The 57671-nt window shown below is 31.8% G+C and carries 48 protein-coding genes, 1 pseudogene and 1 riboswitch (1 of these 50 running past the window's edge); of the genes and pseudogenes, 9 read left to right on the top strand and 40 right to left on the bottom strand.

All coding sequences use genetic code 11. The annotated features are described in order from the left end of the window. The 6 genes from C1I91_RS07800 to C1I91_RS07780 all read right to left on the bottom strand — a co-directional run. Positions 1–892, bottom strand: partial view of a sensor histidine kinase gene (locus C1I91_RS07800; protein ID WP_128212366.1) — the 5' portion only. Its footprint begins 161 nt before the window's first position; 892 of the gene's 1053 nt are visible here — the first part of the coding sequence; the start codon lies at positions 890–892; its stop codon lies off the left edge, out of view. A gap of 20 nt (positions 893–912) precedes the next feature. After that, entirely contained in the window at positions 913–1602 is a 690-nt protein-coding gene (locus C1I91_RS07795; RefSeq protein WP_128212365.1) for a response regulator transcription factor, read from the bottom strand. A 303-nt stretch (positions 1603–1905) separates the two neighbouring features. Continuing rightward, positions 1906–2058: a hypothetical protein gene (locus tag C1I91_RS28085; RefSeq protein WP_164880481.1), complete on the bottom strand. Its 153-nt coding sequence runs from the start codon at positions 2056–2058 to the stop codon at positions 1906–1908. A 380-nt stretch (positions 2059–2438) separates the two neighbouring features. Further along, positions 2439–5732: an Ig-like domain repeat protein gene (locus tag C1I91_RS07790; RefSeq protein ID WP_164880480.1), complete on the bottom strand. Its 3294-nt coding sequence runs from the start codon at positions 5730–5732 to the stop codon at positions 2439–2441. Positions 5733–5942: 210 nt separating this feature from the next. Then, complete coding sequence (locus C1I91_RS07785) at positions 5943–8282, bottom strand: immune inhibitor A domain-containing protein (protein WP_128212363.1); 2340 nt, start codon at positions 8280–8282, stop codon at positions 5943–5945. 660 nt (positions 8283–8942) lie between these two features. Beyond that, positions 8943–10985 carry a beta-galactosidase gene (locus C1I91_RS07780; protein ID WP_128212362.1) on the bottom strand — a complete coding sequence of 681 codons (2043 nt, stop codon included), beginning with the start codon at positions 10983–10985 and terminating at the stop codon, positions 8943–8945. Between the two features lie 224 nt (positions 10986–11209). On the opposite strand from C1I91_RS07780, the gene C1I91_RS07775 reads away from it, so the two are divergent. Further along, positions 11210–12076 (top strand): hypothetical protein, encoded by an 867-nt coding sequence (locus C1I91_RS07775; protein ID WP_128212361.1) that lies wholly within the window; start codon positions 11210–11212, stop codon positions 12074–12076. Positions 12077–12403: 327 nt separating this feature from the next. Further along, a complete protein-coding gene (locus tag C1I91_RS07770; protein ID WP_128212360.1) occupies positions 12404–13693 on the top strand; it encodes an MFS transporter in 1290 nt (429 codons plus the stop codon). A 212-nt stretch (positions 13694–13905) separates the two neighbouring features. On the opposite strand, the gene C1I91_RS07765 is transcribed toward C1I91_RS07770, so the two are convergent. The 11 genes and pseudogenes from C1I91_RS07765 to C1I91_RS07710 all read right to left on the bottom strand — a co-directional run bounded on the left by C1I91_RS07765 (position 13906) and on the right by C1I91_RS07710 (position 27441). Further along, on the bottom strand, positions 13906–16389 hold the full coding sequence (locus C1I91_RS07765; protein WP_128212359.1) for an ABC transporter permease: 2484 nt from the start codon (positions 16387–16389) through the stop codon (positions 13906–13908). Positions 16390–16398: 9 nt separating this feature from the next. Next, a complete protein-coding gene (locus C1I91_RS07760; protein WP_164880479.1) occupies positions 16399–17073 on the bottom strand; it encodes an efflux RND transporter periplasmic adaptor subunit in 675 nt (224 codons plus the stop codon). A 33-nt stretch (positions 17074–17106) separates the two neighbouring features. Further along, positions 17107–17817 carry an ABC transporter ATP-binding protein gene (locus tag C1I91_RS07755; protein ID WP_128212357.1) on the bottom strand — a complete coding sequence of 237 codons (711 nt, stop codon included), beginning with the start codon at positions 17815–17817 and terminating at the stop codon, positions 17107–17109. A 495-nt stretch (positions 17818–18312) separates the two neighbouring features. Continuing rightward, positions 18313–19838 (bottom strand): annotated as a pseudogene (locus C1I91_RS28520) (IS1182 family transposase). Positions 19839–19985: 147 nt separating this feature from the next. Beyond that, positions 19986–21338 (bottom strand): 23S rRNA (uracil(1939)-C(5))-methyltransferase RlmD, encoded by a 1353-nt coding sequence (rlmD, locus tag C1I91_RS07740; RefSeq protein WP_128212354.1) that lies wholly within the window; start codon positions 21336–21338, stop codon positions 19986–19988. A 13-nt stretch (positions 21339–21351) separates the two neighbouring features. After that, the gene (locus C1I91_RS07735; RefSeq protein WP_128212353.1) at positions 21352–21750 is read right to left on the bottom strand and encodes an RDD family protein; all 399 of its coding nucleotides are present in this window, start codon (positions 21748–21750) and stop codon (positions 21352–21354) included. Positions 21751–22227: 477 nt separating this feature from the next. After that, complete coding sequence (locus C1I91_RS07730) at positions 22228–23046, bottom strand: MetQ/NlpA family ABC transporter substrate-binding protein (RefSeq protein ID WP_128212352.1); 819 nt, start codon at positions 23044–23046, stop codon at positions 22228–22230. Positions 23047–23199: 153 nt separating this feature from the next. Further along, positions 23200–24009, bottom strand: coding sequence for a MetQ/NlpA family ABC transporter substrate-binding protein (locus C1I91_RS07725; protein ID WP_128212351.1), 810 nt, complete (start codon positions 24007–24009; stop codon positions 23200–23202). A 26-nt stretch (positions 24010–24035) separates the two neighbouring features. Next, positions 24036–24695, bottom strand: a complete 660-nt coding sequence (locus tag C1I91_RS07720; protein ID WP_238475941.1) for a methionine ABC transporter permease — start codon at positions 24693–24695, stop codon at positions 24036–24038. Further along, complete coding sequence (locus C1I91_RS07715) at positions 24688–25653, bottom strand: methionine ABC transporter ATP-binding protein (RefSeq protein WP_128212350.1); 966 nt, start codon at positions 25651–25653, stop codon at positions 24688–24690. Before C1I91_RS07715 ends, C1I91_RS07720 begins: the two co-directional genes overlap by 8 nt. 228 nt (positions 25654–25881) lie before the next feature. Continuing rightward, a riboswitch (SAM riboswitch) is annotated at positions 25882–25995 on the bottom strand. Positions 25996–26208: 213 nt separating this feature from the next. Continuing rightward, positions 26209–27441 (bottom strand): MFS transporter, encoded by a 1233-nt coding sequence (locus C1I91_RS07710; RefSeq protein ID WP_128212349.1) that lies wholly within the window; start codon positions 27439–27441, stop codon positions 26209–26211. Positions 27442–27923: 482 nt separating this feature from the next. Between C1I91_RS07710 and C1I91_RS07705 the strand changes: the two genes are divergently transcribed. The 5 genes from C1I91_RS07705 to glgP all read left to right on the top strand — a co-directional run bounded on the left by C1I91_RS07705 (position 27924) and on the right by glgP (position 34868). Further along, complete coding sequence (locus C1I91_RS07705; protein WP_128212348.1) at positions 27924–28547, top strand: IS607 family transposase; 624 nt, start codon at positions 27924–27926, stop codon at positions 28545–28547. Further along, positions 28525–29670, top strand: coding sequence for an RNA-guided endonuclease InsQ/TnpB family protein (locus C1I91_RS07700; RefSeq protein ID WP_128212347.1), 1146 nt, complete (start codon positions 28525–28527; stop codon positions 29668–29670). The genes C1I91_RS07705 and C1I91_RS07700 overlap by 23 nt, the downstream gene beginning before the upstream one ends. A gap of 167 nt (positions 29671–29837) precedes the next feature. Continuing rightward, positions 29838–30584 carry a TSUP family transporter gene (locus C1I91_RS07695; protein WP_128212346.1) on the top strand — a complete coding sequence of 249 codons (747 nt, stop codon included), beginning with the start codon at positions 29838–29840 and terminating at the stop codon, positions 30582–30584. Between the two features lie 346 nt (positions 30585–30930). Further along, positions 30931–33225, top strand: a complete 2295-nt coding sequence (locus tag C1I91_RS07690) for a family 65 glycosyl hydrolase domain-containing protein (protein WP_128212345.1) — start codon at positions 30931–30933, stop codon at positions 33223–33225. A gap of 23 nt (positions 33226–33248) precedes the next feature. Beyond that, positions 33249–34868, top strand: a complete 1620-nt coding sequence (gene glgP / locus C1I91_RS07685) for an alpha-glucan family phosphorylase (RefSeq protein ID WP_128212344.1) — start codon at positions 33249–33251, stop codon at positions 34866–34868. Positions 34869–35255: 387 nt separating this feature from the next. Here the strand turns inward: glgP and C1I91_RS07680 are convergent, their stop codons facing one another. Continuing rightward, entirely contained in the window at positions 35256–36269 is a 1014-nt protein-coding gene (locus C1I91_RS07680) for a LacI family DNA-binding transcriptional regulator (protein WP_128212343.1), read from the bottom strand. 629 nt (positions 36270–36898) lie between these two features. On the opposite strand from C1I91_RS07680, the gene pgmB reads away from it, so the two are divergent. Further along, positions 36899–37543, top strand: coding sequence for a beta-phosphoglucomutase (gene pgmB, locus C1I91_RS07675; RefSeq protein WP_128212342.1), 645 nt, complete (start codon positions 36899–36901; stop codon positions 37541–37543). Positions 37544–37641: 98 nt separating this feature from the next. Here the strand turns inward: pgmB and C1I91_RS07670 are convergent, their stop codons facing one another. Next, on the bottom strand, positions 37642–37848 hold the full coding sequence (locus tag C1I91_RS07670; protein WP_128212341.1) for a DUF350 domain-containing protein: 207 nt from the start codon (positions 37846–37848) through the stop codon (positions 37642–37644). Positions 37849–38116: 268 nt separating this feature from the next. Then, positions 38117–38812, bottom strand: a complete 696-nt coding sequence (locus C1I91_RS07665) for a ComEA family DNA-binding protein (protein ID WP_128212340.1) — start codon at positions 38810–38812, stop codon at positions 38117–38119. A 223-nt stretch (positions 38813–39035) separates the two neighbouring features. Between C1I91_RS07665 and C1I91_RS07660 the strand changes: the two genes are divergently transcribed. After that, positions 39036–40340 carry a serine hydrolase gene (locus C1I91_RS07660; RefSeq protein WP_164880478.1) on the top strand — a complete coding sequence of 435 codons (1305 nt, stop codon included), beginning with the start codon at positions 39036–39038 and terminating at the stop codon, positions 40338–40340. Positions 40341–40500: 160 nt separating this feature from the next. Here C1I91_RS07660 and C1I91_RS07655 read toward each other — a convergent pair whose 3' ends face one another. The 20 genes from C1I91_RS07655 to minC form a co-directional block, all read right to left on the bottom strand. After that, positions 40501–41445: an RluA family pseudouridine synthase gene (locus C1I91_RS07655; RefSeq protein ID WP_128212338.1), complete on the bottom strand. Its 945-nt coding sequence runs from the start codon at positions 41443–41445 to the stop codon at positions 40501–40503. Between the two features lie 9 nt (positions 41446–41454). Continuing rightward, positions 41455–41835, bottom strand: a complete 381-nt coding sequence (locus C1I91_RS07650) for a RidA family protein (RefSeq protein WP_128212337.1) — start codon at positions 41833–41835, stop codon at positions 41455–41457. A 13-nt stretch (positions 41836–41848) separates the two neighbouring features. Next, positions 41849–43090, bottom strand: a complete 1242-nt coding sequence (locus tag C1I91_RS07645) for an LCP family protein (RefSeq protein ID WP_128212336.1) — start codon at positions 43088–43090, stop codon at positions 41849–41851. Between the two features lie 234 nt (positions 43091–43324). Beyond that, the gene (gene yqeK, locus C1I91_RS07640) at positions 43325–43900 is read right to left on the bottom strand and encodes a bis(5'-nucleosyl)-tetraphosphatase (symmetrical) YqeK (RefSeq protein WP_128212335.1); all 576 of its coding nucleotides are present in this window, start codon (positions 43898–43900) and stop codon (positions 43325–43327) included. Between the two features lie 80 nt (positions 43901–43980). Continuing rightward, a complete protein-coding gene (gene nadD / locus C1I91_RS07635; RefSeq protein ID WP_128212334.1) occupies positions 43981–44592 on the bottom strand; it encodes a nicotinate-nucleotide adenylyltransferase in 612 nt (203 codons plus the stop codon). A 6-nt stretch (positions 44593–44598) separates the two neighbouring features. Next, the gene (gene yhbY, locus C1I91_RS07630) at positions 44599–44901 is read right to left on the bottom strand and encodes a ribosome assembly RNA-binding protein YhbY (RefSeq protein WP_128212333.1); all 303 of its coding nucleotides are present in this window, start codon (positions 44899–44901) and stop codon (positions 44599–44601) included. Between the two features lie 393 nt (positions 44902–45294). Then, positions 45295–46581, bottom strand: coding sequence for a GTPase ObgE (gene obgE / locus C1I91_RS07625; RefSeq protein ID WP_128212332.1), 1287 nt, complete (start codon positions 46579–46581; stop codon positions 45295–45297). Between the two features lie 163 nt (positions 46582–46744). After that, positions 46745–47044, bottom strand: a complete 300-nt coding sequence (rpmA, locus tag C1I91_RS07620; RefSeq protein WP_128212331.1) for a 50S ribosomal protein L27 — start codon at positions 47042–47044, stop codon at positions 46745–46747. Between the two features lie 4 nt (positions 47045–47048). Further along, positions 47049–47420 (bottom strand): ribosomal-processing cysteine protease Prp, encoded by a 372-nt coding sequence (locus C1I91_RS07615; RefSeq protein ID WP_128212330.1) that lies wholly within the window; start codon positions 47418–47420, stop codon positions 47049–47051. Between the two features lies 1 nt (position 47421). Beyond that, positions 47422–47733 carry a 50S ribosomal protein L21 gene (gene rplU / locus C1I91_RS07610; protein WP_128212329.1) on the bottom strand — a complete coding sequence of 104 codons (312 nt, stop codon included), beginning with the start codon at positions 47731–47733 and terminating at the stop codon, positions 47422–47424. Positions 47734–47968: 235 nt separating this feature from the next. Further along, the gene (locus C1I91_RS07605) at positions 47969–49405 is read right to left on the bottom strand and encodes a ribonuclease E/G (RefSeq protein WP_128212328.1); all 1437 of its coding nucleotides are present in this window, start codon (positions 49403–49405) and stop codon (positions 47969–47971) included. A 15-nt stretch (positions 49406–49420) separates the two neighbouring features. Further along, positions 49421–50122, bottom strand: coding sequence for a TIGR03936 family radical SAM-associated protein (locus tag C1I91_RS07600; protein WP_128212327.1), 702 nt, complete (start codon positions 50120–50122; stop codon positions 49421–49423). Further along, complete coding sequence (locus C1I91_RS07595; RefSeq protein WP_128212326.1) at positions 50106–51959, bottom strand: TIGR03960 family B12-binding radical SAM protein; 1854 nt, start codon at positions 51957–51959, stop codon at positions 50106–50108. Before C1I91_RS07595 ends, C1I91_RS07600 begins: the two co-directional genes overlap by 17 nt. Before the next feature lie 265 nt (positions 51960–52224). Further along, positions 52225–53085, bottom strand: coding sequence for a M50 family metallopeptidase (locus C1I91_RS07590; protein WP_128212325.1), 861 nt, complete (start codon positions 53083–53085; stop codon positions 52225–52227). A 20-nt stretch (positions 53086–53105) separates the two neighbouring features. Further along, a complete protein-coding gene (locus tag C1I91_RS07585; protein WP_128212324.1) occupies positions 53106–53909 on the bottom strand; it encodes a M23 family metallopeptidase in 804 nt (267 codons plus the stop codon). A 165-nt stretch (positions 53910–54074) separates the two neighbouring features. Then, complete coding sequence (gene mgsA / locus C1I91_RS07580; protein WP_128212323.1) at positions 54075–54437, bottom strand: methylglyoxal synthase; 363 nt, start codon at positions 54435–54437, stop codon at positions 54075–54077. 15 nt (positions 54438–54452) lie between these two features. Further along, positions 54453–55577: a rod shape-determining protein RodA gene (gene rodA / locus C1I91_RS07575; protein WP_128212322.1), complete on the bottom strand. Its 1125-nt coding sequence runs from the start codon at positions 55575–55577 to the stop codon at positions 54453–54455. 210 nt (positions 55578–55787) lie between these two features. Next, positions 55788–56054 (bottom strand): cell division topological specificity factor MinE, encoded by a 267-nt coding sequence (gene minE / locus C1I91_RS07570; protein WP_128212321.1) that lies wholly within the window; start codon positions 56052–56054, stop codon positions 55788–55790. Between the two features lie 13 nt (positions 56055–56067). Beyond that, the gene (gene minD / locus C1I91_RS07565) at positions 56068–56865 is read right to left on the bottom strand and encodes a septum site-determining protein MinD (protein ID WP_128212320.1); all 798 of its coding nucleotides are present in this window, start codon (positions 56863–56865) and stop codon (positions 56068–56070) included. A gap of 4 nt (positions 56866–56869) precedes the next feature. Next, positions 56870–57514, bottom strand: a complete 645-nt coding sequence (gene minC / locus C1I91_RS07560) for a septum site-determining protein MinC (protein ID WP_128212319.1) — start codon at positions 57512–57514, stop codon at positions 56870–56872. Positions 57515–57671 lie beyond the last annotated feature (157 nt).

The following is a 57671-nucleotide window of genomic DNA, read 5'->3' as shown; positions in this document are numbered from 1 at the left end:
TACCTGTAAAGAAGGCGTTAAAGATTCTGCTTAAGTCCTCTTTAGGAATGCCTATACCTTCATCAGTTATAGAAAGTGTTGTAGTAGCCTCCTCTTCGCTAACTGAAAAGAAAATAGATTTGCTTTTATCATCATCACAGTTAGAATACTTTATAGCATTTATTACTATTTGATTTATAACAAAATATATCCACTTCTTATCAGTTTTCACCGATATATTTTCACTAACATTTATCTTAGGGAAAATGCGGTTTCTTATCATAGATTTTTTATTATCATTAATAACCTTTCTTGCAATTGATATTATATCCAGACTTTCCACTTTAAAATCAAGATTAAATTCACTGAGCCTAGCATTATTAAGCATCATATCAAGACCATGGGATATCTTTTCATTTTCCTCTAAAATGCTATCAAATACCTCTCTGTGCTCACTATCAGTTTGATCTTGAAGCATAAGGTTAATAACTGATACAGGAGTCTTCATTTGATGCACCCATTGATTTACAAAATGCATATATTGTTTATGTGTCTCTTCATATTTTATAGTCTTTTCACCTGCATGCTTATGTATTTTAATCAATATCTTTTTAAAAATCTCTTGTTCTTTACTTGAACCATTTCCCAAACTAAGAGACTTATTCAGACTATCTTCTGACTGAAGTATCAATTCTAACTGCTTTAAAAAGCTTCTATTTCTAAAGTAATCCCAGAATATAAACAACAGAAATAATATTGTAGAAACAAAAAAAGCATAGAACACATTACTTTTAGTTATGTTAATCTTATTTATTATTAGCGTTAAATACATTATAAGAATAACAGCAGCGTTACTTATAAAATATACACCCATATATAAAACTCTATCCTTAAGGAAATCCCTAAATTTCATATTCTTCACCTACTTCAAGCTTACCAGCTTACTATTATTCTATAGCCCTGCCCCCTTTTAGTTTCAATAACATCTGAGATACCAACCTCTTCAAGTCTCTTTCTTACCCTAGTCATATTTACTGATAGGGTATTATCATCAACAAAATCCACATCATTCCATAACACTTCTAATAAGTTCTCCCTAGTTACAATCTTATTTGCATTCTTTATAAGCGAATATAAAAGTTGAAACTCTTTCTTGCTAAGCTCAATTTTCTTACCTTTATACTCTACAACATTTTGATTTATATATAAAAACATTCCATTGGTCTCAAGAACCTCACTACTTGTGTTTTCCGCATAACTTCCATAGACCCGCCTTATAACACCTTTTATCTTAGCCAACAGCACATCATAAGAAAATGGTTTGGTTATGTAATCATCCCCTCCATTTTCAATGGCCATGACTTGATCCATATCAGAATCTCTAGCTGATATGAATATTATTGGTACATTTGATATGGTCCTTATGTCTCTACACCAATAAAATCCATCAAAAACTGGTAAGTTTATATCCATAAGCACAATATGAGGATTGTTTTTTATAAATTCAGTTTTTATATTATTGAAATCTTCTATAATTTGAGACTTATAACCGTACTTTTCAAGATGATTTTTTATAAGAAGGCTTAGCTTTTTATCATCTTCAATTATCATTACACTATACATTTACTTACCTCCAATTAAATTAACTAATTGCTTTACTTGTTATTGAATATTAAGAAAACATAAAAATATATCTGCTTTATTTGTTGTAAATATGCCTTAAGTTATATATTCATATTCTATCATAAGATATTAAATTAGTATTAGAACTAAAGATTCTAACTTCAACTTATTAACTTATTGCTGTATTAGAAACTCTATAGGTGAATAAGTCGCAAAACTGATAATAAAAGAAATCCATGCATCTAGGTCACCTACTCTCCCTATTAATGCATGGTTATATTCTTAATTCATAAAGTATTTTAATTATTGATTCAAGTTATTAGTATTAATATTCTTAACAATATTAGATATACTAACAAAATCCTCTGTAGTTAATTCAACTCTTCCAAGAAAACTTTCTATCATAGCTTCCCTAAAATTATTAAAATTGAATATACTTTTCAATAGCTTTACCACAAAACTTGTCCTCCAATAACTAACTTATATAGATATTATATTCAAGTTAAAAATAAAATTTACTAATTAGGTTTAGCTAGAATCCTTTTTACATTTTACTATACAGTAAAAAAGTCACTGAAGCGGCCTTCTTCAGTGAGCTTTTTTTTGCGCATCTGCCTTTCCGAATGTATATGAGGAAAATCTGGCAGGCGAATAAGATTTTTTTTTTTACTGTTCCCCTTAAATAACTGTTATAAATCATAATATTGCTAGGTTTAACTAGAATCCTTTTTACATTTTCCTATACAGTAAAAAATAATAGAGCATCTTTTATGATTACTAATAATCACTACTAGACACCCTATTATCTAAGACTTTTTAATATTTACACTAATCCATTACTTTTGATTAGCAGTTTTTCTCTTCGTTGCGGCAAATACAACTGCTCCAAACCCTACAGCTAATAAGCCTAATAAAATCAATGCATTTGAATCTATTATGGATCCAGTCTTAACTAAAGTTTCTACTCTCTTTGTAACTGTAGCATTATCTTTATTAGTTAAGAAGTAATCGCTGCAATGTTTTATTACTACATCCACATAATATTGATTGCCTACCTTATACGCAGTTAACTTATCTCCAACTAATTCAGTATTCTTTGTTGAAGGATTGTAGTAATAGAAGTATATTGGTTTAGTTGCATCAAGTTTGTTTGAATCAACAGGTATTCTCACCTTCATAGGAGCTGGAAGTACCCCTTCATATCTAAAGGATATTATCTGAGCATCACTAGCAATCTTACTAATAACTTTGCCATTAGGCGCCGAAGGATTTAAGGTTAAATCCACATCCTTTGAAATATTAGCGATATCTTTACCGTTTATTGTATATTGTAATGTAATTCCTTGACTTTCAACCACAAAGGTTACATCCTTATCTATACCTTTTATGGCAGAAAGCACTTCCTGCTTAATTATTGGGTTACTTACTGCATTTACAACAATAGGAGCACCTGCTTTTGAATTATTTATAGCAGCTTTAATTGCATCTGCCGTAGACTTTCCATCTGCAGTTACGCTTAAGCTTAAAGTAAATTTAATTGTTTTCTCAAAACTATTACCAGCTTTGTCTACTGCTTTTACAACAAGTGTATGACTACCTTCAGCTCCAATAGCTATCTTGCCTTCAGCAGTTAAAGTAACTGGATTACTGTCTAACTGTACAGACACAGAAGCAGCTTTATCATCAGTTTCTATTGTTGCAACAACTATGCTGTTATCATAGCTCTTACCATCTTCAACACCAGAAACTTTAATTGTAGGAGCTGTTTTATCTATAACAAAAGTTATAGCCATATCGCTCTTATTTCCTGCCTTATCTACTGCTGTAGCCTTTAGTACATATATTCCTTCTTCACTTATTGCCTCACCATTATATGGCTTGTCATTTAACATAATAGTAACAACTGCATCCTTATCATCAACTATTACCTTAGGATTAACTGCTTTATTGTACAATCCATTGTTTTCTACTCCTGATATGGATAAAGCTGGAGTACTCTTGTCTATTACAAAGTTTTTCACTACTTCACTTACATTTCCTGCCTTATCAACAGCTGTAATCTTCAGAGTATAGCTGCCTTCAGCAGTTATATCTTCACCATTATATGCTTTATCATTGAGAAGTTCAGTAACTGTAACTTGATTTACATCTTCTGTGGTTACTGTAGCTTTAACTGACTTATTATATATGGCTCTATCTTCTACTCCTGCTACAGTAACTTTAGGTGCTGTCTTATCTATAGCAAAGCTTATAGAGGTATCACTCTGATTGCCAACCTTATCAACAGCCGTAGCTTTTAAGGTGTAGTTTCCTTCTGCACCAATTGGTTCTCCATTGTATGGATTGCCATTAAGCGTTAAAGTTACAACTGCATCCTTATCATCAGCTATTACCTTTGGATTTACAGTTTTATTGTATAGACCATTATTCTCCACACCTTCTATAGAAAGTGAAGGAGCTGTTTTATCTATAACAAAATTCTTCACTACTTCTGTTATATTTCCAGCCTTATCAATAGCTGTAACTTTTAAAGTATAGTTGCCTTCTGCGGTTATTTCTTCACCATTATAAGCTTTATCATTTAAAAGTTCAGTTACTGCCACAGAGTTCAAATCTTCAGTAGTAACAACAGGCTTAACAGCCTTACTGTATACAGCTTTATCCTCTACCCCTGTTACCGTAACAACCGGTGGAACCTTATCTATATTTTTAACTTCTTTTACTACAGTTTCACCAATATTTCCTGCTTTATCCGTAGCTCTTGCATAGATATTAGTATTTTCTGTAACGTTAAAGCTTCCAGCATAGTCTATCCATTCTGCATTTTCTTTTAACTTATATTGTAGCTTAGCTTCAGGATCCTCGGAAGCTATTGATACAGCAACATCTTTATTAGTTGGTTCCTCAGTGCTTAACTTTACACTTGGTGCTCCAGGAGCTATAAGATCCACTACAAAATCTGCTGAGCTTAAGTTTACGCCTACACCTGCATTAACATCAGAATTATAGACAATGCCAACATTATCCAATATATCTTGCATTACTATATAGCTTAGCTTTGCAGTACCTGAAGTAAAGGAATCATCTATAGTTAAATCTCCTTCGTAGGTATCTCCATTAAGCTTCAAAGTAACTTCCTTTTCTATTGGTTCTCCAACAGTATTTATTACATATAAAGCATTAGCTTCATTAGCTAGACCACTTTCATCCTTAGCTTTAACCTTAAGCTTTACTGTATCACCTTTTTTTACAAACTTTTTATCAACTTCTATTGAACTTAATACTGGAGCTTCTTTATCCTCTGTTACCTCGAACTGTCCAGCACTTAGGTCTATACCTAGTCCATCACCATGAAGCTTAGAATTATAAACCACTGATACATTACCAACATTATCATTTAGTGTGATAAAGCTTACTTGCCAAGTTCCAGCAGTGAATTTTTCATCTATATCCAAATTACCTTCATAATGTCCATCCTTTAGTGTCAATGTAGCTTCTTTTTCTTCATCTTCCCCATTGGAATTCTTTAATACATATAGAAGATTTGCTTCTTTTGCTAAACCTGAGTCTATATCACTAGCTTTTATCTGGATATTAACTGAAGATGGCTTAGTGACTTTATTCTTATTAACTGAAATTGCTTCAAAGGTAGGACCAACATTATCATCCCCAGCTTTGAAATCAGCTGAACTCAAATTAATACCGACTCCTGAATTTACTGCAGAATTATAAAAAATCTGAGTATCTCCATCCTTATCCCCAACAATTACATAGCTTAGTTGCCAGTTCCCCAGATAACTACTATCTGGAATATTTACTTTACCTTCGTACTTACCATTTACCAAAGGTAGAGAAACCTCTATCTCTTTCTCTTCCTCACCAGTTTTCATGACATATAGTGCATTAGCCTCATCAGCTAAACCTGCTGCAGTACCTGTTGAAGCATCTATAACTAGCTTATTGCTTCCCCCAGGAGCTACATATTTACTTTCAACGGTCACACTATTTAATGAAATACCTTTATCCTCAGCTAATGCCTGGTTTTTAGTATTTCCTAGATATATCATATTCACAAACAGCAAGGAGCTTAGAAAAATGCCAAGTTTTTTTCTTATTTTAAATACTTTCAACATTTTCACCCTTTCAGTTAGTATAGAGCCTGTCCATTAAAGACCCTTAACTATTATAGAGTTCCTAATCTAAGTATTAATCTACACATGCTCGAAAATCCCTAAAGACTGCGATTTTCGAACAAGTATAAACTAAGTTTTCATATAGGAACAATCCCACAATAAATTAATTTATCGGTGATAGAGAGTAAAATCCTTCACACTTATAAATTATTTTTTTATCATAACTGTTCCTGTACTCATATCCTTGCTTTGTGCAGTTACATATATCTTTAATCCAAGCTTTGGAATATTACGTCCTGCATCTGGTAATTCACTATTCATATAGTGTTTTTGATCATCAAATATTGGATGCATAAATGTCTTATTATCTGTTAATGTCCTTGTACCATAATCTAAGAACATATTAGAGCTCTTCTTAAGACTAAATGCAGCATCATTTAATTGATATCTTGTAGTTGCTACAGTTCCGTCGCTCCACTTGTTTATAGTTTGATCTGCATCAACTACTCCAACAAATCCATCTCCAGGATGTCCACCTGCTGAAACTGGACCTGTACAGTTATCAGAGAAGAAATCATCAGCATACCATATAAGCATACCTGGGTCATAGGACATTAGACTGTTTCCTCTCTTTATATCTCCAAGTGCTGCGTCAACTCCAGCATGACTTCTCCATTCAATTAGATAATATTGTTTTGTATACATTTTTCCGTCATCTTTTTTAAATCCATTAAGAGTTAACTTAGCGTCTCCTTCAGCATTGTCCGCAAAAACTACACCATTATTAGTACTTAACTTAATATCATCTACATAGAAACCTGGATATGTGGCACCACCATCTGTCCAATAATCTATTTTGATATCAACTTTCTTACCCTTATAGTCAGATAAATCAAAGGATGCATCTACCCAACCATTTGATTTTCCTGTAATCCCGTTACCAGGGTTTTGCTCATTTGGATTCTTATCTGTAGTTATATTACCTTTAATAGATGTCCATTTACTTTCCCCTTCAGCTTTAACTTGAATTGAAGCATAATCATAATCTGGTTCTATATCGTACCAAGTCTTAAAGCTCAATTGTGAAGTAGAAGCATTAGTTAAATCAACTCCAGGTATAACCATAGAGTTGTCTATGTTATCACCTTTACCGCTAAAGTACTCATATTTACCCTCAGCAGGAGTATTTATAGTTGTTGCTTTGTCAGGTAAGTTAACTCTTACAAAATCATTGTTCTTACCTTTTACACTAGCTTGATCTAGGACATAAGAAGCACCCTTCTCAGTAATATCTTTGTAATCAACAGTTGTTCCATGGAACCAGTTTCCACCATAGGTATTTTGGAAATACTGTTTACACCATGGACTGAAACCTGATGGTTCAGTACCAGGTATTTTACCTGACCAGCTTCCAGCTGACATTATTGACCAGTATGCTACTGGTTCACCTGCACCAGTATAGTTAATATCATATTCATCAGGAAGTCCTAAGTCATGTCCATATTCATGAGAGAAAACACCTGCTGCTCCGTCTTCAGGTTCGATAGTGTATGGATATGCATACATCTTTGTACCAGTTATATTCCATGGAACTGCTGCTCCATTTGAAACGGAATAAACCTTTGAGCTGTGTGACCAGATTGCATTATCTCCTAATGCTCCTCCACCAGCTTCTTCACCAATACCTGAATGTATTATCATCAAGTGGTCTATTATACCATCCGGCTGATTTTTACCGCCTGCTACAATACCATATGGATTTTCCAAATCAAATTGTTTTAAAAAGTCTTCACCTTTATCTTTTACAAGAGCTACAAGTGCCTCTTTTACCAAAGCTCTTGGGTTAGAGTCATTACCACCTGAAGCAGTGTGTGCTCCATAGTAAGCTGCTGGATGAGAAGCTGTATACCAGCCAACTACTGACCCGCTAAAATCGTAAGTTTTACCAGATTGTTCATCATAGTATTGCTTCATAGATATAAGTTTCTCTCCATTTGGACCTGCATAACCATCTGTTCCAAATAGCATATTTGAGAAGTGGCCTGGAGTATAATCTTGATAATACATATCTGTTTCACCAGGTTTTATACTATTATGCATTAAATCAGGGAATTGAACTAGTATAACTAAAGCCTTTCCCTTTGTTATATTGCCGTTGCTTTCTGCATTGGCAGCTACACTTTGAGCATTCTTAGAAGTTGATTTCTTTGAAGCTTCCTGTGAGAATTTCTTTATACCTGCCTGCTCCATTTGCTTTAACTTTTGAGAGCTTGCATCATTTTTCTTTTCGATATCTTTTAGATAATCTTTCAATATTTTGCTTGCTTGCTCTGGAGTAGCATTTTTAGGGATTGTCCCCTTTTTCTTTAACATTTCAATGATTTTTTCATCATTGGCAATAGCTAAATCCACTGGTGTTAATTCCTCACTAGATGATAGAGCTAAGCTTTTCCCGAAATTTTTAATCCTGTTTGTATTAATTGATGATACTGAGCCAATACTAACAGCTACAGCCATCAATAAAGCAACTGCTTTTGTTTTTAACAAACTGATAACCCCCTTTTATTTATATATATGAATGTTAAATTAATAGATAAATATTAAAGTCACTATATTAATTAAGCTTTATAGTGTTCAATAATTTATTTGATTAATTTAACTTAGACATCCCTTAATATTAATCCCCAAATAGTAGCTTCCTTTTTCGGTAGAACTTGTATTACTTTTATTTAATATATAAAAACCCCATTAAATACATAATCTACCGGCATGGTATATATAGTAACAAATAAGTTACAGTAATACAATATTATCATCATATTTTTAGTTTTTTTACTTATTTGATAAATATATAGCATTATTTTTACAACTTATTATTTTAAACTCCTATAATTAACAATTTATCATTTTAAACCAGCTAAATAAAATATGTTTACTATGATTTAAAAAATTGTAAATATTTATTTAAAAACTAATTTATATACTAAGAAAGTTTAAATCATAAATGCAAAAAAACGTCACTGAAGAACTTCTACTTCAGTGACATTTTTTATACCTCTACTTTTTCTTAGATACATACGGATGTAATTAGCTATATTGGGTAATGTTGTTGAAATTAAGTGGTTATTAAGGAGCTGCTATATAAACAAGCCATTTAAGCATCGAATGACTGACCACTTAATTTCAACATTGTATCTTAACAGGGTATTACTTTAAAGTTTTTAGTATGATGCATCCATAAGCTTCTAACTCTAATTTACCACTTACCTCTACCCCATCTTCTGCAATCTCATATTTTTTATCCAACTCAAATGAAACCGGACTAGAATTAAAGTTCTGAACGAATAAGAAATCTTCACTTTCTCCTACCCTTTTAGCCACAGTTACTCCGTAAGGTAGATTAATATTCATATTCTTTTCTATTCCTATTTCATTTACTAGATTACCATAAAAATCTCTATTAAATTCATCTGAGGTTCTAGCTGCAATATAGTAGGACATTCCTTTTCCATATTCATTTCTAGTGAGTGCTGGTCTTCCTTCATAGAAATCTTTTTCATAATATCCTTCGGCTTTTGCACCTTGTAAATGAATTAAATCACATAAATCTCTCACTTCGTAAGACTTGTTATTATAGTGGATACTATTAGGATAATTTTCATTTATTGCGTCAATTTCTTCACTTCTTATTCCTACAACCTCTCCTATTATTCCTGGAAATCCCCCAAGGAAACACAAATCTGTTTCATCTACAATTCCACTCCAATAAGAGCTAACAAAGCTTCCGCCATCTTTAACAAATTCTTTTACTCTTTCTCCAAATTTCTTCTTTATCATGTATGTCATTGGTGCAATAACTAATTTATAATCATCAAGCTCCTGCTCCATATCAATAAAGTCCACATCAATACCCATTTGCCAGAAAGCCTTATAATGACTAGTTACTGTCTCAACATACTTCATATCTATATTGTTTGGTCCCTGTGCGTCATCTATAGCCCACCAGTTTTCCCAGTCAAATATAATTGCAACCTTTGGCTTATTTATTGTTTTATAAATTCTATCTGTCAACGCTTCTAGCCTAGTTCCAACTTCAGTTACATCTTTAAATACTCTAGTATCTTCTTTTCCAAAATGATCTACCACCGCACCATGTAATTTTTCTGAAGCTCCTCTACTTTTCCTCCATTGGAAGTACTGTACACTATTAGAACCATGTGCTACAGCCTGCATAGAAGAAAGCATATGCATCTTAGGTCTCTTAAGTGTGTTAATAGGCTTCCAGTTAGTAAGAGAAGGTGTACTTTCCATTAACAAAAATGGTGCTTTCTTGATTGATCTCATTATGTTGTGACAAGCTGCAAATCTTATGGCTAAATCAATATCATCCTTGCCATCATGCCAGCTTGGGTACGCATCCCAAGAAATGATATCAACATAATCCTTGAATTTAAAGTAATCTAGACACTGGAAAAACTCCATCATATTAGTGGTTACAGGTATATCTGTGCTATATTTCTTAACTGTTTCACATTCCTTGCTATAAAATTCTAGAGTTTGAGCAGTCACAAATCTTTTCCAATCCAATTTCAAGCCATGTATAAAGTTCACACCATTTGGAGCTGGACTATGAATTTGGTCCCAGCTTGTATAGGTATGGCTCCAGAACTTTGTCCACCATGCATGGTTTAAAGCATCTAAGCTCTTATATTTGTTTTTTAACCATTCTCTAAAGGCTTCTTGACATAAAGGACAATGGCAAGATGCATCTGATCCATTTCCACCTAGTTCATTTGAAATATGCCATAATATAACTGCTGGATGATTACCAAACCTTTTAGCTAATTCTGTATCTATAGCTTTTGCCTTTTCCCTCATCACCGGAGAGGTGTAACAGAAATTATGCCTTCCTCCTGACAAATTTCTAACCCCGTTTTCCCTAACCTGACGAACTTCTTCATACTTCTCTGTAAGCCATTTTGGCATAGCCCCTGTAGGAGTTGCTAGAACCGTATAAATTCCTTCTTTATATAGATTATTAATAACTTCTTCTAGCCAATCAAATTGATATTTTCCTTCTTCTGGCTCTAAGGTAGCCCATGCAAATATCCCAAGTGAAACACAATTAACATGTGCCTTTTTCATCAATTCAATGTCTTGCTTTAATATTTCAGGATAATCTAACCATTGATCAGGATTATAATCTCCACCATGTAGTAGCTTATCAAACTTTTTTATAGGTGTGCTCATTTTTCTTCCTCCTAACTATGAACTTTGCAGTTCATACTCAAATTATTGCTATGCTAACATTATCTAATAAATGTATACGTTTATCAACTGTACAAAGTCTATAATATGCAATTGCAATTTTGTCATAATATTCATAAATTAAACACTTTTATATACTATATTGACAATTTGCGCCACAAAGAGCTATACTTAACATTGTTTTTCAATAAAGGGGGAATATGTAAGTGAATCAATCAAAATATCTCGAACAAATAACTAAAGAATGTGCCGAAATGAGAAAACCAATGGCGAAGAAAACTCTAACTAGTGTGGTGATACTTGTAATAGTATCAATTGCTATCTATATAGGACTACCTATGCTAGATTCTAGAGCTGCTGGTACAGCTTTATTCTTAACAGTACCTTTTCTATTAATAGTCCTTATTTTCTTCATAAAGTTTTTACGATTAAACTCTGAAATAAGTAGCAGCAGTTTAATGAAAAATCAAAAAGAAATAGAAAATAATCTTATCTCTGGAGAAACTATATCTGATTTTGATTCAGATATTACAAATCCTGCTTTTGGCAAGCATATTATAAATGACTCAACTATATTAGTAGGGAATAAATTTATATTATTTCAAAGTTTAACCTCTAATGGTCCTCATTTCAAAATACTTCGAGGAGATATTCTTGGAAACTTTGATGTGCATTACTTTTCTCAAAATGGTGTTCCAGGTGATATAGGAGTAGATATCAATAATAAAAACGGAAAGTTCATACGTTCTATCATGACTTCCGATAAAACTAGCTTTTATAAACTTCTAAACGCTATGGAAAACCTAAAAGCTTATGCAAATGGAGAAGCTATTACAACTGAACAAGCTACGCTTAGGCAAGATAATGAATTTGTTGCTGAATTAAAACATAAGGTTACTAAACAAGATAAAAAAGGAGCTACTAAGCTTGGCTTCTTAGGAATGCTCTTTGGAGTTTTTCTTGTCATTGCTGGAAGTAGCAGCGGAGTTGCTTTTGTATATGCCGGACTAGCACTGCTTATTATATCTATAATTTTTACAATAACTATAAATGTGAAAAAGAGAACAGAATAATACTTTTATGTACATTAAAAATCGCTGAAAACTTTTCAGCGATTTTTTTAAGTATCTGACTTCTATCTTTTATTATGAAGAGTTTCTCTTCTGCTTCTTAAGATTCTATTGTTACTTATTATAGCTCATTAATCTTAGTGTAACTAGATTAATATTATCGTCAATTGTTCTTTAATGGTTTGATTATTTCAAGTTTAACCCATAGTTATTATACTTTTAACATTTAATTAACGTTCTCATAATAAAATATAAAGTAACGAGTTTAAATATATTTCTTTTATTATGTATCAAGAATCAATTTTAAATATATAATTTTAGGAGGCTATCATGAGTAAGTATAGTAAAGAAGAAAAAAGCTGGATCCTTTATGATTGTACAATATCAACCTACAGTATGATACTTATAACAACCATATTCCCATTATATTTAAGAGTTATGTTAACAAACGGAGGGGTTCCAGAAGCGTCCGCTACTGTCTACTGGGGATACTTAAATTCAATCGGAAGATTCCTTATCGCAATTTTAGCACCTATTTTGGGAACTATAGCAGACTATAGAGGTTACAAGATGAAGTTTTTCAAAATATTCAGCATTATAGGTATCGCTGCCACAGGTCTTTTAGGAATCGTTCCGGAATCCTTCTACATACTTGTCGTAATAATTTTTACTATAAGTAACATAGGAAATTCAGGCAGCAATGTGTTTTATGATGCATTCCTAATAGATGTTTCTGAGAAGAAGAAAATGGACATTGTTTCTTCAATTGGTTTTGCTGCAGGTTATATAGGAGATATTCTTTCACTAGCAATTTGCATGGTAGTCATAGTCTTAGCTCAGAATAACATAGTTCCAATAAGCGTTACACAAGCTTATAGAGTATGCTTCCTAATAACTGCAATTTGGTGTTTGTTATTTTCACTTCCGATGATTAAAAACGTAAAGCAAGTCTATGGCATAGAAAAGGAACCTAAAGTTATTGGTAAAAGCTTTAAGAGATTAATAAAAACACTATCTAGCGTAAGACAGCATAGAAACATATTTATATTCCTGTTAGCTTATTTCTTCTATATTGATGGAGTTAATACAATAATAACTATGGCAACCTCCTTTGGTGCAGATCTTGGAATTAGTAGTTCTAGTATGCTGCTAGTACTGCTACTTATCATGTTCGTTGCCTTTCCTTCCTCAATTATTTATGGTAAATTAGCAGAAAAGTATGGGGCAAAAGTAATGTTATATAGCGGAATAGTCATATATTCTATCATTTGTATCTACGGGTACTTCATTCATAACATTGTAGGATTTTTGATCTTAGCCGCACTTGTTGGAACCTCTCAAGGCGGAATGCAAGCAATCAGCAGATCTTACTTTGGAAAACTTGTTCCTAAAGAAAAGAATAATGAATTTTTTGGGATTTTCAATGTATTTGGAAGATTTGCAGCAATTCTAGGACCTAGTTTAGTTAGTTTAGTTGCTTCAATAACCGGAAAAACCTCAAATGGCGTTTTTAGTGTATTGCTACTCTTTGTAATAGGCGGAGTAATTCTTATAAAGGTTGAAGATAGTAAAGAAAATGATTTATTAATATTAGAAGAACAACCTATTGTTAATAATTAAGTAGAAAATTTAAGTAGCTAGGTAACTTTATTTGTTAACCTAGCTACTGATTTTTTTTGAGCATATTTACGATAAGCCATATTTATTTCAAATATAATTGGTATTACATCCTTCAAAGTGGCATGTTTCCAATAAATTCTTAACTTCTTAACTTTTTTACTTTTTAAAAAGCTCCATACTCCTCATTAGACGAGACCTCATTATTCTATTTATTACTCATATTTAATGCCTTCAATTATACCTAATTTAGATGATTTAAGCGCTGGACCAACTGAAGCAATTAATGATATCGATACTGCTGCAATAAGTGCTAATACAAATGTACTTGCTTCAATATGAAGATTGAATGGTATGCCTGATAAACCTTTAATTACATATGGAATTACAGAACATAAAGCTGATCCTCCAACAATACCAATAATTCCACCTATAGTTCCTCCTGTTAAGGCTTCAATAAATAGTACTTTTAGATTTTGACTTTTACTCATACCCACAGATCGTAATATGGCAAATGATCGTCTTCTTTCCATGAAACTAATTATAAAATTATTTAGAACTCCAAACCCACCAATTATCATCGCCATAGTCACAAGTACTTGCAGCATATTCATAAACTGTTGATTCTCTTTCATATTTGCTTCCTTCATAGTGGTTAGACTTCTTATATCCAATTTTTTAGAAGCAAATTTCTTTTTTAATTGTTTTTCTATTTGAACAGGATTTTTATAGGTTTTTAAAAGAATGTCAGAATAATATCTTGTTTTTGCATCTTCCTTTAAGTATTTACTTGATATTAAAGCATAGCTACCATTGTTAATTACTGTATCAATAAAACCAATAATTTTATAACTCTCTGTACTATCATTGAACTTTAAATTAATAACGTCATTTTCTTTGTATTTATATTTATCCCTTAACGTTGCAGAAACTATAATGTTTCTATCTTCGTTGAGTTTATTAACAACCTCTGGTTGATTATCAATAAAATCAGTTTTATAATAATCAAAATACTTATTGCTCTGCACTCCTGAAATCCAGCCAATCTTTTCATTCTTACCTTCAATTTCCACATTCTTAGCTGAATATGCTCCATAGCCTTCATTTATACCATCTTCTGCTTCAAATACTCTTTTTAAATCATCATTTAAATTACTTCCTGTAATCCAAATATCATACTTATACACATCAGTAAATAAGCTTCCAACATTTGCTACCAAGCTAGAACTTATGATATTTATCATCAAAATTACTGAAATCCCCAAGCCTAAAATAGAGATGTTATTTAGCACACTTTTATTTTCTCTAAGATTTTTTACCGCTAAAACTCCTTCATTACCAAAAATCATACAAATTAATTTACCAAAACTAGCTGAAACTAATCTTGTTAATAAAGGTACAATAAGAACTATTCCTATTAATACAAATACTAAGCTTATTGAACCAATAAACCGTAAGTAATTAGTATCAGCTACTCTTGGTGCTATATTAAAAATAATAATAAGAACAACGCCTAGTATTTGTTTCCATAACTTATTTTTTCCCTCTTGTGAAACGTCATTTAAAATAATCTCTTTCAAGGAATATCTCATTGCTTTTATTATAGGTATAGCAGAGCTTACTAAAGACAATACAATAGCCAAAACAAATGATTTTATACAATCAGAATATTTCAATGACACTATAAAACCACCTTGCATTATAATCCAACATAATAGGTATAACACTGCAATACCCAGGACAGAACCAACAGCCCCTCCAATTATCCCATATAATAAGCTTTCTCCTAAAAGAATAACATCTGTAGTCTTCTTAGTTGCTCCTATACTTCTAAAGGTACCTATAATAGGTAATCTTTCTAAAACTATGACTTTAAAAGCTGTATAAATTATAAAACCACTCATTAACAATGCTACTATGCTCATCATTTTCATAGATTGAGAAACCATAGTTGTATTTCTTTGAACATCTGCATCCGTTATTGTTTCCATCACATCATAATCTTTATATTCAGTTTTCAAATCCGCAATTAGCTTCTGCTTACCTTCACCAGCTTTGTTTTTTAAATATATTACATTGCCCCTATTACTGGCTTGCATTATTGTATCCATAAAATCCTTTGGAACCAAAAAGCAGAATGACTCACTTTCCTTTAAAAACAACCCCTCATTATTAGCTATGGCTACTATATTTAGTTTATAGTTTGCCTCATTAATTTTTATTGTTATATTGTCCCCAACCTTAAAGTTGTTTTTCTCAGCAAAATTTCTGCTTATTATTACTTTTTTCCCCTTAAAAGGTTCAACATTGCTACTTTCTTTTAAGGTTACTGGATTTACTTGTGCTAATTCATCATAATTGTAACCATTAATTGAAAGTTTTAATTCTTCGTCATTACTTTTTTTGTATATACCACTGCCCTGAAGCACTGAAACTATATATTCCAATCTGTCACTAAATACCTTGCACTTGTTGGAGTCAACAAATTGGGATGAGGATTTACTATTAGGTGATATATATATTTCTGCCGATCCTATGGAAGCCCTCATTTGCTTCATATAGGTTTTATTAAGTGAGTTAGTCAATGCATTTGAGGCTAATATAAAGGCTGAAGATAGTGCTATGGCAAATAAAATTAAAAAGCTTCTAAATCTATTTTCTTTTATATTCTTAAAAAGAAATCTTAAAATAATTCTCATTTAATCACCTTATTTCTTTATCTTCACCTCTACATTATAATTAGGCAGCAAATTGTCATCTTTATCATCTAAAGAGATGTCAACAGCTACTGTAGTTTCTCCATTTTTAGCTGTAGCAATTTGAGACTTTCCTATAACCTTACCTTTTAAAGTTTTTGATGTATCATAGGTTGGTACAATAGTCACCTCTGCTTTATCCTTAACATCTTTTATAAACTCTTCTGGAACATTTACTTCAACGTATAGATTGTTAGTATCCATTAATTCAAAAGCATATTTTCCTGGAGTGATAGTTTCTCCTTTTTCATAAACAACTTGAGATATTATGGCATTGTCTAAATCACAAACAATGTTATCATTTTTAAAGAAGGTTCTTTCATATTGATTTTTCTCTGTTTTCACTGTGGCATTATTAGTATCAAAAGAAAGATGCGCTAGTATATCATCCTTTTTTACCCTCTGTCCAACTCTAACCATTAAATCATCAATTGTTGCTGGCACATCAAAAGAAATCACTTTTTGATTAGAGCTTTTCACTATACCTGAAGCTTCAACCTCCTGCTTTACTTGAGCTTTTGTTTCCTTATTTTCTGTAGTTTCTTGTTTTTTACAGGCTGTCATAAGTATTAATGTTGCTAAAACTAAAGCAATACAAGATATTCTACCAAATCTTCTAATTAACATTATTAAATTTCTCCATTCAATATACTTAACCATCTATCCAATGGTCATTTTATTATTTAATATCTGATTATCTACAATTACCCCATCCTTTACTGTAACTAACCTAGTACCATACTCTGCTGCTTCTATAGAATGGGTTACTTGAACAATGGTTTTATTATTTTCTCTGTTAATTTTTTGTAATAGCTTCATTACCTCAGTACCAGTTTTTGAATCCAGATTACCAATAGGTTCATCTGCAAAAATTATTTCCGGTTCATTAATTAACGCTCTGGCAATTGCAACTCTCTGCTGTTGTCCACCGGAAAGTTCTCTTGGAGTATGCTTTCTCCGGTTTGACAATTCTACTATTTCAAGGATTTCATCTAACTTATTCTTATACCCTTTTGTTTTCTTTCCATCTAAAAGTATAGGTAGCAATATATTTTCTTCAACATTTAGATTAGGAATCAAATTGTAAAATTGAAAAACAAATCCTATATCTCTTCTTCTCATTATGCTTTGTTCTTTATCCTTCATAACGGAAATCTCTTTTCCATTAACTAATACCTTTCCACTGGTGGTACTGTCTAATCCCCCAAGAAGATATAACAAAGTGCTTTTTCCCGAGCCTGATGGCCCCATTATAGAAACAAATTCCCCCTTTTCGATTGTCAAATTTATATCTTTTAAAATTTCAACACTTTCTTCCCCCAATTTAAAGCTTTTAAATACGCTTTTTGTCTCAATTATTGCTTTTGCCAATAAAGTTCACCTCATCTTCATAGAAAATCTAAGTTGCGTAAAATAGTCTAAAAATTTTCCGTCTTCTTATGGTAAATAATCCTAATTATTCAATTTTATATAAATCATATCATTTATCGTTATCGTAATCAACGTTTATACTTTTAACTTAACCTAAAGTATTTAGCTATTGAATACATGTATAGATAATGGCTAATGTTCTTTATTTCTAACTCCATCAATTTTAAATATCAGGTAAATAAGATTTCTTTTTTTATATTTACACTAACTAACTGTTCTAAAGCCTCTACATAACTAGGTTTAGCTATTAAAAAGATTTATCCTTTTTAGACCGCAAAATAAAAAGTTCCCCCAAACCATAAGTCTGAGGGAACATAACCATCACTTAAATATTCACTTAATTACCGTATCATTTTTCACCTTACATTTGGGACACGAGAACCGTCCGAAACCACTGAAAAAGTAGCATCTTTTTGACAATAAAAACCTGGTTGTTTAATAAAGACAGATAAAACATCCTTTATTTGTAAAAAACTTCAGTATATCTAATAAAAAGGAGGATACCAGCTTGGCTATCCTCTTCAAATTTACCGCTAATGCCGTTAACCGGGCTTGCATGCCCATGCTTCTTAGACCATACCCTTTGGCACGGTCTAACCCATGAAATCTCTTCATTTCACCATTTTTCCACTCATTACAGGAACGATTTTTATATTTTTCTAGAAAATCTTGAGTCTTTGCACGTTGACTATACTCGTAGTACTCATGTGCATTTACTCCGACTTCTAAAGTTCTTGCTGACACTTTACCATTAATACATTCAGAACGGTGTGGACAATCTTTACATATTTCTTTGTCAAAAGTATATCTAAAACTTTTTTTACCACTTTTATTGATTTTTGCTTTCTTTTTACTGTATTGTTTCCATATTTACAATACCATTGGTCGGAGTCTTTATTATAATTAAATTTACTCTCATCGATACGATATACAGATTCACTAACAGGTATATAAGCTTCTGCTTGATCTTCTTTAATTAAGTCTAAAATGGGTTTTCTAAAGTATGCTTTATCACCATAAACTTCTTCCGCTTCAATCCCTGCTTCTTTCGTTAGCTCGTATAATTCTTTAAAACCTGTTCCGTCAACATAAGCTCCATCATGTACTGCTACCGCAGTGATTATACGTTCTGAACCTGTAGTCATTATAAATTCTGTCTTGTATCCAAAAAACTATCAGTTTACTTTTGTTTCCCACTCTTGCATCTTGGTCTACTAATGAACGTACTCCTTTTGTTGAATAAATTTCTCATCGGATATGATTTCACGAGAATTCTTAATAACCAGCGCGGTAGCAGAAGTATCAGGATTTTCTATATGATTTTCTGCTTTCTCCATAAGATCTTCCAAGTATGCTTTCATTGTTTCTTTGGCTACTTTGTGATCGTCGATTGCTTTATAATCAGGAATGTTTGCATCAACATCCTCAGGTATTGACCCTCTTTCTTCTTCTAGGTTCTTTAGGATTTTTTTAGCTAAGTGTTTTAATACTCTCTCAGGAACTAACTTACCTGTATTAGCATGTGTATGAGTAGCATCAATGCTTATACTATGTCCTTTTATAATTCCTTTTTCAACGCATTGTTTTACAACTTCTTTTATGATTTCATCCATTGTAACTTCTTGTAGTCTATGAACTCTAAATTTAGCAAGAAGACTTGGATGCGGAAGTTCCTCTTCTGGGTTTAAGCCAACAAACCACATGGATGCAAGATTTAAAGAAGTTTCTTCTATTATTTTTTCATCCGATAAATTATATAAATATTGTAAAATCAACAATCTTATCATCATTTCCGGTTCCTTTGCGGGACGGCCATAATATTTGCAATAAGAACTTTCAAGAAGTTTATTAACAAAACTAAAATCCACAGCTTGATCAATTAGTTTCAATATATGATTATCAGGAATTTTGTGGTATAATATAGAATATAGACTGTATTGTTTTGATTGATTTCTTAACATATGGTTGAACCCCCCTTTTTGGTTATGGTCGTCGCAATTCCATTATACCATTTTAAGGGGGTTTTTTCTATTTTATTGTGACTTATTTTACATATTTTCAAATATTTATAATATGTTTTTCAGTGGTTTCGAACCGTCCACCTGTCCCTATTTACTTAGCTTCACCACTGTCTCAACGTGTGGTGTGTTAGGGAACATATCCATAAGCAAAGTCTTCTCTATCACATATCCTGCTGCTTCCAATACCTTTAGGTCAGTAACTAAAGTCTTTGGATTACAGCTTACATAGATTATATCCTTAGCATTAAACTTAACTACATAGTTCATTGCTACAGGATGAACTCCACTTCTAGGTGGATCTAATATAATGATGTCTGGCTTATCCTTAATTGTATTTATAACCTTTGCTACATCTCCAGCTATAAAATTACAGTTATCAAGACCATTGAGCTTAGCATTTTCATTGGCAGCAACTACTGCTTCTTCTATAAGCTCTACACCTATGACCTTCTTGGCCTTTCCAGCAGCTATTTGACCTATGGTTCCTGTACCGCAGTATAAATCAAATACTACCTTATCCTCTGCAGTACCCATAAAGTCTCTAACTATACTATAAAGCTTTTCTGCACCTAGTGAATTTGTTTGGAAGAAGGAAAATGGAGAAATTTTAAACTTAAGGCCTAAAAGTTCTTCAATTATAAAATCTCTTCCGTATAATATATTTACCTTATCTGCTATTACTGCTTCTGATAAGGAATCATTTTCTGTATGTATTATACTTTTTATACTTCCTTCAAAGTCTAAGCTTAATATAGCATCTACCCAAGTCTTAAAATCATAGTCTATCTGAGTGGTAGTTACCATATTAATCAATATTTCACCATCATGTTTAGTTTTTCTAACTATAAGATTTCTTAAGAAACCTTCCCTAGCCATTATTCTGTAATGAGGAAGCTTTTCCCTATTAAAAAACTCAACAGTGGTATCTAAGATTTTTCTATAGTCTTCATCAATTAGATAGCATTGATCTACAGTTACAATACCAAAGGATCTTCCTTTCATATGCATTCCAAGAGTTAAGTCTCCACCCTTTTCCATATCTCCAAAGGTAAACTCCATCTTGTTTCTGTATTCCCATTGAATAGGACTATTTTCTATACCTAGAAACTCGCCAGTAGTCACATTATTGTCACTAAAAAGCTTTAACACCTGATTTTTCTTAAATTCTAATTGTTTTTCGTAAGGTATGTTTTGAGATGAACAACCTCCACAGAGCGCAAAATGTGGACACTTATTCTCCACTTCATATCCTGCTGCTTCAACAACTTCTTGCAATTTAAGTTCAGCGTAATCTTGTTTCTTTTTAGATACCTTACCACGAACTTTCTGTCCTGGAAAAGCATTCTTAACATATACCTTTAAATCATTTTTATATCCTATCCCTTGGGAAGGAAACTCCATATCTTCTATAAGTAACTCTATTTCATTGCCCTTTCTCATATGTTACTCCTGTCTATTTTATTCTTAGTATCTTCTTTCCAACTGAAGTACCTAGCTTTGTACTTTCAATTATTGTTAAGCACAAAACATTTGCTACTATATACATAATTAAAAATATTCCTACTTTATCTATTACTTCATATCCTAATAATGGTAGTACCTTTTCAAAAACAAAATACAATATCACGGCAAAAGCTAATGCTATTGTTTGATCCATTATATTTCCTACAAGTCTCACGAAAAAGCCTGCTTTATAAGGTTTATCAGTTTCATGGTCAACTTTTTCTTCTCTATCTACTATTTCTTCTGTTGACTGTTCAACTACAGCTTCTTCTTTAGCAGTGTTGACCTCTTCTCCCACATTTACTTCTTCATTTTGTTCGTTTTCATTTAGGTTTTCTTTATCTAGCATGACAATACCTCCAATAATTTATGTGTATTTTCATAGAAATCTCCTTTTTACCATTATTTAAATATACTACATTAACACAAATCTGTAAATCATAAAATTACATTGCAAAAGATCTCTAAAGCGGTCTTCTTTAGTGATTTTTCTGCGTATCTGCCTTTCCGAATGTATATGTAAAAAATCTGGCAGGCAACATAATCTGCTTTTTTTATTTTTTCTCCTATATATCAATTTAAGCTATACAATCATATTTATTTACTGATTTATTTAAAATATAATTTACTAAAGAATGAAAAAAAGCCACTGAAATCTCAGAGGCTTTTACTTATTTACCTAACTATTAGGCTATGTTTAATAGTATTGTTGAAATTATGTGGTTATGAAGGAGATGCTCTATGAGCGAGTAATTAGCGTAAGCTCATCAAAGCATCGGATGACTGACCACTTAATTTCAACACTGTACTTTAACAGATCCAATTATTAAAATGCAGCAACTATGCTTCCCTTATATTTATCTTCTATAAACTTCTTAACTTCAGGAGAGTTTATTGCTTTGTCTAATGCTTTTATCTTATCGCTATTTTCGTTACCTTTCTTAACAGCAATTACGTTAGCATATGGTGAATCTTTATCTTCTACAGCTAACGCCTTGTTAGGATCAAGCTTTGCGCTTAAAGCTACGTTTGTATTAATAACAGCAGCAGTAACATCCTTTAGAACAGTTGGCAATTGAGTTGCTTCAAGTTCAGTAAACTTAAGCTTCTTTGGATTGTCAGTTATATCTTTAACAGTTACTAATTCTCCATCTTTAACCTTTATAAGATTGTTCTTTGCAAGTAACTTTAGAGCTCTTGCCTCGTTAGTAGCATCATTTGGAACTGCTATTTCAGCTCCGTCTTTTATATCTTCTAACTTAGTTAATTTGTCTGAGTAAACTCTAATTGGTTCTATATGAACTTTAACTGTATAAGTAAGATTATATCCCTTTTCTTGAATTGTCTTATTTAAGTAAGGAATGTGTTGGAAGTAGTTAGCATCTATTGATCCTTCATCTAATGCAGTGTTAGGTAATACATAATCATCAAATACTTTAATATTTAAAGTATAACCTTCTTTTTCAAGTAAAGGCTTAACTGCTTGTTCTAATATTTCTGCATGCGGTGTAGGTGATGCACCTATTGTTATAACCTTATCATTCTTTGAACCTGATGATGCTGTATCTTTCTTAGCTCCACAAGCTGCTAGTGAACCTGCTAGTGCAAGTGTTAAACCTAATGTTAATATCTTCTTAAATTTCATAATATTTTTCCCTCCATAATTTAAATTAAATTTATAAATCTAGCTATACTTAATATTATTGGAATTGATAGAGATATTATGTGAACTTCTTTGTCAAGCTCACTAAAGTATCTGAAAAGTAATTCATCAATTTCAATAAAATATAGCGGTTAGTTAGAATACTGGTAATATACTTCCTTTGTATTGTTCTTCTATATATTTCTTAGCTTTATCTGATGTAAGTACATCGCTTAAATCTTTAACCCATTTTGCATTTTCATTGCCTTTCTTAGTAGCAAGAACATTGGCATATGGCGAATCCTTACTTTCTGAGAACAATGTATCCTTCTTAGGATCCAAGCCTGCTGGCAATGCATAACTTGCATTTATTATTGCAACATCAACATCCTGTAAAACTCTTGGAAGCTGTGCCGCATCCACTTCTTGAATCTCTACATTTTTAGTATTTTCAGCTATATCAACCTTTGTAACTAAATCCTTTTGTTTGAGCTTAAATATTCCTTGAGCCTCTAATAGCTTTAGAGCTCTTGATTCATTTGTAGCATCAGAAGGAACTGCTATAACTGCTTTGTTCTTTAGATCTTTTATGTCTTTTATCTTTTTAGAATATGCACCAAGAGGTGGAAGATAGATTTTCTTCACTGCCACTAAGTTAGTACCATGATCCTGATTAAATTTTAATAAATAAGGTTCATGTTGAAATAGATTAGCATCTACTGAACCTTCTTCTAAGGCTGTATTTGGTGCAACATAGTCATCAAATATCTTAACTTCAAGCTTATATCCTTTTGCTTCAAAGTCACTTTTCAAATAATTAAGCACTTCTCCAGCTGGTTTTAAAGTAGCCCCAACTACTATACTTGTTTTGTTATCATCTTTTTTAACGCTTTGCTCCTTTTTACCACAACCGGCTAAAGAAAGAGCTAAAGCTGCTGTTAATACTAGTGTTAATATTTTTTTCATATATTATGCCCCCTTTTTACTATGCTTTATCTCAATTTTTTATATGCTAGGTTACCTATAGACTGAAGAATTTGAACTAGCACTATTAAGGTAAATACAGTATAAAACATTACTTGGTTATCAAATCTTTGATATCCATAGGTTAAAGCTACAGCTCCAAGACCACCTGCACCTACTGCACCAGCCATTGCTGAGTATCCTAATATTGATATTACCGAAAGAGTTACACCAGATATTATGGATGGCATTGCTTCTTTAACCATAACCTTAAATATTATCTGAGTATCAGAAGCTCCGAAAGATTTTGCAGCTTCTATAAGACCCTTGTCTACTTCCTTTAAAGCACCTTCTATAACTCTAGCTATAAATGGCGCTGCCCCGATTGTTAAAGGAACTAAAGCTGCAGTCTCACCTATACTTTTGCCTACTATAAATCTAGTAAGTGGTATTATAGCAACTATTAATATAATAAATGGAAAGCTTCTAAATATATTTATTACAAAATCTAATATACTAAATATTACTCTATTAGGCTTTAATCCATTCCTATCAGTTATTATAAGTATAATCGCTAATATAAATCCCAATATACTTGCAATAATAGTTGAAATTATAACCATATAAAGAGTTTTGCCTAAGGCTGGAACTAGAACTAGATTAAAAAAATCCATAAAATTATCACTCATTTGTACTAACCTCCCATCCAACATGCTTTGAATCCAAGTAATTAATTATGCTTTCCTTTTTATCCTCGCCTACATTAATTACTAGTGAACCAAGTACATCATCTCTAAATCTTTCAAGTTTACCCCAAACTATTGAAAAATCTATATCAAGATCTCTTGCCATGGATGTTATTATGCTTTGATGTGAGTTATCCTTAGGGAATAATATCTTTATGTTTACTCCTTCATTTGGTAAGACCTCTTCTTCTCCAAGAAGATTCTTTAAAGCCTTAGTATGTCTTAAGAATAGTTCCTCTACATGTCCAACTTCAAGAACCTCTCCACCTTCAAGTATTGCAACTCTCTGACATACCTCTTTAACTACTTCCATTTGATGAGTAACTATAATTATTGTTATTCCAAGTTTCTCATTTATTTCTCTTAAAAGTGATAATATTGATTTAGTTGTTTTTGGATCTAGTGCTGATGTAGCTTCATCACAAAGAAGTATATTAGGTTCAAGGGCCAATGCTCTTGCAATTGCTACTCTTTGTTTTTGTCCACCACTAAGCTGCCTTGGCTTACTTTTCGCCTTATCTTCTAGTCCTACAATCTTTAGAAGTTCATCAACTCTAGCCTTAATTTTAGCCTTTGGTATGCCCCAACATTCCATCGGTAAAGCTATGTTGTCATAAACATTTTTTCTCTCAAGTAGAGAAAAATGCTGGAATATCATTCCTAAATCTTTTCTAAAACTTCTCATTTCCTTACCTTTTAGGTCTTTTACCTCTTGTCCTCTTACAGTTACACTACCTGTATTATAGGACTCAAGTCCATTTAGACATCTAAGCAAGGTTGACTTTCCTGCCCCACTATGGCCAACCAATCCAAATATTTCGCCCTCATTTATATCTAGATTAATGTCTTTAAGAACTTGTATATCGTTGAAACTCTTATTTAGCCCTTCAATCTTTATCATACAAATCCCCCTCAAAATAGTTGTCAACAAATAATTACTATCAGATAAATGCTGCAAAAAATTATAAAGGTCACCAGTCAACTTCTTTGCCCATCTGCCTTTTCTAACTTACATGAGAAAAATATGAAGACCAATCATTCCTTTTTTTCATCCTTAATATAAGTCCAATTTATACTAAGCACAAAAAACGCCGGAGAATAAACTCCGGCGATATAAGCCTTACATTTACCCTCATCTCTCAACGCAATGCGTCGCAGGAATTGGCACCTTTGTATATGTATATGAACATATACCGGTTGCCGGGCTTCATCGGGCCAGTCCCTCCACCTCTCTAGATAAGAACGATAATATTTATTTTGTTTTCCATTGACATTACTATAATATTTTTTTCTGATTAAATCAATAGTTTTTATAATTATTAAGAAAATATTATTAATTTATGAACAATATTAACAATTTCGTAAAGAAATCTATTACATTACATAATTATTTATTATTTTTTAACCACTATTCTTATCGGAAGACTATGTTAAGTGCTATAGTTTTCTACCTAGCTTATGCTACACTTTTTAAATTACTTGACCTTTTATTCATCATTACATACAAAATAATTCCTATTATAATAGTAACAACTCCAGATATTATAAAAGCATCAGTAATTCCTAACCACTTAGATATAACGCCTTCAAATAAGCTTCCTAAAGGAGTCGCTCCTGCAAATACCATTGCATAAACACTCATTACTCTACCCCTAAACTCATCTTTTGACTTTAGTTGAATTGTAGAGTTTGCATTTGTTGAAAATAAAACATTAAATATTCCAGCTATAAATAAGCATATCATTGAAACTCCATAGGACTTAAAAGCTCCAGTGAATACAAGCATTATAGAAATTACTGCGCCAGCTAAAAACATCAAGCTCCTTTTTGGCCCTCTACTTCTAGTTGCCACTACTAAAGCTGAAAGCATAGATCCAAGCCCCATAGCAGACATAAGATATCCATACCCATCAGAATCCATGTTTAATACTTGCTTAGCAAGAAGTGGTATCAGTACACTGTAATTCATGGCAAAGGTAGATACAAAAAACACTAATAAAATAGTAAATAAAATTTCTTTTGATTTAAATACATATTTTACTCCCTCTTTTACATCCAGCAGCATATTTTTATTATCAGTATCCTTTTTAGAAATACCTTGAGCTGAAATCTTATAAATACCATAAACTAAAGGAATAAAACTTACTGCATTTAGTAGAAAGCATATAAAGAATCCAAATACCTTTATCATTATTCCAGCTACAGCTGGTCCTACCATCCTTGCCGCATTAAATACTGTAGAATTAAGTGCAATTGCATTCATTAAATTCTCTTTTCCTACAAGTTCAATCATAAAGGACTGTCTTGCAGGCATATCTACAGCATTGCAACAGCCCAGTATTGTTGCTAAAACTAGTATATGCCAGTACTGAATGCTGTGAGTAAAAACTAAAAATGTTAGTACGAAAGCTAAAACTCCCATAATAGATTGAGTTATAAGCAATATCTTTTTCTTTGGATAGTTATCTATTAAAGCCCCTGCAAATAAGGAAAATAATAATACAGGAGTAAACTGCAGAGCGCTTACGAAACTAAGCTTTAAGGCTGAATCTGTCAAGGTTACAACAAGCCATGACTGACCTGCATTCTGCATCCATGTACCTATTAACGAAACTATAGAACCTATGAAAAAATATCTAAAATCCTTGTGACTGAGCGCCCCAAGTGAAATTCTCCCCCTTTTACTCATTGACACTTCCCCTTTCCTTTATTAGTAAATATCTAGTAAAACTTAAATTTAATCCTCTGCCTATATACAAATCTTAACTTAACTATTAATTAAAATATAGCCATAAGGATCTATATAAAATTATATTTAGAAACAAGTATAAATTTAATTTCTATATAAGAACTCTTTGTAATCATCATATTTTAATAGCTATATTAATTTGAAATAAGAGCTAAACTCTTAATCTTATAACTATAAACGGTTGTACTTATTTCAAAATTAATTACAATTTACAAACATAGATGGACTAAAATATAATTTAACTTCTATTAAAAATTTAACGTCGTATTTTAAATTATCACAAATTATGCTAAGATTTTCAATTGTAGGATAGTTCATAAGGGGGGCATACAACAGTTTTAAGACACCTACTAAAACCCACTAAAATATATTGGAATATTGTTAGTTTTATGTTGTCATAATATGTGTAAAGAGGTGATAGCATGAAGTATTATACAATCGGTCAATTCTCAAAATTAGTGGGAAAAAGTATTCAAACTTTAAGATTGTGGGATAATGAAGGAAAGTTAAAACCACATCATATAACAGAAGGTAGACACCGTTATTATTCTGAACAACAAATTAATCAAGTTTTGCAAGTGCCACTTGTTAAGAGAACTAAAAAAGTAATTGGATATTGTAGAGTATCAAGTAATAAACAAAAAGATGATTTAGCAAGACAAGTTGAAAATGTTAAAACATACATGATTGCTAAAGGGTACTCATTTGATGTTATTACTGATATAGGAAGTGGAATAAATTACGATAAAAAAGGATTAAATCAATTGGTGGATATGATAACCAATTCAGAAGTTGAAAAGATAATAATTCTATATAAAGATAGGTTGCTGAGATTTGGGTTTGAAATAATAGAAAATCTATGTAATAAGTATGGGACTGATATCGAAATAATAGATAACACTGAAAAAACAGAAGAACAGGAATTAGTTGAGGATTTAATTCAAATTGTTACAGTTTTTAGTTGTAGGTTGCAAGGCAAAAGAGCCAATAAAGCAAAGAAAATGATTAAGGAGCTGTTAGAGAATGATACTGGCGAAGAAAGTTAGAATTATTCCGAATATAGAGCAAGAACAAAAATTATGGCAGTCTGTTGGTACTGCAAGATATATTTATAATTGGACACTTGCAAGACAAGAAGAAAATCACAAAAATGGTGGCAAGTTTATAAAAGATGGAGATTTAAGAAAAGAATTAACTATTTTAAAGAAATCAGAACTTAACTGGCTTAATGAAGTATCTAATAATGTAGCAAAACAGGCTGTAAAAGATGGTTGTAATGCTTATAAAAATTTCTTTAAAGGGTTAGCGGATAAACCAAGATTTAAGAGCAGAAGAAAAAGCAAACCTTCATTCTATAATGATACAGATAAACTAAAGGTTAAAGAAAATTTAGTATTAATTGAAAAAGTAGGTTGGCTTAAAACAGTAGAGCAAATACCTACAGATATTAAATATATTAATCCAAGAATAAGTTTTGACGGTAAGTTTTGGTATATATCTATAGGCATAGAAAAAAAAGAAACTATATCAGAAAATACAGATATATCAATAGGTGTGGATTTGGGATTAAAAGATTTAGCAATAGTTTCAAATATAGATAAGCCATTTAAAAATATTAACAAAGCTAAAGAAGTGAAAAGACTAAAAAAGAAGTTAAAAAGAAAGCAGAAACAAGTTTCAAGAAAATATGAAGATGGAAAAATTCGAATAGGAAAGGAAGGTGAAAACCGTTATAAATTTACTAAAACTAATAATATTAAAAAACTCGAAAGAGAATTAAAACTTATTCAAAGAAGGCTTTCAAATATACGTTTAAATCATATTCATCAAACAACAACTGCAATAGTGAAAACCAAGCCAAGCAGAATAGTTGTTGAAGATTTAAATGTAAAGGGGATGCTTAAAAATAGACACTTATCAAAGGCTATACAAGAACAATGTTTCCATAAGTTTATTAGTATCTTAGAATATAAAAGTAAATTTAATGGCATTGAATTTGTAAAAGCAGATAGGTTTTATCCTTCAAGCAAAACTTGTTCTTGTTGTGGCGTAATAAAGAAAGATTTAAAACTTAAAGACAGAGTTTTTGTTTGTCCATCATGTAATGCTCGGATGGATAGGGACAAAAATGCGTCAATAAATCTTTCAAGGTATAAAAAATCAGCATAATATCACTAACAAGATAGTGCTGATATGTACTGTGCGTTACGCAGGATTTTAAGCCTTTGGAGCAACATATCAAACTGGAGTAGTCTTATGACAAAACAGGTTGCGTTGAATAAGGAATAAATCTCTAAATATTAGATTTTAGTAGATTTTATGTAACGGATATTTAATTGATTAATTTAATCTTACTCTGTATTTCAGGTTTTATTGCGGCCTTTGTTGATTCTATTGCTGGTGGTGGTGGACTTATAAGCCTCCCAGCTTATATGCTTTTCGGATTACCTCCACATATTGCTCTTGGTACAAATAAATTTTCATCAACTACAGCAGCACTTACATCATCCATACGCTTTATAAAGGAGGGAAAGGCTGACCTATCCTTGTTAAAGTTTATTGTACCTTTTACCTTTATAGGTTCTGTTTTAGGTGTTAAGTCAGTATTAATAATAAATCAAAGTTTTCTTACTCCTCTAGTGATGATTTTAGTTCTAGTTGTTGGTGTATATTCACTGTTCTCAAAAAATCTTGGCCTTGAGAGTCACTATAAAGGTAAGACTAGAAAACTTATTATAATAGGAACATTTTTCGGCTTTTCACTAGGATTCTACGACGGTTTCTTTGGACCAGGAACCGGATCATTTTTAATCTTTGGTTTTATAAAGATATTTAAACTAGACTTTGTGGAAGCAAATGCTAACTGTAAGATATTAAATTTCACTTCTAACATAGCGGCACTAATAACTTTTGCTATAGAAGGAAAAATAAATTATTTTTATGGAGTTTTAGTAGCATTATTCATGGTATTAGGTGCACTTATAGGATCAAAGATTGCATTAAAGAAAGGTGCTAAGCTTATAAAGCCAGTGTTTGTAACAATGTCTCTTGCAGTTTCCATAAAAATGCTTCTTTCCCTATAAACATTATTATTTATACTATTATTGTCAAAAGCAATCATTAAAACTTTTTATAAATAGTACTAAAAAACGCTAATCTTATTTTTAGCGTTTTTTTAATCTGATCATATTTATTAATATATTTAAATAAATCCTTTTAAGTGCATTATCATTATTTTGATAAAACCCACATTTTAAACACTTGTAATTTAGAAAATATTACAATAGCAAATATTTTAATGGTTAGATATTGATTATGGAAATATAAAATGATATATTATACTTGTAAACATATTCATGGTTTATATTTTTTTAAAATTTTGTGCAATCGCTTGCATGTTGTTCTAATAAATTTAAATGGAGGATTAGTATGAGAAATTATATTTTGCATGATGAGTGGAAAATAATCGAAAAAGGATTTCATCCAGAAGAAAATAGAATATACGAGAGTTTTATGAGTTTAGGAAATGGCTACATGGGTATGAGGGGAAATTTCGAGGAAGATTTTTCAGGCGATTCTCTTCAAGGTAGCTACATTGCAGGTGTATATTATCCAGACAAAACTAGAGTTGGCTGGTGGAAAAATGGTTATCCTGAATACTTTGCAAAGGTTTTAAACTCAGTTAATTATATTGGAATAAGAGTAAAACTAAACGGTGAAAACTTAGATATAGCAAAACTAAAAGAAGCAAAAGACTTCTCAAGAGTTCTTAACATGAGAGACGGCTCTCTTGAAAGAAGTTTTGTAGCTGTTTCTAATGATGGTAAAGAAACTAAGGTGGAAATAAAAAGGTTTATAAGCCTTAAAGATAAAGAAATTGCAGCTATCTCCTACTCTGTTACACCATTAAATTATGATGGTAAGATAGAATTCACTCCATATCTTGATGGGAATATAGTAAATGAAGATTCAAACTATGATGAAGTATTCTGGAATGAAGTGTCTCAAAAATCAACTCCTTTTTATGGAGAAGTTACAATGCAGACTAAAAAGACAAATTATTATGTAACTGCAGCTATGTCCTATGATGTCTTGCTTGATGGTAACAATGCAAACGTTACTCCAGAGATTTCTGAGAGATCTAAATACGCTGAAAATACTGTTTCTGTTACAACATCAAAGAACAGTACAGCTACTTTATATAAATATGTTGGTGTTGCAAGCAATAGATATTATGAAGAAGAACTTGTAATAGCTAAGGCTTACGATGCTGTTGAAAGAGCAAAAAATGCTGGTTTTGATAAGCTTTTTGCTGAACACAGTACAAAATGGCATGATCATTGGAATGAAAGTGATATCGTAATTAAAGGTGATGTTGCTGCTCAACAAGGCATAAGATTTAATATATTCCATATGACTGCAACTTATACTGGCGAAGATTCAAGATTAAATATAGGACCTAAAGGCTTTACTGGTGAAAAATACGGTGGAAGTACTTATTGGGATACAGAAGCATATTGCATTCCTTTCTACTTAAGTACAGCTGATGAAAAAATAGCTAGACAGCTTCTTATATATAGATACAACCAATTGGACAAGGCTAAAGAAAACGCTGCAAAACTTGGATTAAAAGGAGCTCTTTATCCAATGGTAACTATGACAGGAGAAGAATGTCATAATGAATGGGAAATAACCTTCGAAGAAATCCACAGAAATGCAGCAATACCTTACGGTATATTTAACTATGTTCGATATACTGGAGATAAAAAGTATCTTGCTGAATACGGCTTCGATGTAATTCTTGAAACCGCTAGATTCTGGGTATCAAGATCTAACTATGTTCCTCAAAAGGACAAGTACATGATTCTTGGTGTAACTGGTCCAAATGAATATGAAAATAACGTTAATAATAACTGGTATACAAATACTATGGCAGCTTGGAATATATCTTACGCTTTAGAAACTTATGATTTCTTAAAGGAAAACTACCCAGCTGAACTTAAGGCTCTTGTTGAAAAACTAGGAATAGCTGATGCTGAGCTTGCTGAAATGAAGGAAGTTTCTTCAAAAATGTACTATCCTATGATTGAAGAATTAGGAGTATTCTCTCAACAAGATAACTATATGGATAAAGAGCAGATTTTAGTGAAAGACTTAGATCCTTCAAATCTTCCTCTTAATCAAAAATGGTCTTGGGACAGAATACTTAGAAGCTGCTTCATCAAACAAGCTGACGTACTTCAAGGAATTTTCTTCTTAAGTGACAGATATGATTTAGAAACTAAGAAAAAGAACTTTGAGTTCTATGAACCAAGAACTGTACATGAGTCTTCTCTATCTCCATGTGTTCACTCAATAATAGCTGCTGAGATTGGAAATACAGAAAAGGCTTATGAAATGTATTTGAGAACCTCTAGACTTGATCTAGATAACTATAACAATGATACTGATGACGGACTTCACATAACAAGTATGGCTGGAACTTGGATGTCAATAGTTTATGGTTTCGGTGGTATGAAGATAAAAGATGATATGCTTCACTTCTCACCATTTATTCCTGAAGTTTGGGATGAGTATTCATTTAAAGTAATGTTTAGAGGCAATCTATTAAATATAACTGTTAACAAGGAAAATATAATTATAAATCAAGAAAAAGGTTCAAACCTTATTATAAAAGTTAATAATAAAGAATATGAATTAAATGGTTCAACTATAACCATTTAAAGTATAGATTGGGAGGATTATTTATGAGTAAATTACCTAATGTTGCATATTTCTGTATGGAATATGGTCTAGACGCATCAATAAAAACTTATGCTGGAGGTCTTGGTATCTTAGCTGGAGACTACATGAAAGGTGTTAACGATCATGAGTTCCCAATGGTAGGTCTAGGAATAAAGTGGAAACAAGGCTATACAGATCAAAGAATTAATGAAGAAGGCAAACCTTATGACAGTTATACAAACCAAGATTATGATTGCCTTGAAGATACAGGAATAAAGGTTAAAGTAAAGATAAGACAAAGAGATGTTGCTATAAAGGTTTGGAAGGTTACAAAGTTTGGAGTATGCCCTCTTTACCTATTAGATACTGATATTCCTGAAAATGCTGACACTTGGATAACTGGTCAATTATACGGCTGGTTTGGCGAAGAAAGAATAGCTCAAGAAATGGTTCTAGGTATTGGTGGTGTTAGAGCTCTAAGAGCTTTAGGCTATGAAGCTGAAGTTTACCATTTCAATGAAGGTCATGCTCTATTTGCTGGCTTTGAACTTCTTAGAGAAAAGATGGAAGCTGGACTTACTTTCGACGAAGCTTTAAAAGCAACTAAAGAAGAAGTTGTATTTACAACTCATACTCCAATTGTTGAAGGAAATGAGTCTCATACACTTGATATCCTAATGTATATGGGTGCAAACAATGGTTTAACTGTTGAACAGCTTGTTAGCTTAGGTGGAGCTCCTTTCAACATGACTGTAGGTGCTTTAAAAATGTCTAGAATAGCTAATGCTGTTGCACAACTTCACATGGAAACAGCTAATAAGATGTGGGAAGGTGTAACTGAAAGACCAGAAATCATAGGAATAACAAATGCTATACACACTCCAACTTGGGTTGATTCTGCTATGCTTGCAGCTGCAGATGGAGAAGGTGATATTTGGGAAACTCATATGAAGAATAAGAGAGACCTTATCAAATTCGTAAATGAGAGAACTGGAGTTACACTAGATGCCGACAAGCTTTTAATAGGTTTCTCAAGAAGAGCAGCTCCATATAAGAGAAGTAACTTAATCTTTACTGATCCAGAAGTAGTAGAACCACTATTAAAGTCAGGTAAGCTTCAGATAGTATTCTCTGGTAAGGCTCATCCACTAGATGATACAGGAAAGAAGATAGTTGCTAATATAGTTGATATGACTAAAAAGTACCCTAACTCAGTAGTTTTCCTTGAAAACTATGATATGACCATAGGAAAGGCTCTTACTAGAGGTTCTGATGTATGGTTAAACAACCCAAGAAGACCTCTTGAAGCTTCAGGTACTTCTGGAATGAAAGCTGCTATGAACGGAGTTCTTAACTGCTCTATCCTTGATGGATGGTGGCCAGAAGCTTGTGAACATGGCGTAAACGGCTGGCAGTTTGGTGATGGTAAGGGAGTTAGTGACTTTGCAACTCTTGAAGAGTTAGATAATCATGATTTAAGAGCACTATACAATGTACTATTATCAGAAGTAATTCCTACTTATTATGATAACAAAGATAAATGGGTTGAAATGATGAAAGCTTCAATAGTAAGCTGCAGAGAAAAGTTTGCAGTAAAGAGAATGCTAGATGAGTACTACAACCTTATGTATATAAAAAAATAATATTATTTTTACCAAATAATCTTTATAGACTTAAACCCTTGATAGTTTGATATTTGAATATACACCTAATTTATATACAGAGTAATATCATTAACGATAATAATAATTTAAAAAAGTACTGAAGCGTCCTTCTTCAGTACTTTTTTTGCGCATCTGCCTTTTCTTAAGCGTATGTGAAGAAATTCTGGCAGGCGACTTATTCCTATTTTATTCTTCAGCTTATATGGGAATATTTAACTTACTTTGCATTACTATCATAAATCTCATCTAAATATAAGAACCACATAAGAATAAAAGTACTGAAGCGTCCTTCTTCAGTACTTTTTTGCGCATCTGCCTTTTCTTAAGCGTATGTGAAGAAATTCTGGCAGGTGTCATATCCTTATTTTACCCTAATTTGTTGAAAGTTGATTCTCTCTCTACAAATTTGGTTTCTATTATATAATGATCTAACTCTTCTTCCTTCTGCTGTAATCTATCAATAAGAAGTTTTGTAGCATAGTACCCCAATTTCTTAGCATTGATATCCACAGTTGACAATGGCGGGTTTTGATATTCTGATAAAGGTATATTATTAAATCCAACTAACCATGTATCTTTTATCTTTTCTTCCTTAAGTCTTCTTGAGACACCAAAAGCCAACAAGTCATCTGTTGTTACTATTGCACTTGGCTTCTTAAAATTAATTATAGTAGAACAAGCTTCATATCCATCTGTCTCTGTAAAGTCTCCCATTTGCATTATCAAATTTTCATCGAATTCAATATTAGCCTCACTTAATGCCTCTTTATAGCCACTAAGTCTGTCCTTAGACATGGTTCTCTCAGAAGGTCCTCCAATAAAAGCTATATCCTTATGACCTTTATCTATTAGCCTCTTTGTTACATCATACATGGCCTTTTTATTATCATTATCTACCCATAGTATATTTTCTGCTGTTTCTGGTCTACCTACTATAACAAAAGGAAAGTTTCTCTCACTTAAGTATTCAACACACTTATCCTCTGACCTAGTAGTAAGTAAAAGCATTCCATCAACCATTTTACTGTTTATATAGTTAGCCAAGAAAGAGATTTCCTCTTCTTCATTTTTACTAAAGGTATAAACAATGGAATACCCCATCTTCTGAGCATATATGCTTATTCCTGTCATAACCTGAATGAAGAATGGATTTCTAAAAAGATCTTCTTCTCCACTTGGTAATATCAACCCAAGAATTTTCGTAACATTATTAGCTAAACTTCTTGCTATCACATTAGGATGATAATTTAACCTTTTAACCGTTTCCATAACTCTTTCTTTTGTTTCATCACTTATTCTAGGATTGCCAGCTAGAACTCTGGACACTGTGGATGGGGAAACGTTTGCTTCTCTGGCCACATCCTTTATAGTCACATTCATTTTGTATTTACCTCCCATAAAAAACACTAATCCTTAAAAATTAGTCATCTCTAATTTCTCTTAATCTTTACAAAATATTTACTTAAACTTAATAAAGCATCTTATGATTAACCACTTAATTTTAACATAACTTTTTTAACCCTAACTCTATACTATTTGTTATGAATAACATAAAAATAATTTAATTGAAAGTATTCATGTATCAAAAATATTACTTTTCTAATAAAATAAACATTCTATTAACATTATACTACCAATAATGATAAAAAGCGAGATTTGTTGACCTTGAATAACCAAATTATAATAAACTACAAACATAAAAATTGTAAAAATATTGAATTTACAACATAGTGTTTTTCTTAAATAAACTTCGGGCTGAAGTTGTACATATTTTTAGTATTACATTTAAGAAAGCTTAAGTTATGCATGTTCGAAAATCGCGGCTTCTGACGATTTTGTGCATGTATAACTTAATAGCTGAAGTGGCTTACCTATAATAGGTACAAAGTTATGTAGTATTTTTTATAGTATTCTCTAATATTTCATAAGTGCTTTAATATTTATAGAAAATTTCTCTATAATATTTTATAATTAAGTTAAACGCTTAAACATTATGGGGGTAATAGTTTATGGATGTAAAATGTTGTATTTTTGATTTAGATGGAGTAATAGTTGATACTGCAAAATATCATTACCTAGCTTGGAAACGATTAGCTAATGAATTAGGTTTTGATTTTACTGAAAAAGATAATGAAAGATTAAAAGGGGTTAGTAGAATGGCTTCTTTAGAGATTTTACTTTCAATCGGTAAAGTATCTTTAAGCGAAGAAGAAAAAGTAGAGCTAGCTGCTAAAAAAAATGCTTGGTATGTTGAGTACATATCTAAAATGAATAAAGATGAAATATTACCTGGTGTTGAGAACTTTCTAAGCACTTTAAGAGAAGCTGGAATAAAAGTATCACTAGGCTCAGCTTCTAAGAATTCTATGATGATTTTAGATAACCTTGAACTTACAAGATACTTTGATGCTATAATTGATGGAAACAAGGTATCCGAGGCTAAACCAGATCCAGAAGTATTTTTACTTGGCGCTGAAGAACTACATATATCTCCTGAGTTTTGTGTAGTTTTTGAAGATGCTGAAGCTGGTATAGAGGCTGCTACAAGAGCTGGTATGAGATCTATAGGTATAGGTTCTCCTGAAACCTTAGGCAAGGCTACAAAGGTTATACCTAACTTAGAAAATTCTGATTTAAATCTTTTACAATTTTAATTAAAAACACACTGAAGCAACTAGCTTCAGTGTGTTTTTTTTATCATTTGCCTTTCCCAATTTATATTAGGAATAGCAAAGAGAGATTCTATGATTTTTTAGGCTATTACCTTAGATACTATTATAGCAACTCCAATTAACATTCCTGCTATAACTATAGCTACAGCTGTATTTTTATTTTCTAATTCCTTATTAAAATCAGCTGGTATAACCTTATCAAAAACAACATACCCAATGGCCATAATAATTATACCTAAAAGTCCGAATAATAAACTTAACCCAAGATTAGCTAAAACCTCCATCATAACCCCTCCTTATACATTTACTATTATTTTACCATATAATACTATACTATTGAATAAATTTTACTTTGCAAATCATCACTTTTTATAGCCATAGGAATAGATATTCCAGTTCTATAATTTATAAGCTTACTATCAACTATTTCATCGGTTAATTGTACTTTTATCGATCTATAGCTTATCTTTAACTGACATATCTATATACAAATTATATTAAAACATAGCATTAGTTTTAGGGAGTTTATAACTTAACAATAAGATTCTACCATATTTAATTAACGCTTATCTTATCCTTTATCTTTTCAAATAATTTATCACCTATTCTATCTACCTTTTTGATATCATCTATAGTCTTAAATCCATTATTTTTTTGTCTATACTCTATAATCTTCTCTGCTGTAACAGCTCCTATACCAGGAATCTTATCTAACTCTTCCTTAGAGGCTGTATTTAAATTTACTACTGCTCCACTGTCACTAACGACTGATGAAACACTTACATCTTTACTACTTTGTGTAATATTGTTTGTACCTACTTTATCTTTACTACCAATCACTATACATTCATTATTCACAAGCTTCTTTGCTTGATTAATTGATGATAAATCTGCTTTATCTGTTAGCCCGCCTGCTTCCGTTATAAGATCTTTTACTATACTTCCTTCATCTAAATAATATACATCCGCCTTTTTTACTTCTCCTTTAATCTCAACTACTACTTTCTTTCCTTGGGTATTACTGTCCATATCAGTAGTTTCTTTATTAGTAACTTCTTTTTTACTACTACTAGTCTCTTTTTTATCACCTTTTGAAGCTTTAGCTTCCTTTTGATCAACGTCAACAAACATGTCTTCCATATCTTTCTGTGTTAAATTTTTTTGCCTTGTGTTAAAATAACCTATAGTTATGAATATTATAAAAAATAACACCATAACTGAAGCTCCGATTATTTTTTCTCTTTTTTTCATCTTATATCACCTCATTTTATAAAGAAAAGACTAAAATATACAACTTGAAGTAATAGTAATTTACTCAATCGCATAATGCTTAATTGTTATATAAAAGTTAAAAATATTAATAAATTTATACGCTTTATTATTTTGATTATTGCCAAATAAGCAAAAATATATAGCAAAATTTGTATAAATTTGATATACTTAAATCTATTGAATAAATATGCGGGGGATACATATGAAAAAGATATCGATATTTTTTAGCATGCTTTCAATCTTTTTACTTATGTCTGGAAGTGTGAATGTAAAGGCAGCTACCTCATCACCACCAGAGGTTGAATCAGAGGCTGCAGTACTAATGGATGTAAATACCGGTGATATTATTTATGACAAAAATGCCAACAAACCTCTAGCTCCAGCGTCTACAACAAAGGTAATGACAGCACTTCTTACATTGGAAAAAGCAAAATTAGATGATAAGGTTACCATAAGTAAGGTACCACCAACTGCTGAAGGAACTTCAATTGGATTAAAAGAAGGTGAGATTTATACAGTAAATGACCTTCTCCATGGACTTCTTCTTGAATCCGCAAACGACTGCGCTGAGGCCTTAGCAGAACATGTTGGCGGCTCTATGGATAACTTTGTTAAAATGATGAATGAAAGAGCAAAACAACTAGGTGCAAATAACACCAACTTTGTAAATCCAAGCGGATTGTATGAGCCTGGTCACTTAACAACAGCACATGACTTATCTTTAATGCTTAAGGAAGCTATAAAGAATCCTACTTTTGTTAAAATATGTAGAACTCAAGTTTATAAATTTCCACCTAGTAACTTAGATGGAAACGAAAAATGGGTTTCTACAAAAGATGAGTTAATAAGAAAAAATTCACCACACGAGTATCAATATGCTTTAGCAGGAAAAACTGGATACACAACTTTATCTAAACACACTTTTACTGCTGCAGCGGAAAAAGATGGCCATACTTTAATTGTTTCAATGCTATACTCTCAAAGTAAACAGTTTTACTTCGATGATGCAAAAAAATTATTTGAGTATGGATTCAAAAACTACAAACCTATAAAGTTATATTGCAAAGGTGATGAAGTAGCTAGCTACAATGTAACTAAGTCTTTATCGGTTCCACTAATAGCTACAAAGGACATATATTACCTAATAAATAAAAATGATTATAAGCCTAATTTGTCTGATAATGATATAAAAAATAACCTTGCTCCTAAGATAACAATAAAAAGTGCTAACTTAGAAAAAACATCTTTCAAGCAAGGGCAAGAAATTCTAGATTCAGATGTTACAGTAAAAGGTAAAGAACTATGTGATTTAAAACTAGCTTCAAGTATCGATAGGGAGTACAAGGGTATATTACCTACATCTGCTTCCTATAAAAACATAAAACCATTTGTACTAGCTTTAGCCATAGCAATTACCTCTATATTTCTCATAACTTTAAGAAAATATATTAAGTTTAAGAAAAAACAATATATTTTGAGACGTAAATACGACAATATAACTCAATAATTGAAATAAAAAATACATATTGCCTGCCACTACCGCTTTAAATAAAGCCACAGAAAGGCAGATTAACAAAAAAGCACTGAAGAGAGAATTCCTTCAGTACTTTCTTATTTATATATTAATATTTTGGTATTCTTTAATTATAAAGATCTTAACTATGCTTTTAAACTTGTTTTATTTTATTAATAAGCTCATTCATATCTTCAGGTAAACCAGCCTTAAGTGAAAGTACTTTTTTTGTTCTCGGACTTAAAAAATCTAATCTATAAGCGTGCAAAGCCTGCCTTGCTATATAGTTATCATCACCTTCATTTCCATAAAGGGTATCACCAAATATAGGATGGCCCATATGACTTAAATGAACTCTTATCTGATGAGTTCTTCCTGTCTCTAGGGTACATTCTACTACATCAGCATCTTTAAGTCTTTCCAGAACCTTATAGTGAGTTATACTTCTTTGACCTAGTTCATTAACTTCTCTTTTTATAGAATCAACAGCTGGTCTATGTATAGGAAGATCTATAGTTCCTTCAGTAGCATCTAAGTTTCCATGCACTATTGCTATATATCTCTTTTCAATGGAAATAGAGTCTTCTCTAGGCTCCTTTATATCTCCATTTTTATCTTTATCCATAGCATTCTGCTTTGATAACGCCATATGAGCATATTGATTCTTTGCTATTATTATTAGTCCTGAAGTATTCATATCCAATCTACTAACTAGACGAACTATACAATTTTGGTTGGTTTCATTAAAATAGTTTATCACTCCATTAGCTAAGGTACCAGATTGATGACTTTTTGTAGGATGAACTACCATAAATGGATCTTTGTTTACAACTAATATATCATCATCTTCATATATTATTTTCAAATCCATTTTTTCTGGTGCGATGTTCTGAGTCTCATCTTTAGAAACATTAACTTCTATGTGGTCATCAGCTTTAAGCACATAGTTCATTTTTACCACTTTACTATTGGTTTTTATTCTTCCATCTATAGCAGCACCCCTAATGAGTCTAGTTGATAGTCCTAATTTCTCTTTAAGAAAATCTCTTATCTTTCTTCCCTCATATTCTTTTGGGACTATTTCTCTTATGTAGCTCATACGATTCTCCTATCTATCTTTAAAAGCAATAACCTCTATTTCAATAACTGCATCTTTTGGTAATCTGCTTATTTCAACACAACTTCTAGCTGGAGGATTTTCTTTAAAGAATTCTCCGTAAACTTCATTTACTGAACCAAAGTCATCAATATTTTTTAAAAATATAGTTGCTTTTATTATATTTTCTAAGGAGCTTCCGGCTTGCTCTAATATAGCCTTTACATTAAGCATTGATCTCTTAGTAGCTTCCTTTATATCAGTTACTAACTCACCTGTAGCAGGATCTATTGGAATTTGACCAGAAGTAAATATAAGATTGTCAATGCTAATACCTTGACTATATGGTCCTATTGCTTTTGGTGCATTTTCTGTAGAAATAATATTCTTCATTTTCATTTCTCCTTTAATTCTTAAAATCTTTACCCAATATAACAATTATATCAAAATTATCATCATTTTTTGATATGTTAGTAAATTTATTAATATTTATATCCGAAGAAACAGTATCTTTAAGGCTATTATCCTTTAACTGTATCTCACTCTTACTGGTTTCCTTTGTATTACCTATTTCAATATTCTTATATCCTTTATTCTGTAATTCTTTCATGTACTTAGATGCTAACCCTTGAGTTTTTGTTCCATTTAAAACTTTAATCTTCAAAGAACTCTTATCTATTTGTTTACTATTTTCATTTTTAACTTTCCCTTTACTATCTTTATCAGAAAACAAGTTAATTATTTCTGTATTAGCTTCCTTATCATAAATAAGATAAGAAATACCATCTATAGTTCTAGGAACTCCTTTCAAGGTGTACATATTTACATTTTCCTTATTAAGTTCTATCGCTTCTTTTCCTAAAGCAAGTAAGGTCTTAGGTGGCATATCAGTTTCTATATATTTAGGCAATATATCTAATATCTTACCAATCTTGGGTACAATAGTTATAGAGGTACACTTTTCAACAACTTTCTCAATGAATTTATGTTGATTATCTATTCTATCCAAATCACCATTTGCTAGCCCTGTTCCATCATTATTTTTTCTCCATCTGAAAAACTCTTCTGCCTTCTTACCATCTAGAAGAACCGTTTGACCTTTTTTGAATTTTATATGCAAGTCTTGCGCGGCATCATCATAATACATATTTCTATCTATGGTCATCTCAACGCCTCCAATAGCGTCTACAAAGCTCCTAAAGCCGTCATAATTGAGCTTTACTACATAATCTATATTAACTGTCATGATGTTTTCTACAGCCTGTTTTATAGCACTGTCTCCACCTATAGAAAAAGCAGCATTTATCTTTTGACTTGAATTCTTTATCTTAATCATCATATCTCTTGGAATTGATACTATATAAGCCTTTTTCTCCTTAGGAATCAACCTAACAAGCATTATGGTATCAGTTCTTTTTATACTGTCATTGTTTTTCTGAGCAGGATCGCCTATATCCATGCCTAAAAATAATATATTTGTAGGTAAAGAAGTATCCTTCTCTACAGCATTACCATTATAGTTTTTACTAAACTTACCCAAGTATTTATAAAAAAAAGCCCCTGTACATAAGGAAATTATAATTAATAAAACTAACAGTATCAGTAGACTTACCTTAAATTTATTTTTCAATAAATTCTTGGAATCCATAAACTCACCTTCTAACGTCGCAATTTTACATCTTTTTCCATTGTAAAATAATTATAACATTTTTGCAACAATTAAAAGCATCAAATATATTAATAATCTATTCCTCAATCAGCATAATCATCATAAACAGATATCTTAATAAATTTAGCAGTAAAATAAAAAGCATAGATTAATGCATTAATATTAATCTACGCTTCTTATTTATGTTAAAGATTGTTATTTAAATTAAGTGATTTAACAGCCCTTTATTTTTAACAACAAGTCATTTCTAGCTTCTATGGTTAAAGGGTGGACAAGTTGCCCTAACTTAATAACATAGGTTATAGTGTTGTCAAAGCCTTGCAGAACTCCCTTATCTAAATCAGCATAAGTTATATTCCTTAAGTCCTCTACCCCCTTATAATCTCTATTCGGTTCAATGTAATCAGCTATATATATTATTTTCTCAAGTAAACTCATAGACTTTTTTCCAGTGGTGTGATATCTCACAGCACTTAACACTTCTTCATCTTCAATGTGCATAGTTTCCTTGGCTATAATAGAACCTATTAACCCATGTAGTATTTGAGGTGATTTTCTTGTAATGTCGTCTATTTCTATACTTCTAGACTTTAAAAATTCAAACTGGGCATCTATTCTCATATTTTTAGCACAATCATGAACTAAAGCCGCAAGCCTAGCTTTATCTTTAGATTCACCATTTTTTTCTGCCAAAAGCTCAGCAGCATATACTACACCTAAGGTATGCTCATATCTGCTTTCAGTGAGATTTTTCTTTAGATAGTCATCTATTTCCTCATATGACCACACAAAAATTCCCCCATTCCTAAACTATTATAAAAATCTAGTTATCCTAAAATAAAAGTAGCAATTATATGAATACAAGATACTTAAATATTTTTATATAACTTATTATCATTAATAAATTTATCAACCTCATAAGGTATAAAAAAGTCAACTTTGAAGCCATGATCAATTCTTTCTCTTATCAACGTTGATGAAATATCCATCAGTAAGAGATTTAAAAATATAATTTTTGTATCATACTTAGCCTCAATTGATTTTTTTTCATCCACAAGAAGTTCTTCAGAAAAACCTGGCCTGTTAAACACTACTAGATTACAGTTATCTAGTATTATATCGACATTTTTCCACTTATTAAGATCTACTAAGCAATCAGCACCACTTATGAAATATAGTTCCGAATCCTTATATACATCTTTCAGATGCAGTAAAGTTTCATAAGTGTAACTAAAGCCATCTTTATTGATCTCATAATCACTGACAGTAAAACCTTCATAATCTTTTATAGATAGCTTTACCATCTTATATCTTATAGAACCTTCGGTTATATGCTTACTTCTCTTATGAGGTGGATTGCCACTTGGCATAAAAATAACTTCATCTAATCCCAAGATTCTTTTAGCTTCATATGCTATATATATATGACCATTATGAATAGGATCAAAGGTTCCCCCAAGTATTCCTATCTTACTTGCCATGATATTCTACTTATTACCTTGTGGAAGTTCTATTTTAGGCTTTTTCTCTGACTTCTTATAAAGTACTATTTTACTACCTATAGATTGAACACCTTCGCACCCTATTTTCTCACATATAAAGTCTGAAGCTTCTCTTGTTTCAAAACCACTATTTTCTAATACTGTTATCTTAATTAGTTCTCTAGCTTCTAATGCCTCTTCTATTTGTCTTAGGAATGCTTCTTCAATACCATTCTTACCTAATTGAAATATAGGAGTTATTCCATTTGCTAAAGATCTAAGATAAGCTCTTTGCTTTGTAGTTATCACTTTACTACCTCCATTTAAATGTATTACATTAATTATATAAAGATACAAATATAAGACCGTATTCAAGAGTATTGTTTAAATTAAGTGGTTATACAAGAGATACTATATTAGCAAACTATTACGTAAGCTCATTAAGACATCCAATGATTAACCACTTTTTTCAATACATTACTTTGAACATGGTCAAATATGCAAAATATAACTTTATATAATCATATGATTAAAAATTCTTATATTTATATAAATATATAGTAATAATGCTGGTTTATATTAAGGGTATGTTTAAGAATATTTTTTGAAATTAAGTGGTCATGAAGGAGATGCTATATGAGCAAGCTCATCTAAGCATCGGATGACTGACCACTTAATTTCAATATGGTACTTTAACAGAGCCTATAGTAAGTACTCGAATTCGAAGTCTCTAAGTCTTACCATATCACCGTCTTCTATTCCCATCTCTCTTAGCTCATCAAGTACACCTTTGTTTCTAAGAACCTTATGGAAATACTTTAAGGAATCTGGTTCATTAACATTTACAGAGTTTAGAAGTCTTTCTACAAAAGTTCCCTCTACAACATAAACCTTAATACCATCTTCTTCTTCTACTCTTATATCGTAAGTAAATCTCTTTTCTTCTGGTATAAATTTATCTTCTTCTTTAATTTCTAATTCAGTAATAGGTATTTCTTTAAGCATTCTTGCAGCTTCTTTTACAACGGCTTCTACACCTTCATAAGTTGCACCACTCATCTTAAATACCTTATCATAGCCCATTTCGTTTATCTTTTTCTTAAAGTCTTCAAAGACTTCTTGGTCATATAACATATCAGCTTTGTTAGCCACAACTATCTGAGGTCTATCCCAAAGCTTAACACTGTACTTTTTAAGTTCTTCATTTATTTTAATAAAATCTTCTACAGCATCTCTTCCTTCAACACCTGAAATATCAACTACGTGAACCAAAAGTCTTGTTCTTTCTATATGTCTTAGGAAATCTAGCCCTAAACCTACACCTTCAGCTGCTCCTTCTATTATACCTGGTATATCAGCCATTACAAAAGCTTCTATTCCCGGAACACTTACAACCCCAAGATTTGGTTTTAAAGTTGTAAAGTGATAGTTTGCAATCTTTGGCTTAGCCTTAGTCACTACTGATAAGAAAGTAGACTTTCCAACGTTAGGGAATCCAAGAAGCCCAACATCTGCAAGAAGTTTAAGTTCAAGTTCAATCCATCTTTCTTCTCCTGGCATTCCTGGTTCCGCAAAGTTTGGTGCCTGTCTAGTAGGAGTTGCAAATTTTGCATTTCCTTTTCCACCTTTTCCACCTCTGCAGATTACATATTCGTCCTCAGCATGTGAAAGATCAGCCATTATCTTCTGAGTTTCAACATCTCTTACTAAAGTTCCCATAGGTACTTTAATTATAAGATCTTCGCCATCTTTTCCATAGCATTTTGAGCCTGATCCATTCACGCCTCTTTCTGCTAAAAACTTCTTATTATATTTAAAATCAAGAAGGGTAGTTATACCTGTATCAACCTTTAGTATAACATCTCCACCTCTTCCTCCGTCGCCTCCATCTGGACCTCCAAGAGGTATATATTTTTCTCTTCTAAAAGAGACTGATCCATTACCACCATCTCCGCTTTTCACAAAAACTTTGGCCGTATCAATAAACATAAGTTCATCACCTTACCTTATAGTGTTGTTTGTACTTGTTTTAAAATGCCCAACTTTTAGATATTTTAAAACAAGTACAAACTGCTTCATTTATATTATGCACATATATATATATATTTTAAAAGCACCCTTTGTTAAAAAAGGGTGCTTTAAATAACTAGAATTATTCAGCTATTTCTTGAATTTCTACTGGATAAACAGAAGCTTTCTTCTTGTCTTTTCCAACTCTTTCAAACTTAACAACTCCATCGATCTTTGCAAATAAAGTATCATCGCTTCCTTTACCTACATTAGCACCTGGATGTATCTTTGTTCCTCTTTGTCTAACAATGATGTTTCCAGCAAGAACGAATTGTCCATCAGCTGACTTAACACCAAGTCTCTTTGACTCAGAATCTCTACCGTTCTTGGAGCTACCAACTCCCTTTTTATGAGCGAACAATTGAAGGTTCATGATTAGCATAGTACTACACCTCCTCTTTTTTTACACATATATATTGGTCTGTTTTATTTTTTCCAAAACTTTGTTCTAAGGATATTAAAATACTTTCTATGCTAAGTTCAAAAGTCTTTAATAAGACCTGAGCTTTTTGAATTTCATCTTCATCAAGTTCTTTGAGATCTAACTTAATATATCCATTTGATATTTCATATGGAACATTAAGTTTAAGTACTTCATCTAAGCCTATAAGTACACTTTGAGATAATACAGAAACTGAATTACATATCATATCATATGCTTCTCCAGCCATAATCATTTCTCTTTCTACAAGAGCATGATTGTCTATCTTAAATCCAGTTATTATATCCTTATTCTTATAAAAATCTAATTTAACCATATTAAGCTTCTATTTTTTCTATAACTAGCTTTGTATAAGGTTGTCTGTGGCCGTTCTTTCTTCTATAGTCTTTCTTTCTCTTGTACTTGAAAACTATAATCTTCTTAGCCTTACCTTGAGCAGCTACCTTAGCAACTACCTTAGCACCTTCTACTACTGGTGTACCAACCTTAAGCTCACCATCCTTAGCTACTGCTAGAACTTCTGTTAACTCAACTGTTGATTCTACTTCAGCTTCTAACTTTTCAACGAATATAACATCGCCTTCTTGAACTCTGAATTGCTTTCCACCTGTCTTAACTACTGCGTACATAAAAACACCTCCTCATTACGGTCTCGCCACTACGGGTACGATAATAAAATCGATTTTTGGACCTTACGTGTGCGGTTCACAAAAGTCATTCTACCATATCGGACATATTTTGTAAAGTTATTTTTAAAGGTGTACTACTTCAATCCGAAATCTATTTTCTAAAACTACTCTAAGTTCTGAGAGGAGTTTTAGAAAATACAAATTTTAGTATGAAGTTGTACATCTATAGATGTACCTAATCTAGTTGTAGTTTATAATCTTTTACAGCTTCTATCTGTTTTTTGAATAGCAATGGCTCTAATTTATAATAATGGTCTGTGGTATCAATAAACTTTAAATATATATTTTTATCTAACCCACCTATATCTCTAAGAAAGCTTAGCTTATCACCTATTACATATTTCTCATATACATCTTTTAATTCTATGTAGAAATCCTTAATAGTTCCTTCGCCTTCTGCTCTGATTATCTCATTCTTAATCAAATGCTTTATATATGAACCCTTTAGCCTTTTCCCGTGTCCGTTGCAAACTTCACAGTCTTCTTCTATGTAATCATAGATACTTTTTCCTCTTCTGCTTCTTGATATCTGCAAAAGGTTTAACTCTGTAAATTGAAATACTCGAGTTCTGCTTATGTCCCCCTCTAAACTTTCCTTTACAGCATTATACACTTTGTTTTTAGCTTGTGCACTTTCCATATCTATAAAATCAACAACTATTATTCCACTAAGGTTTCTAAGTCTTATCTGTCTTCCTATCTCTTTAGCTGCTTCAATATTAGTTTCTTCTGCAGTCTTGGCAAAATTTCTTCCAGTGATATTCTTTGCAGAATTTACATCTATAACATACATAGCCTCTGTCCTTTCTATCACTATATTCCCACCACATTTTAGATTAACTTTAGAACTTCTTAGATTTAATATCTCCTTTTCAATTCCATAGTAATCAAACAGGCTTCTTACTTCCTCATGCATTATTAAACTAATATTTTTATTACCGTCTATATAGTCTTTGACAGCTTCATAATCTTCAGAAGAATCAACTACTATTTTGGAAGTATCATTGTTTATATTATCTCTTAAGACCTTATGAAGCAATGCATTTTCACCGTATATCTTTTTATTCTTCAAGCTATACAAAGCTTCTTTTTCAATGGATTCATATATATCCTTAAGCTTGTTTATTTCTTCAGTTATTGCGTCAATTGATGCAAATTGAGCATTAGTTCTTATAGTTATAGAAAAGCCTTTTATGGGGCTAATGGAAGTAGTCAAGCAATCTCTTAACTCACTATCCTCTATTCGTTTTGATATTAGAACTTCATCCTTACCTCTAGTGAGTACAACAAATCTACCTGGAAGACTTACTGGTGCTGCAACCTTAGGTCCTTTACTTCCGAAACCTTCACTTATTATCTCAACAATTATATCTTGACCTTTTTTAAAAGATTTTTTATCCATATCAAAATGCATATACCCATTTTTCTCATGACCAATGTCTATAAATGCACTTCCTATGGCTGTGACAATATTTTTTATGGTTCCCTTATATATCTCGCCTGGAAGAGGTTCATTGTTCTCCTCTTCCACGAAACACTCTGTAAGTAATCCCTTTTCCTTAATAGCAATCCTAAAAATTGATTGTCTTCTCTCTATGAACAGTTCTCTCATAATTTATTACCAAAGCTATATATATTTATAAAGAGGAACTAATGCTTCTGCTTTATAAGCATAAAGCTCTTCTCTTTTTATATCAATAAAAGCTTCTTCCTCATAGTTTGTAGTTTTACTTCTTATATATGTTGCCAGTAATTCTGGAGAAAGATGCTCCCTGCTACCACAGCTTATCAATGCATTTAATATAAGCCTATCTTCATTAATCCAATACTTTAATTCCTTTACCATAGGCTTTATATCAGCCATTTTTTCACCATTTTTGCTTTTCTTAAGGGTAACCCATTCAGCTTCTTGCATAAGACTTTCTATTTCAGCTAAAGTAAGCGTTGTGTCACTATACTTAATCTTAATTATATATCTAGCCGCATCAATCAAGGCCATTGCTTGAGGTACCTTTTTTTCATTTTCCTTATTTATAACCTTAGAAACCTCTAAGAATCTTATCCCTTGAGCTGAATTACTATTCAATCTCTCTCTGATTTCATCTTCAGAAAGTTCTTCTGAAAGACCTATATCTAAATAATCTCCTTCTGAATAAAAACCTACTGATAGTGGATTTGCTATAGACAAATTCATATGTGGATTAAAGCCCTTTGAATACTCTATAGGAAGCCCTGCTCTTCTTATAACCCTTTGTATAGTTCTCATAAGATCAAGATGTGAGATAAACTTAATATCACTCTCTTTTGTAAATTTAATTAGATATCGCACCAGCAAAGCACTTCCCTTCCTTAAAGTTCACATCAATACCACAACCAGTACATCCTACTCTACAGTTCTGTGTAACTGATGCCTTTTTAGCCTTTTCATTTTCAATTTCTAGATACTTTCTATTAACTCCAATATCTATAAAGTCCCAAGGTAATACTTCATCGTAAGCTCTTTCTCTATAGCAATAGAAATCTCCATCAAGTCCACATTCTTCTATAGCTTCTTTCCACAGCTCAAAATTAAAGTATTCTGACCAACCATCAAACTTAGCCCCTTTTTCATAAGCTTTTACAAGAACATCACAAAGTCTTCTGTCTCCTCTTGCAAATAATGCTTCCATATATGAAGTTTTTTGCTCATGATAGTTGTATACTATTGATCTTGATTTAATGGAGCTCTTTACAGCTGATATCTTATCTGAAACTAAATCTATCTTCTCCATAGGAGCCCATTGGAATGGAGTAAATGGTTTAGGAACTAATATAGATGTACTTACAGTAACTCTAAGACCCTTATTTCTAACATTTTTAGGAATACTAAAATATTCAGCGGCTATCTTCTCTGCTAAGAAACCAATTTCTTTAACATCCTCAATAGTTTCATAAGGAAGACCTATCATAAAGTATAGCTTTAAAGTACTCCAGCCAGCTTCAAAAGCACTTCTAGCAGCTTCTAGTATTCTTTCCTCTGTAAGTCCTTTATTTATTACATCTCTCATTCTTTGAGAACCAGCTTCTGGAGCAAATGTTAATCCGCTCTTTCTAACCTTTTGTATCTCTTTTATGAGATCCACTGAGAATGCATCTACTCTTATTGAAGGCAAGGCAACACCAACATTATTGCCACTATGCTCATTTACTAAATCAGTAACTAAACCTTGTATATCAGAGTAATCACAAGTACTCAAAGATGAAAGTGATATTTCATCATATCCAGTAGCATCTACAAGCTGTCTAGCATTTTTAAGAAGAGTCTCTCTAGACTTTTCTCTTACTGGTCTATATATCATACCTGCTTGACAGAATCTGCAGCCATTAGTGCATCCTCTAAACACTTCAAGCACTACTCTGTCATGAACTATTTCAGTGTATGGAACTATAAACTTATCTGGGAAAGATACCTTATCAAAATCATTTATCATTCTTTTTTGAACTTTAGAAGGTACATCTTCAAACTTTGGCTTAAAGGATTTTATTGTATTATCTTCATTGTACTCAACTTCATAAAGTGAAGGTACATAAATTCCTCTTATTTTAGAGATTTCTCTCAAGAACTCTTTTTTCTTTCCTTTTCCCTTGTACTTTTTATATACATCAAGGACATCATTCATCATGTCCTCACCTTCTCCTATTTCAAAGAAGTCTACAATATCATATAAAGGCTCTGGGTTGTATGCACAAGGCCCCCCTGCCATAACTATAGGTTCGTCTTCCCCTCTTTCAGAAGCTCTTATAGTTACTCCTGATAGATTAAGCATATTTAATATATTTGTATAACTCATCTCATACTGAAGAGTAAAACCAAGAAAATCAAATTCATTTAATGAATCCTTTGTTTCAAGAGCAAATAAAGGTATATTATTTTTTCTAAGCTCCTTCTCCATATCAGGCCACGGCGCATAACTTCTCTCGCAATATGTATCGCTTCTCTCATTTAAGGTATGATAAAGTATTCTTGACCCTAAATGGGACATTCCAACTTCATATACATCAGGGAAACAGAAAGCAAACCTAATGTCTACTTTTTTAGGGTCTTTTATAACCTGATTTAGTTCTCCCCCAACATACCTAGCAGGTTTTTCAACTTTATATAAAATATCATCTGTTATTCTAACCATAACTTTTTCCTCCTAGACTTAACTTATTATTAAATGACTGGCTCTTAAATCACTGTTCTTTTACACATCTGCTTTTTCTCAACAATTCTGGCAGAAAAAATATTTTTTTACTGTTTAACTTAATGGCTATACTAAGCTCTTTAAATTACTAGATTTAGCTATAAAAAGCCTTATACTTTATTTAACAGTAAAAAAGAAGTATACTTATATACTTCTTAAATTTACATCATTATATTTTATCATACCATTAACTATTAACCAATAGCTATTTTTTCATCCAGCTGTTTTTAAGATTTATGTATTCTTCTAAGGTTATATTTCCATGAACTTTTAGAGCTTCAATAAGCTCGTCCTCATGAATAATATCCATTACTTTAAGATCATCATCTAAAATAAAAAAACTATTAAATTTATTTTTGTCTACTAATCCTAATACATTTATCAATCCTAATTTGCAGTAAACAGAGATTGACTTATTATAAATATATTTTCTCTTAGTCAATCTACTCCGCTTCTTTATTATATCTCCCATAATTATATACATTACCTTTCTTTTTTCATTATATGTTATATAAACTATGAAACATGATGTAAGCAATATACTAAGATTAAATTTATGTATTGTAAGTAAGTAGGCAAATAACAAAAATCCAATTCCCCCTACACCATAGCTTATATAAGATGTTATAATATGTGCCTTCTTATAAAATATCTTAGAACTTAAAACTGTTCTTAAAACTTTAGAACCGTCTAGCGGGTATGCCGGCAACATATTAAATATAAACAGAACAAGATTGATCTCCATAGAATTACTAACAAACTCTGTTGGCACAATCTTATATGCCATATAGAAAAGTCCGAACATCAGTAGATTAAAAAAAGGTCCAGCTATGGAAAGAATTATCTCTTCCTTATGGGTCAACTCATCAAAATCACTCAATTCTAGTGACGTTCCAAAAGGGTGAATCTTAAAATTATCAACACTTAATTTCATCCACTTTGCTACAATATAATGAGTGATTTCATGCAGTATTATCCATAAAAAAGCTAAAAATATTTTAGATTTAAATCCTAAAATAAGGAATACTAACACCTGAGGAATTAACCATTTGCTTATTTTCACCATGTAATTCTCCTAAAGAATTGCTAATCAAATGTTACATAATCCTTCGGATCTTTATCTTCTCCCATATAATTTAAAGAAAATATGATGCATGCTTTATTTAAACTTTTTACAGTAGTACTCTTGCCTAAAAATTGTCCCTTTTCAACTTTATCCCCTTCTTTTACCGAAACTTCCTTGATACCAGAACATTTTGACTCAATACCATCTCCATGATCTATAAGAACAAATGCTCCATTATCTTTGTCTTCTCCAGTCTTTTTTATAGTTCCTCCATTAGGAGCCATGACTTCAGTATTTTCCTTTACTTCTATAATTAACGCTTTATCTTTTTGCTTACTACTTAATTCAGCATTTATCGTACCTTTCACGGGGCTTACAAAACTTTCTTTAGATTTTTCTTTAAGTGTTTTTCCTCCAGTAATGTTAGCTTTAAAAGTTTCTATAGAATCCTCTAACTTATCCCTTATGCTTGCAGTATCTTTAAAATCTAAAGAACTTACATAGCCTGCAATTTTAGGATCCACAAACTTACTATAGTCTATATTATTATTAACAATGTCTTTAGCATACTTATAGGCTATTGTGGTCTCTGGTGTTGAAACTGTCTTACATACTATTGCAAAAGCAGTTAAGCACAAAACTCCAAGAAGTTCCTGCATTATTCTTCTAGTCAAAAAATTGCTATTTATATTATTTATACCGCTTATCCCATTTTCTCTACTATGAGGTTCCTGAACTCCATATGCTGCATAAGGATTTTGCTCACGTTTTCTTTGTAATATTTTTGCATAGTAACTCTCATACTCACCATTATAATTCCCCATATTTATCCTCCCATGTTCATAATTATACTTTTAAGACCCTATATCAAAGTTCATATTATATATATTTTCATTATTAGGATTATATGATAAGGAGATAAAGAAAAAACACTTCCTAAGATTAGTCTTAGAAAGTGTTTTTAATTATTAACTAACTATGTATAAGAGCTACTTTAGTGATTTTACAAAAACCTCAGCACTACCTATGTTAGTAGCTACAGGTATATGATGAACATCACATAATCTTATCAACGCTGTAACATCTGGCTCATGTGGTTGAGAAGTTAATGGATCTCTTAAGAATATAACTAAATCCATGTTTCCCTCAGCTATTTTGCTTCCTATTTGTTGATCTCCACCAAGAGGACCAGATAAAAATCTATGTACTGGCAACCCTGTTTCCTCTGTTATTCTTTTTCCAGTGGTTCCTGTAGCATATAGTGTATGCCTCTCAAATATATGCTTGTATCTGCTAACAAACTCAAGCATATCTTCTTTTTTCTCATCATGAGCAATAAGTGAAATATTCATAATACCCTTTTCCCCCTAAAAATTAATTTTTTTCTTTCTCATACCAATATTTATTATTAAAGCTATAGACATTATGGTAGTTAAAAGTGAACTGCCTCCATAGCTAACAAGCGGTAATGTTATACCAGTTATAGGCATTATACCAATAGTCATTCCTATATTTTGTAATATAGCAAATAAAAAGTAAGATGCTAATCCCACACAAATCATAGAGCCAAAAACATCTTTTGAATTTCTTGCTGTTCTTATAGTTCTATAAACTATGATTCCATATAGTGTAAGCAAAAGTATAGCCCCAATAGTCCCCCAGTGTTCACCTATAACTGCAAATATAAAGTCTGTCTGCTTTTCTGGAACAAATTGACCTACATAGCTTGTCCCTGAATTTGGTGAAAGCTTTAATCCAGTCCCAAAAAATCCACCTGATCCTATACCAGTCATTGACTGCATAAGCTGAAGTCCCGATCCAAGTTCATCAGCTTCTGGATTTAAAAATGATACAAGCCTTCTTTTTTGATAGTCCTCTATAAGACCAGAGTTCCATAATAACAAAACTCCAAACACTAAGGAAGTAAGTCCTCCTATTATAATTCTCATGTCTAACCCTGCACAAAAGAAAATCCCTAGTACGATAAAAAAGCATACCATGGTCATTCCCATATCCGGTTGAATAACTATAAGCGCAACAGGTAATAAAGTATATGCTGCCAAAATAAAAAAATTCTTTAGATTGTTGACCTTAAGATCCATCTCATCCAACTTCTTTGCCAGCATAAATATTATAGCAACCTTTGCCAGCTCAGAAGCCTGAATAGAGAATAAAGACCCAACTTTAATCCATCCTCTTGCTCCATTAATAGTAGCTCCCATAAATCTCGTATAGATTAGTAATAATATAGACCCCCAGTACAAAATCGGTGCAAATCCTCTGAGAATATTATAGTCTACAAGGAGTATCCCATAAAGAACTACAAGGGAAAATACAAACCATAAAATTTGCTTTTTCACATCAGAAACATCCGGTTTCATCGCAGCGTAGATATTAACTATTCCAAATAGTACTGTAAGTATTGTTGCAATAAGGATACTAAAATCCATTTCTCTGAGAAGTTTAGTATCTAGCTTTAATTTTTTAAGCATGGTACTACCTCCGCAACCTTAGTTTTTAATAAATTTCTTTAGTTATATGTTATTTTACTTTACAACCTCTAAAAACAATTATAGCTTATAAACGTACAAAGAAAAACAATAAAATTGTAAAGATTCTATTGCTATTTATTTAACCTTTTTTTGCGCATCTGCAATTTGGTCCACACAACAGGCTTTAAATCTGCTGTGTGGACCAAACTATTATCTACCTCTAACATTCTTTATTGGAATATTAGCTACTAAAGCTGGAGAGTCATTGTCCATTTCTCCTGATTTAGTTATCGCTATATCAATATCATCATGATCTATCTCAATATACTTTGATAAAACTTCTAAAATCTCACTCTTTATATTATCTAAGGTTTCAGGAGATAAATCTCCTCTATCATGTATTAATATCAGTTTCAGCCTATCTTTCGCTACTTCCTTAGGTGTTGGCTTATTGGAGAAAACTTTAAATAAATCCATTAACAACACCCCCCTATTTCTTTTTAAACAATTTCTTTAAAGAATTAAAAAAGCCAGCAGATTCATTACTTAAATCTAAAAGAGGAACTTCCTCTCCAGTGATTCTTTTAGCTATATTTCTAAATGCTTGTCCAGCAAAAGCTTTATCATCTAGAACTATAGGTTCTCCCTTATTAGTAGAAACTGTAATAGTTTTATCGTCTGGAACAACTCCTAGAAGCTTCACAGATAAGGTTTCAATTATATCAGGTACATCTAACATATCACCCTTTTGAGTCATTTCATAATTCAATCTATTAACTATTACCTGATGGTCTTCAAGTCCCTTTGCATCAAGCTTCCCTATAACTCTATCAGCATCTCTAACTGATGTTATTTCTGGATTAACAACAACTATAGCTCTTTCAGCACCTACTATGGCATTTTCAAAGCCTTGCTCTATACCAGCTGGGCAATCAATCAATACATAGTCAAACTCTTCCTTAAGTTCATTTACAAGCTTTAGCATTTGCTGTGTGCTTATATCGTCTTTATCTTTAGTTTGAGCTGTAGGCAGTAAGAAAAGGTTTGGAAATCTCTTATCCTTTATCAACGCCTGTTTAGTTCTACATCTATTTTCTATTACATCAATAATAGTGTACACTATCCTATTTTCTAACCCCATAAGAACATCTAAATTTCTAAGACCTGTATCCCCATCTACTACAACCACTTTTTTTCCTAAAGCAGCTAAGGCTGTTCCTATATTTGCAGTAGTAGTAGTCTTTCCAACTCCACCTTTACCTGACGTTATTACTATTGAAACTCCCATTTTCTTAATCCCTCCATGTGCTTATGTATTTATTAGGTAAGTATGGCTCAACAACTATTTCCCCATCCTTAATCTTGGCTACTTCTGGATATGTAGGTTTATCCCCCTCTGGTGATATTGTAATTAAATCCGCTATGCTAAGAAGCTCTGGCTGTAGCGAAAATGCTGCTATAACTGATTTTTTGTTACCATTAATTCCAGCACGAACTTGCCCTTTTATACTTCCTAATACTATTATATTTCCAGCTGCAGAAACCTCTGCCCCATTATTTATATCACCTATTATAACAATATTTCCTAGGTAATTGATGCTTTGACCACCTCTTACTGTTTTTCTGATAAACTTAGTTCTTCCTTCATACACACCGGTGAAAGTCTTACTTTCCTTTTCTTCTTTTTCCTGAAAGATACAGTCCTTAATCATTATTTCATCAAAAAGAACATCTTTCAAACGTCTCATTTGCTTGTCGTTTATATGCCTCAAATCAGCAATCAAAGTTAGAGTAGCCCCCGTATAAAACTGTTTTCCTGAACTTAAACGCTCTAATAGTTTTTCGAGCATTTCATCAAAGTCTTTAAATTTGTCCATATTTATCAGGGCTACAATACCTTCTTTATTTCCTTTTATAAAAATCCCCTCGTCTAACATAAAAACCTCCAAAGCTTACCCTACTATGTTCTAATTCAACAAAAGCTTATAAAAATCCTTTTAACCATATAAAATAATTATATCATCTACATAACATATATAAAGATTTTTCTACAAGTTTAGCTCATATTTTAATATATATTTTAAAAAATTACAT

It is taken from the genome of Clostridium manihotivorum, assembly GCF_004015185.1.
Classification (GTDB): Bacteria; Bacillota; Clostridia; order Clostridiales; family Clostridiaceae; genus Clostridium_AR; species Clostridium_AR manihotivorum.
This window is presented reverse-complemented; position numbering and strand designations above follow the sequence as displayed.

What these genes read in the sequence shown, in the direction of transcription:
- C1I91_RS07795 (WP_128212365.1), bottom strand. Translation starts at nt 1,602, where the DNA reads ATGTATAGTGTAATGATAATTGAAGATGATAAAAAGCTAAGCCTTCTT.
- C1I91_RS07780 (WP_128212362.1), bottom strand. Translation starts at nt 10,985, where the DNA reads ATGAGCACACCTATAAAAAAGTTTGATAAGCTACTACATGGTGGAGAT.
- C1I91_RS07770 (WP_128212360.1), top strand. Translation starts at nt 12,404, where the DNA reads ATGAGTAAGTATAGTAAAGAAGAAAAAAGCTGGATCCTTTATGATTGT.
- C1I91_RS07765 (WP_128212359.1), bottom strand. Translation starts at nt 16,389, where the DNA reads ATGAGAATTATTTTAAGATTTCTTTTTAAGAATATAAAAGAAAATAGA.
- C1I91_RS07760 (WP_164880479.1), bottom strand. Translation starts at nt 17,073, where the DNA reads ATGTTAATTAGAAGATTTGGTAGAATATCTTGTATTGCTTTAGTTTTA.
- rlmD (WP_128212354.1), bottom strand. Translation starts at nt 21,338, where the DNA reads ATGAGAAAGGGCAATGAAATAGAGTTACTTATAGAAGATATGGAGTTT.
- C1I91_RS07735 (WP_128212353.1), bottom strand. Translation starts at nt 21,750, where the DNA reads ATGCTAGATAAAGAAAACCTAAATGAAAACGAACAAAATGAAGAAGTA.
- C1I91_RS07730 (WP_128212352.1), bottom strand. Translation starts at nt 23,046, where the DNA reads ATGAAATTTAAGAAGATATTAACATTAGGTTTAACACTTGCACTAGCA.
- C1I91_RS07725 (WP_128212351.1), bottom strand. Translation starts at nt 24,009, where the DNA reads ATGAAAAAAATATTAACACTAGTATTAACAGCAGCTTTAGCTCTTTCT.
- C1I91_RS07720 (WP_238475941.1), bottom strand. Translation starts at nt 24,695, where the DNA reads ATGAGTGATAATTTTATGGATTTTTTTAATCTAGTTCTAGTTCCAGCC.
- C1I91_RS07715 (WP_128212350.1), bottom strand. Translation starts at nt 25,653, where the DNA reads ATGATAAAGATTGAAGGGCTAAATAAGAGTTTCAACGATATACAAGTT.
- C1I91_RS07710 (WP_128212349.1), bottom strand. Translation starts at nt 27,441, where the DNA reads ATGAGTAAAAGGGGGAGAATTTCACTTGGGGCGCTCAGTCACAAGGAT.
- C1I91_RS07705 (WP_128212348.1), top strand. Translation starts at nt 27,924, where the DNA reads ATGAAGTATTATACAATCGGTCAATTCTCAAAATTAGTGGGAAAAAGT.
- C1I91_RS07700 (WP_128212347.1), top strand. Translation starts at nt 28,525, where the DNA reads ATGATACTGGCGAAGAAAGTTAGAATTATTCCGAATATAGAGCAAGAA.
- C1I91_RS07690 (WP_128212345.1), top strand. Translation starts at nt 30,931, where the DNA reads ATGAGAAATTATATTTTGCATGATGAGTGGAAAATAATCGAAAAAGGA.
- glgP (WP_128212344.1), top strand. Translation starts at nt 33,249, where the DNA reads ATGAGTAAATTACCTAATGTTGCATATTTCTGTATGGAATATGGTCTA.
- C1I91_RS07680 (WP_128212343.1), bottom strand. Translation starts at nt 36,269, where the DNA reads ATGAATGTGACTATAAAGGATGTGGCCAGAGAAGCAAACGTTTCCCCA.
- pgmB (WP_128212342.1), top strand. Translation starts at nt 36,899, where the DNA reads ATGGATGTAAAATGTTGTATTTTTGATTTAGATGGAGTAATAGTTGAT.
- C1I91_RS07670 (WP_128212341.1), bottom strand. Translation starts at nt 37,848, where the DNA reads ATGATGGAGGTTTTAGCTAATCTTGGGTTAAGTTTATTATTCGGACTT.
- C1I91_RS07665 (WP_128212340.1), bottom strand. Translation starts at nt 38,812, where the DNA reads ATGAAAAAAAGAGAAAAAATAATCGGAGCTTCAGTTATGGTGTTATTT.
- C1I91_RS07660 (WP_164880478.1), top strand. Translation starts at nt 39,036, where the DNA reads ATGAAAAAGATATCGATATTTTTTAGCATGCTTTCAATCTTTTTACTT.
- C1I91_RS07655 (WP_128212338.1), bottom strand. Translation starts at nt 41,445, where the DNA reads ATGAGCTACATAAGAGAAATAGTCCCAAAAGAATATGAGGGAAGAAAG.
- C1I91_RS07650 (WP_128212337.1), bottom strand. Translation starts at nt 41,835, where the DNA reads ATGAAGAATATTATTTCTACAGAAAATGCACCAAAAGCAATAGGACCA.
- C1I91_RS07645 (WP_128212336.1), bottom strand. Translation starts at nt 43,090, where the DNA reads ATGGATTCCAAGAATTTATTGAAAAATAAATTTAAGGTAAGTCTACTG.
- nadD (WP_128212334.1), bottom strand. Translation starts at nt 44,592, where the DNA reads ATGGCAAGTAAGATAGGAATACTTGGGGGAACCTTTGATCCTATTCAT.
- obgE (WP_128212332.1), bottom strand. Translation starts at nt 46,581, where the DNA reads ATGTTTATTGATACGGCCAAAGTTTTTGTGAAAAGCGGAGATGGTGGT.
- rpmA (WP_128212331.1), bottom strand. Translation starts at nt 47,044, where the DNA reads ATGCTAATCATGAACCTTCAATTGTTCGCTCATAAAAAGGGAGTTGGT.
- C1I91_RS07615 (WP_128212330.1), bottom strand. Translation starts at nt 47,420, where the DNA reads ATGGTTAAATTAGATTTTTATAAGAATAAGGATATAATAACTGGATTT.
- rplU (WP_128212329.1), bottom strand. Translation starts at nt 47,733, where the DNA reads ATGTACGCAGTAGTTAAGACAGGTGGAAAGCAATTCAGAGTTCAAGAA.
- C1I91_RS07605 (WP_128212328.1), bottom strand. Translation starts at nt 49,405, where the DNA reads ATGAGAGAACTGTTCATAGAGAGAAGACAATCAATTTTTAGGATTGCT.
- C1I91_RS07595 (WP_128212326.1), bottom strand. Translation starts at nt 51,959, where the DNA reads ATGGTTAGAATAACAGATGATATTTTATATAAAGTTGAAAAACCTGCT.
- C1I91_RS07590 (WP_128212325.1), bottom strand. Translation starts at nt 53,085, where the DNA reads ATGGTGAAAATAAGCAAATGGTTAATTCCTCAGGTGTTAGTATTCCTT.
- C1I91_RS07585 (WP_128212324.1), bottom strand. Translation starts at nt 53,909, where the DNA reads ATGGGGAATTATAATGGTGAGTATGAGAGTTACTATGCAAAAATATTA.
- mgsA (WP_128212323.1), bottom strand. Translation starts at nt 54,437, where the DNA reads ATGAATATTTCACTTATTGCTCATGATGAGAAAAAAGAAGATATGCTT.
- rodA (WP_128212322.1), bottom strand. Translation starts at nt 55,577, where the DNA reads ATGCTTAAAAAATTAAAGCTAGATACTAAACTTCTCAGAGAAATGGAT.
- minE (WP_128212321.1), bottom strand. Translation starts at nt 56,054, where the DNA reads ATGGATTTATTTAAAGTTTTCTCCAATAAGCCAACACCTAAGGAAGTA.
- minD (WP_128212320.1), bottom strand. Translation starts at nt 56,865, where the DNA reads ATGGGAGTTTCAATAGTAATAACGTCAGGTAAAGGTGGAGTTGGAAAG.
- minC (WP_128212319.1), bottom strand. Translation starts at nt 57,514, where the DNA reads ATGTTAGACGAGGGGATTTTTATAAAAGGAAATAAAGAAGGTATTGTA.